The organism is Azospirillum doebereinerae (assembly GCF_003989665.1).
Classification (GTDB): Bacteria; Pseudomonadota; Alphaproteobacteria; order Azospirillales; family Azospirillaceae; genus Azospirillum; species Azospirillum doebereinerae.
On the sequence record NZ_RZIJ01000010.1, the window covers coordinates 1 to 56,813 of the forward strand.

At 68.7% G+C, this 56,813-nt stretch carries 49 protein-coding genes (1 of these 49 running past the window's edge); 24 read left to right on the forward strand and 25 right to left on the reverse strand.

The window, feature by feature from the left end:
- Window positions 1-926: 926 nt before the first annotated feature.
- From EJ913_RS13905 to EJ913_RS13930, 6 genes are all read left to right on the forward strand, one after another.
- A complete protein-coding gene (locus EJ913_RS13905; protein ID WP_244939352.1) occupies window positions 927-4,901 on the forward strand; it encodes a Pls/PosA family non-ribosomal peptide synthetase in 3,975 nt (1,324 codons plus the stop codon).
- A 230-nt stretch (window positions 4,902-5,131) separates the two neighbouring features.
- Complete coding sequence (locus EJ913_RS13910) at window positions 5,132-6,766, forward strand: fumarate hydratase (protein WP_126998826.1); 1,635 nt, start codon at window positions 5,132-5,134, stop codon at window positions 6,764-6,766.
- Window positions 6,767-6,920: 154 nt separating this feature from the next.
- Window positions 6,921-7,601, forward strand: a complete 681-nt coding sequence (locus EJ913_RS13915) for an RluA family pseudouridine synthase (RefSeq protein ID WP_126998828.1) — start codon at window positions 6,921-6,923, stop codon at window positions 7,599-7,601.
- A 57-nt stretch (window positions 7,602-7,658) separates the two neighbouring features.
- On the forward strand, window positions 7,659-9,122 hold the full coding sequence (locus EJ913_RS13920; protein ID WP_126998830.1) for an ATP-binding protein: 1,464 nt from the start codon (window positions 7,659-7,661) through the stop codon (window positions 9,120-9,122).
- A 27-nt stretch (window positions 9,123-9,149) separates the two neighbouring features.
- Window positions 9,150-10,085 (forward strand): aromatic amino acid exporter YddG, encoded by a 936-nt coding sequence (gene yddG / locus EJ913_RS13925; RefSeq protein ID WP_126998832.1) that lies wholly within the window; start codon window positions 9,150-9,152, stop codon window positions 10,083-10,085.
- 93 nt (window positions 10,086-10,178) lie between these two features.
- Entirely contained in the window at window positions 10,179-11,909 is a 1,731-nt protein-coding gene (locus EJ913_RS13930; RefSeq protein WP_126998834.1) for an ABC transporter ATP-binding protein/permease, read from the forward strand.
- On the opposite strand, the gene gcvA is transcribed toward EJ913_RS13930, so the two are convergent.
- Window positions 11,896-12,801: a transcriptional regulator GcvA gene (gcvA, locus tag EJ913_RS13935; protein ID WP_126998836.1), complete on the reverse strand. Its 906-nt coding sequence runs from the start codon at window positions 12,799-12,801 to the stop codon at window positions 11,896-11,898. The two genes, EJ913_RS13930 and gcvA, sit on opposite strands and share 14 nt — an antisense overlap.
- Window positions 12,802-12,912: 111 nt before the next feature.
- Here gcvA and EJ913_RS13940 point away from each other — a divergent pair, with 111 nt between their 5' ends.
- Window positions 12,913-14,571: a thiamine pyrophosphate-binding protein gene (locus EJ913_RS13940; protein ID WP_126998838.1), complete on the forward strand. Its 1,659-nt coding sequence runs from the start codon at window positions 12,913-12,915 to the stop codon at window positions 14,569-14,571.
- A gap of 23 nt (window positions 14,572-14,594) precedes the next feature.
- Entirely contained in the window at window positions 14,595-16,091 is a 1,497-nt protein-coding gene (amaB, locus tag EJ913_RS13945) for an L-piperidine-6-carboxylate dehydrogenase (RefSeq protein WP_126998840.1), read from the forward strand.
- A 243-nt stretch (window positions 16,092-16,334) separates the two neighbouring features.
- On the opposite strand, the gene EJ913_RS13950 is transcribed toward amaB, so the two are convergent.
- Window positions 16,335-16,565 carry a type II toxin-antitoxin system CcdA family antitoxin gene (locus EJ913_RS13950; RefSeq protein WP_244939353.1) on the reverse strand — a complete coding sequence of 77 codons (231 nt, stop codon included), beginning with the start codon at window positions 16,563-16,565 and terminating at the stop codon, window positions 16,335-16,337.
- 324 nt (window positions 16,566-16,889) lie between these two features.
- Between EJ913_RS13950 and EJ913_RS13955 the strand changes: the two genes are divergently transcribed.
- From EJ913_RS13955 to ilvC, 3 genes are all read left to right on the forward strand, one after another.
- Window positions 16,890-18,653, forward strand: a complete 1,764-nt coding sequence (locus tag EJ913_RS13955; RefSeq protein WP_126998844.1) for an acetolactate synthase 3 large subunit — start codon at window positions 16,890-16,892, stop codon at window positions 18,651-18,653.
- Between the two features lie 40 nt (window positions 18,654-18,693).
- Window positions 18,694-19,203, forward strand: a complete 510-nt coding sequence (ilvN, locus tag EJ913_RS13960) for an acetolactate synthase small subunit (protein WP_126998846.1) — start codon at window positions 18,694-18,696, stop codon at window positions 19,201-19,203.
- A gap of 181 nt (window positions 19,204-19,384) precedes the next feature.
- Window positions 19,385-20,404: a ketol-acid reductoisomerase gene (gene ilvC / locus EJ913_RS13965; protein WP_126998848.1), complete on the forward strand. Its 1,020-nt coding sequence runs from the start codon at window positions 19,385-19,387 to the stop codon at window positions 20,402-20,404.
- Between the two features lie 75 nt (window positions 20,405-20,479).
- Here ilvC and EJ913_RS13970 read toward each other — a convergent pair whose 3' ends face one another.
- Entirely contained in the window at window positions 20,480-21,193 is a 714-nt protein-coding gene (locus EJ913_RS13970; RefSeq protein WP_126998850.1) for an ArsR/SmtB family transcription factor, read from the reverse strand.
- Window positions 21,194-21,325: 132 nt separating this feature from the next.
- On the opposite strand from EJ913_RS13970, the gene EJ913_RS13975 reads away from it, so the two are divergent.
- A complete protein-coding gene (locus tag EJ913_RS13975; protein WP_238520991.1) occupies window positions 21,326-22,231 on the forward strand; it encodes a DMT family transporter in 906 nt (301 codons plus the stop codon).
- Window positions 22,232-22,242: 11 nt separating this feature from the next.
- On the opposite strand, the gene mrdA is transcribed toward EJ913_RS13975, so the two are convergent.
- From mrdA to EJ913_RS13995, 4 genes are all read right to left on the reverse strand, one after another.
- Complete coding sequence (mrdA, locus tag EJ913_RS13980) at window positions 22,243-24,132, reverse strand: penicillin-binding protein 2 (protein ID WP_126998854.1); 1,890 nt, start codon at window positions 24,130-24,132, stop codon at window positions 22,243-22,245.
- Between the two features lie 35 nt (window positions 24,133-24,167).
- On the reverse strand, window positions 24,168-24,680 hold the full coding sequence (mreD, locus tag EJ913_RS13985; RefSeq protein ID WP_126998856.1) for a rod shape-determining protein MreD: 513 nt from the start codon (window positions 24,678-24,680) through the stop codon (window positions 24,168-24,170).
- Window positions 24,681-24,720: 40 nt separating this feature from the next.
- Entirely contained in the window at window positions 24,721-25,590 is an 870-nt protein-coding gene (mreC, locus tag EJ913_RS13990; RefSeq protein ID WP_126998858.1) for a rod shape-determining protein MreC, read from the reverse strand.
- Between the two features lie 94 nt (window positions 25,591-25,684).
- On the reverse strand, window positions 25,685-26,725 hold the full coding sequence (locus EJ913_RS13995; protein WP_014240000.1) for a rod shape-determining protein: 1,041 nt from the start codon (window positions 26,723-26,725) through the stop codon (window positions 25,685-25,687).
- Here EJ913_RS13995 and EJ913_RS32120 point away from each other — a divergent pair.
- Window positions 26,724-26,924: a hypothetical protein gene (locus tag EJ913_RS32120; RefSeq protein WP_126998860.1), complete on the forward strand. Its 201-nt coding sequence runs from the start codon at window positions 26,724-26,726 to the stop codon at window positions 26,922-26,924. The two genes, EJ913_RS13995 and EJ913_RS32120, sit on opposite strands and share 2 nt — an antisense overlap.
- Before the next feature lie 168 nt (window positions 26,925-27,092).
- Here EJ913_RS32120 and EJ913_RS14005 read toward each other — a convergent pair whose 3' ends face one another.
- Entirely contained in the window at window positions 27,093-27,638 is a 546-nt protein-coding gene (locus EJ913_RS14005; protein WP_126998862.1) for a TIGR00645 family protein, read from the reverse strand.
- A gap of 222 nt (window positions 27,639-27,860) precedes the next feature.
- On the opposite strand from EJ913_RS14005, the gene phoU reads away from it, so the two are divergent.
- Window positions 27,861-28,571, forward strand: coding sequence for a phosphate signaling complex protein PhoU (gene phoU / locus EJ913_RS14010; RefSeq protein ID WP_126998864.1), 711 nt, complete (start codon window positions 27,861-27,863; stop codon window positions 28,569-28,571).
- Between the two features lie 126 nt (window positions 28,572-28,697).
- The gene (gene hisE / locus EJ913_RS14015; RefSeq protein WP_126998866.1) at window positions 28,698-29,072 is read left to right on the forward strand and encodes a phosphoribosyl-ATP diphosphatase; all 375 of its coding nucleotides are present in this window, start codon (window positions 28,698-28,700) and stop codon (window positions 29,070-29,072) included.
- Between the two features lie 27 nt (window positions 29,073-29,099).
- On the opposite strand, the gene EJ913_RS14020 is transcribed toward hisE, so the two are convergent.
- Entirely contained in the window at window positions 29,100-29,807 is a 708-nt protein-coding gene (locus EJ913_RS14020; RefSeq protein WP_185909777.1) for an alpha/beta hydrolase, read from the reverse strand.
- Between the two features lie 148 nt (window positions 29,808-29,955).
- Window positions 29,956-30,507, reverse strand: coding sequence for a hypothetical protein (locus tag EJ913_RS14025; protein WP_126998868.1), 552 nt, complete (start codon window positions 30,505-30,507; stop codon window positions 29,956-29,958).
- 230 nt (window positions 30,508-30,737) lie between these two features.
- Between EJ913_RS14025 and EJ913_RS14030 the strand changes: the two genes are divergently transcribed.
- Complete coding sequence (locus EJ913_RS14030) at window positions 30,738-31,178, forward strand: YccF domain-containing protein (protein WP_126998869.1); 441 nt, start codon at window positions 30,738-30,740, stop codon at window positions 31,176-31,178.
- Window positions 31,179-31,298: 120 nt separating this feature from the next.
- Complete coding sequence (locus tag EJ913_RS14035) at window positions 31,299-32,021, forward strand: hypothetical protein (RefSeq protein ID WP_126998871.1); 723 nt, start codon at window positions 31,299-31,301, stop codon at window positions 32,019-32,021.
- Window positions 32,022-32,154: 133 nt separating this feature from the next.
- Here the strand turns inward: EJ913_RS14035 and EJ913_RS14040 are convergent, their stop codons facing one another.
- Both EJ913_RS14040 and EJ913_RS14045 read right to left on the reverse strand, forming a co-directional pair.
- A complete protein-coding gene (locus EJ913_RS14040) occupies window positions 32,155-33,363 on the reverse strand; it encodes a calcium-binding protein (RefSeq protein WP_126998873.1) in 1,209 nt (402 codons plus the stop codon).
- A 572-nt stretch (window positions 33,364-33,935) separates the two neighbouring features.
- Window positions 33,936-36,779, reverse strand: a complete 2,844-nt coding sequence (locus tag EJ913_RS14045; RefSeq protein WP_126998875.1) for a [protein-PII] uridylyltransferase — start codon at window positions 36,777-36,779, stop codon at window positions 33,936-33,938.
- Between the two features lie 193 nt (window positions 36,780-36,972).
- Between EJ913_RS14045 and EJ913_RS14050 the strand changes: the two genes are divergently transcribed.
- Together EJ913_RS14050 and EJ913_RS14055 are read left to right on the forward strand one after the other, a co-directional pair.
- Window positions 36,973-37,293 carry a hypothetical protein gene (locus tag EJ913_RS14050; RefSeq protein WP_126998877.1) on the forward strand — a complete coding sequence of 107 codons (321 nt, stop codon included), beginning with the start codon at window positions 36,973-36,975 and terminating at the stop codon, window positions 37,291-37,293.
- A gap of 145 nt (window positions 37,294-37,438) precedes the next feature.
- Window positions 37,439-37,762 (forward strand): hypothetical protein, encoded by a 324-nt coding sequence (locus EJ913_RS14055; RefSeq protein WP_126998879.1) that lies wholly within the window; start codon window positions 37,439-37,441, stop codon window positions 37,760-37,762.
- Between the two features lie 17 nt (window positions 37,763-37,779).
- Here the strand turns inward: EJ913_RS14055 and EJ913_RS14060 are convergent, their stop codons facing one another.
- Entirely contained in the window at window positions 37,780-38,289 is a 510-nt protein-coding gene (locus EJ913_RS14060; protein WP_126998881.1) for a hypothetical protein, read from the reverse strand.
- Between the two features lie 307 nt (window positions 38,290-38,596).
- Here EJ913_RS14060 and mutS point away from each other — a divergent pair, with 307 nt between their 5' ends.
- Window positions 38,597-41,242: a DNA mismatch repair protein MutS gene (gene mutS / locus EJ913_RS14065; RefSeq protein ID WP_126999175.1), complete on the forward strand. Its 2,646-nt coding sequence runs from the start codon at window positions 38,597-38,599 to the stop codon at window positions 41,240-41,242.
- Between the two features lie 36 nt (window positions 41,243-41,278).
- Here the strand turns inward: mutS and EJ913_RS14070 are convergent, their stop codons facing one another.
- The 3 genes from EJ913_RS14070 to EJ913_RS14080 all read right to left on the reverse strand — a co-directional run bounded on the left by EJ913_RS14070 (window position 41,279) and on the right by EJ913_RS14080 (window position 44,864).
- Window positions 41,279-42,265 (reverse strand): fatty acid desaturase, encoded by a 987-nt coding sequence (locus tag EJ913_RS14070; RefSeq protein ID WP_126998883.1) that lies wholly within the window; start codon window positions 42,263-42,265, stop codon window positions 41,279-41,281.
- Between the two features lie 259 nt (window positions 42,266-42,524).
- The gene (locus tag EJ913_RS14075; protein WP_126998885.1) at window positions 42,525-43,787 is read right to left on the reverse strand and encodes an Hsp70 family protein; all 1,263 of its coding nucleotides are present in this window, start codon (window positions 43,785-43,787) and stop codon (window positions 42,525-42,527) included.
- Window positions 43,788-43,871: 84 nt separating this feature from the next.
- Complete coding sequence (locus EJ913_RS14080) at window positions 43,872-44,864, reverse strand: SDR family oxidoreductase (RefSeq protein ID WP_238520995.1); 993 nt, start codon at window positions 44,862-44,864, stop codon at window positions 43,872-43,874.
- A 224-nt stretch (window positions 44,865-45,088) separates the two neighbouring features.
- On the opposite strand from EJ913_RS14080, the gene EJ913_RS32485 reads away from it, so the two are divergent.
- Both EJ913_RS32485 and EJ913_RS14090 read left to right on the forward strand, forming a co-directional pair.
- Window positions 45,089-45,310, forward strand: coding sequence for a sulfurtransferase TusA family protein (locus tag EJ913_RS32485; protein ID WP_238520996.1), 222 nt, complete (start codon window positions 45,089-45,091; stop codon window positions 45,308-45,310).
- 28 nt (window positions 45,311-45,338) lie between these two features.
- Window positions 45,339-46,565 (forward strand): DUF2478 domain-containing protein, encoded by a 1,227-nt coding sequence (locus EJ913_RS14090; RefSeq protein WP_126998887.1) that lies wholly within the window; start codon window positions 45,339-45,341, stop codon window positions 46,563-46,565.
- A gap of 10 nt (window positions 46,566-46,575) precedes the next feature.
- Here EJ913_RS14090 and EJ913_RS14095 read toward each other — a convergent pair whose 3' ends face one another.
- Window positions 46,576-47,202: a glutathione S-transferase family protein gene (locus EJ913_RS14095; RefSeq protein ID WP_126998889.1), complete on the reverse strand. Its 627-nt coding sequence runs from the start codon at window positions 47,200-47,202 to the stop codon at window positions 46,576-46,578.
- Window positions 47,203-47,484: 282 nt separating this feature from the next.
- Between EJ913_RS14095 and EJ913_RS14100 the strand changes: the two genes are divergently transcribed.
- Window positions 47,485-48,393, forward strand: a complete 909-nt coding sequence (locus EJ913_RS14100; RefSeq protein ID WP_126998891.1) for an ATP-binding response regulator — start codon at window positions 47,485-47,487, stop codon at window positions 48,391-48,393.
- A 130-nt stretch (window positions 48,394-48,523) separates the two neighbouring features.
- Here the strand turns inward: EJ913_RS14100 and EJ913_RS14105 are convergent, their stop codons facing one another.
- The 4 genes from EJ913_RS14105 to cobD form a co-directional block, all read right to left on the reverse strand.
- Window positions 48,524-49,831 carry a methyl-accepting chemotaxis protein gene (locus EJ913_RS14105; protein ID WP_126998893.1) on the reverse strand — a complete coding sequence of 436 codons (1,308 nt, stop codon included), beginning with the start codon at window positions 49,829-49,831 and terminating at the stop codon, window positions 48,524-48,526.
- On the reverse strand, window positions 49,806-50,330 hold the full coding sequence (locus EJ913_RS14110) for a PAS domain-containing protein (protein WP_126998895.1): 525 nt from the start codon (window positions 50,328-50,330) through the stop codon (window positions 49,806-49,808). Before EJ913_RS14110 ends, EJ913_RS14105 begins: the two co-directional genes overlap by 26 nt.
- Window positions 50,331-50,575: 245 nt before the next feature.
- Window positions 50,576-52,189 (reverse strand): sensor domain-containing diguanylate cyclase, encoded by a 1,614-nt coding sequence (locus EJ913_RS14115; protein WP_238520999.1) that lies wholly within the window; start codon window positions 52,187-52,189, stop codon window positions 50,576-50,578.
- A gap of 139 nt (window positions 52,190-52,328) precedes the next feature.
- Window positions 52,329-53,369 (reverse strand): threonine-phosphate decarboxylase CobD, encoded by a 1,041-nt coding sequence (gene cobD, locus EJ913_RS14120; RefSeq protein ID WP_126998897.1) that lies wholly within the window; start codon window positions 53,367-53,369, stop codon window positions 52,329-52,331.
- A gap of 63 nt (window positions 53,370-53,432) precedes the next feature.
- On the opposite strand from cobD, the gene cbiB reads away from it, so the two are divergent.
- Window positions 53,433-54,395, forward strand: coding sequence for an adenosylcobinamide-phosphate synthase CbiB (cbiB, locus tag EJ913_RS14125; protein ID WP_211098954.1), 963 nt, complete (start codon window positions 53,433-53,435; stop codon window positions 54,393-54,395).
- Between the two features lie 11 nt (window positions 54,396-54,406).
- On the opposite strand, the gene EJ913_RS14130 is transcribed toward cbiB, so the two are convergent.
- The 4 genes in view from EJ913_RS14130 to cobO are tightly spaced (at most 35 nt apart) and all read right to left on the reverse strand, a layout consistent with a single transcriptional unit that may run on beyond the window.
- Complete coding sequence (locus EJ913_RS14130) at window positions 54,407-54,802, reverse strand: type II toxin-antitoxin system VapC family toxin (protein ID WP_126998901.1); 396 nt, start codon at window positions 54,800-54,802, stop codon at window positions 54,407-54,409.
- Window positions 54,796-55,050, reverse strand: a complete 255-nt coding sequence (locus EJ913_RS14135) for a type II toxin-antitoxin system VapB family antitoxin (RefSeq protein ID WP_126998903.1) — start codon at window positions 55,048-55,050, stop codon at window positions 54,796-54,798. Before EJ913_RS14135 ends, EJ913_RS14130 begins: the two co-directional genes overlap by 7 nt.
- Before the next feature lie 35 nt (window positions 55,051-55,085).
- Window positions 55,086-56,573, reverse strand: coding sequence for a cobyric acid synthase (locus EJ913_RS14140; protein WP_126998905.1), 1,488 nt, complete (start codon window positions 56,571-56,573; stop codon window positions 55,086-55,088).
- Between the two features lie 3 nt (window positions 56,574-56,576).
- On the reverse strand, window positions 56,577-56,813 hold the 3' portion of the coding sequence (cobO, locus tag EJ913_RS14145; RefSeq protein ID WP_185909778.1) for a cob(I)yrinic acid a,c-diamide adenosyltransferase. Its footprint extends 396 nt past the window's final position; the window shows 237 of its 633 coding nt (coding positions 397-633); its start codon lies beyond the right edge, outside the window; its stop codon occupies window positions 56,577-56,579.

Sequence of the window (56,813 nt, forward strand, 5' to 3'; positions counted from 1 at the left end):
GCGTAAAACCTGTTACAGTTTGCTTGCTTCAACTTTGGATGCGAACAGACGTCCGCGTTTTGTGCCGATCCCATTCATGAACCGGAACCAAACGCTCAAACGGTGAAAACCTCACCGCCGCCTGCGCATCCCTTCTCACAACACGGTATAAACTTGTCAAACATCCCGCCACGATCAAACCGGCTGGCGTCCCGCTTCCTCCGTTAAGAGGTTCGGGCCGCAATGGCCGTCTTGTCTGGCTCCCCTTCGCTTCGTTGCCGGCCGTCCGTCTGGACCGCGTCGGCGTCGTTCGCGTCGGGAGGCGCTTTATAGGCGGGGAGCCACGACCTCGCAAGCGCTTTTTTCGTCCTCACCGCATTTTTTCGAGCGATCTTGTTCTCTCCGCCGCGTGACATCCATATAGGGGCGCTGCTCGCCCCCCTGCCCGACCAAATCCTGCCGCCAAGAAGGGCAAGATGCTGCGCCCGCAGGCATGGATGGACCAGCAAAAGCTTGACCGTGACAGCGCGGCGGATCATCAAGGAGTCCTTGGTCTCAGCCCCTTTGTGATCATTGACCGCAGTAACAATCTTGCATTGACCCGGTATTCATCGTGCTTTTGACGCCACCGCAGCAGCCCGATCGTTTCCGCAATGCCACGCAAGGGCGGTCCCGAGTACCACATCAACTCTTCGTTAACCAAAGAATCCTAGAACAGAGGGACGGCATCAAGCCGCTTTCAGCCGACCGCCGGGGCACCTTCTGATCGGGCCCACATGGCGCCACCGCGCTGATCCCAAAAGGAAGGCTGACACAGCGTGACACTGCTGAGCGAACGGGCATCCGCCCTGGATGAGGCCAAAACTTCCGCTCCTCTCCCCGCTTCCGGCCGCCCTCCCCTTCCGGGAGCGGCGCCGACCCTGGCCGGCCCGGTCGAGCCATCCTTCTTGTGCGACGAGCTTCTGCCGGACATTCCCGCTGCCACAGCGGCGCGCACGCCCGACCGCACCGCCATCCTGTTCGACGGCCGCCGCGTCACTTACGCCGAGCTGAACGCGCGCGCCAACCGCGTCGCGCGGGGGCTTCGCGCGCAGGGCATCGGGCGCGGCTGCTTCGTCGGCTTGTGGATGGCGCGGTCGCTCGACCTGCATGTGGCGCTGCTGGGCATCCTGAAGGCCGGCGCCGCCTATCTGCCCTTTGACGCCGACGCGCCGGCCGAGCGCGTCGCGGTCAGCCTCGCCGATTGCGCCGCCCCGGCGATCCTGGTCGATCTGGTGACCGGCTCGAAGGCCGCTGGGCTGGAGGGCGTGCAGACCCTGCGCATGGGCGACGTGCTGGCCGACGACGACAGCGCCCTCGACCTGCGCGCCGACGGCGTCACGCCGGACGATCCGGCCTACGCGATCTACACCTCCGGCTCGACGGGCAAGCCCAAGGGCATCGTCATCAGCCACCGCAACATTTGCCATTACCTGCGCGCGGCCAACAGCGTCTACGGCCTGACCGCCGACGACGTGGCGTTCCAGGGCGCGTCGGTGGCCTTCGACCTGTCGCTGGAGGAGATTTTCGTCCCTTATCTGGCCGGCGCGACCCTGTGGGTGGCGAGCCGCCAGGTTCTCGACGAGGCCGACCGTCTGGCCGACGTGCTGAACGAGGCCGGGGTCACGGTGCTCGACACCGTCCCCACCCTGCTGGCGATGCTGCCCAAGGACGTGCCGTCGTTGCGCGTGGTGATCCTCGGCGGCGAGGCCTGCCCGCCCGCCGTTGCGGCGCGCTGGTGCCGGCCCGGCCGCCGCCTGTTCAACAGCTACGGCCCGACCGAGGCGACCGTCGTCGCCACCATCGCCGAGGTGCGGCCGGACGCGCCCGTCACCATCGGCCGGCCGATCCCGAACTACACCTGTTATGTGGTCGACGATGCGCTGAGCCTCGTCCCCGCCGGAACACAGGGCGAACTGCTGATCGGCGGTCCGGGCGTCGCCCAGGGCTATCTGGGGCGGCCGGACCTGACGGCCGAGAAGTTCGTCGCCAACCCGTTCCGTGGCGGCGCCGCCGATCCCCTGCTGTACCGCTCGGGCGACGCGGTCAGCGTCGACGGCGACGGCAATCTGCTGTTCCACGGGCGCATCGACGATCAGGTGAAGATCCGCGGTTTCCGCCTGGAACTCGGCGAGATCGAAGCCAAGCTGACCGACATGCCGGACGTGGCGCAGGCGACCGTCGTGCTGCGCAACGACCATGGGCTGGACCGGCTGGTCGCCTTCCTGGTGGCGCGGCCCGGCGCTACGCTCGACGTCGCGGAGCTGCGGGCGGGGTTGCGCGCCCAGTTGCCGAGCTACATGGTCCCGGCGCATTACGAGCGGGTGGAGAGCCTGCCTCGCCTGACCTCCGGCAAGGCCGACCGCAAGACGCTCCAGAAGGCCGTCCTGACCGAGGAGACCGTCGTCTCAGAACAGGACGAGCCGCGCAGCGCGACGGAGGCCGCCCTGCTGGCCGCCGCCCGCCGCGTTTTCCCCGGCCAAGCGATCCCGTTCGAAGGCGATTTCTTCCTCGACCTCGGCGGGCATTCGCTGATCGCGGCGCGCTTCGTTTCGGCGGTGCGCGAGACCGCCGGGCTGGCCGGGCTGACGCTCCAGGACGTCTACGGCGCCCGCACCCTACGGGCGATGGCCGAGCGGCTGGAAGCCCGCAACCCGCGCGGACCGGGCGGCAGGACGGCGCCCCCCGCCGATCTGTCCTTCACCCCGCCGCCGCTGATGCGCCGTTTCCTGTGCGGACTGGCGCAGGCGGCCGTGCTGCCCTTCATCCTGGCGCTGATGACCGCGCAGTGGCTGGGCGTGTTCGTCAGCTACATGCTGCTGTCCGGCGAGGACGCGACGCTGCTGACGGAAGTCACCACGCTGCTGGGCGTCTACGTCGTCATCAACATCGTCACGCTGATCATCGCGGTCGCGGCGAAATGGCTGATCATCGGACGGACCAAGCCCGGCCGCTACCCGCTGTGGGGAACCTACTACTTCCGCTGGTGGCTGGTGCAGCGCTTCGTCAGCCTGATCCACCTGAAGTGGTTCCAGGGGTCGCCGGTGATGCGGGTGTTCCTGCGCGCGCTGGGCGCCAAGGTCGGCGACGCGGCGATCATCGGCGAGTTCGAGTCCGGCGCCATCGACCTCGTGTCCATCGGCCGGGGCGCCGCCATCGGCGGCAAGGTGAAGTTCGCCAACGCCGAGGTGGTCGGCAACGAGCTGATCATCGGCACCGTGGAGATCGGCGAGGACGGCTACATCGGCACCTCCTGCGTCATCGGGCACGACGCCGTGGTCGGGGCCGGCACCGAGCTGGCCGACCTGACCGCGCTGTCGGCGGGCACCCGCACCGGCACCTACGAGAAGTGGGACGGATCGCCGGCGCGCTGCGTCGGCACAGTGGACCGCGCCTCCCTGCCCGACGAGGCCGAGGCCGGACCGCTGCGCAAGGCGGTCCAGGCGTTGGTCTACGCCGTCGCGGTGCTGGCCCTGCCGCCCATCGCACTGATCCCGATCTTCCCCGCCTTCTATCTGTTCGACCGGCTCGACGCCATCATGGGCGGGGTGATCAAGGTCAACTACCTGTACTATGTGCCGGCCATCGCGTGGCCGACGGCGATGGCGATGGTCGGCGTCACCGTGTTCCTGATCGCCGGGGTGCGCTGGGCGCTGCTGCCGCGCGTGAAGGCCGGGACCTACTCGATCCACAGCTGGTTCTACGTGCGCAAATGGATCGTCGCGCTGTCGACCGAGGTGATGCTGGAAACGCTCAGCTCGCTCTACGCCACCGTCTACATGCGGGCGTGGTACCGGCTGATGGGCGCCAAGATCGGCCGTGACGCGGAGATCTCGACAAACCTCGCCGGGCGCTACGATCTGGTCGAGATCGGCGAGAAATGCTTCATCGCCGACGAGGTGGTGCTGGGCGACGAGGACATCCGGCGCGGCTGGATGGAGCTGAAGCCGGTGAAGACCGAGGCCCGCGTGTTCGTCGGCAACGACGCCGTGGTGCCGCCGGGCGCCATGATTCCGACCGGCTCGCTGATCGGCATCAAGTCCAAGCCGCCGGCCAACCACGAGATGCAGGCGGGCGAGACTTGGTTCGGCAGCCCGCCGATGAAGCTGCCGGTGCGCCAGAAGTTCGACAACGTCGGCGCCAACTGGACCTTCGAGCCGTCGCGCGGGCGCCGGCTGGGCCGGGCCGTGTTCGAGGCCTTCAGCCTGTCCATGCCGACGATGCTGTTCATCACCTTCGGCACGCTGGCGGTGGAGATGTTCTCCCCGGCGCTGCTGGAGAACCGCTACGGCGATTTCCTCTGGCAGTTCCTGGCGGTCAGCGTCGCCATCCCGGCCGCGATGGTGCTGATGGTGGTGCTGGTGAAATGGGCACTGATGGGGCGCTACGCCCCCACCACCAAGCCGATGTGGTCCTGGTGGGCCATGCGGACCGAGGCGGTCGCGGTGCTGTACTGGGGTCTGGCCGGCAAGGTGCTGCTCGACCATCTGCGCGGCACGCCGATGCTGCCCTGGGTGCTGCGGCTGTTCGGGACCAAGTTCGGCAAGGGCGTCTTCATGGACAGCACCGACATCACCGAGTTCGACTGCGTGTCGGTCGGCGATTACGCCTCGGTCAACGCGCTGTCGGCCTTGCAGACCCACCTCTACGAGGACCGGGTCATGAAGGTCGGCCGCGTCGCGGTCGGCACGGGGGTGACGGTCGGCGCCGGTGCCACGGTGCTCTACGACACCCACATCGGCGACTACGCCCGGCTGGGGCCGCTGACGCTGGTGATGAAGGGCGAGGATATCCCCGCCCACACCGAATGGGAGGGCGCCCCCGCCCAGCCGGCCGGCCGGCACGAGCCGGCGGAGGCGAAGGGCTTCAAGGCGGCGGCCTGACGCCGCTCCGCTCCTGGACGGACTTGGAAAGGGCCGCGCATTGTCGCGGCCCTTTTTGCGTTCCGGGATGCTCCCCCCTGGACGATGGTCCCGCCCTGCCCGTCCGCCGGTTGTTTCGGCGCCCCAGCGGTGTATAAGGGGGTCCGAGCGCGGCCCCGGCCCTTCGCGCATCCGGATCGTCGGTTGCGCGGGAGGCGCGGGCGACCCAGCGGATAATGAAGGAACGCCCCATGCCCGACGACCTCTCCTCAGCACGCGGAGCCACCGGCCTGTTTCCGCTCGCCAAGGACGACACGACCTACCGCAAGCTGACCTCCGACCATGTCTCCGTCGTCGAGTTCGACGGCGAGCCGATCCTGAAGGTCGAGCCGGAAGCCCTGCGTCTGTTGGCCGAGGCCGCCTTCGCCGACATCAACCATCTGCTGCGTCCGGGCCACCTCGCCCAGTTGGCGAAAATCCTGGAGGACGGGGAAGCCTCGGCGAACGACAAGTTCGTGGCGCTCGACCTGCTGAAGAACGCCAACATCGCCGCCGCAGGCACGCTGCCGATGTGCCAGGACACCGGCACCGCCATCATCATGGGCAAGAAGGGCCGCCGCGTCTGGACCAAGGGCGGCGACGAGACCGCGCTGTCCGAAGGCGCCCGCGACGCCTACCTGAAGCGCAACCTGCGCTACAGCCAGCTGGCGCCGATCTCCATGTACGAGGAGAAGAACACCCGCAACAACCTGCCCGCCCAGATCGACATCTATTCGGAGGGCGAGGACTATTACAAATTCCTGTTCATGGCCAAGGGCGGCGGCTCGGCCAACAAGACCTTCCTGCATCAGGCGACGCCCTCGGTTCTGGCGCCCGACCGGCTGCTGAAGTTCCTCGAGGACAAGATCCGCTACCTCGGCACGTCCGCCTGCCCGCCCTACCACCTCGCCATCGTCATCGGCGGGCTGTCGGCGGAGCAGAACCTGAAGACGGTGAAGCTGGCCTCGGCCCGCTACCTCGACAACCTGCCGACCGAGGGCGGCGAGGACGCGCACGCCTTCCGCGATCTGGCGATGGAGGCCGAAGTCCACAAGCTGACCCAGAACATGGGCATCGGCGCCCAGTTCGGCGGCAAGTACTTCTGCCACGACGTCCGCGTCATCCGCCTGCCGCGCCACGGCGCCTCGATGCCGATCGGCGTCGGCGTGTCCTGCTCGGCGGACCGTCAGGCGGTGGGCAAGATCACCAAGGACGGCATCTTCCTGGAGCAGCTTGAGACCGAGCCGGCCCAGTACCTGCCGGAGATCGGCGACGAGCATCTGTCGGACGACGTGGTCAGGATCGACCTGAACCAGCCGATGAGCGAGATCCGCAAGACGCTGAGCCAGTACCCGATCCGCACTCGCCTGTCGCTGACCGGCCCGCTGATCGTCGCCCGCGACCTCGCCCACGCCAAGCTGCGCGCGCGGCTCGACGCCGGGGAACCGCTGCCTGACTACTTCAAGAATCACCCGATCTACTACGCCGGCCCGGCCAAGACGCCGGAAGGCTACGCCTCGGGCTCGTTCGGCCCGACGACGGCCGGGCGCATGGACAGCTTCGTCGACCAGTTCCAGGCGGCGGGCGGCTCGATGGTCATGCTGGCCAAGGGCAACCGCAGCCCGGAGGTGACGGCGGCCTGCAAGCAGCATGGCGGCTTCTACCTGGGCTCCATCGGCGGCGCGGCGGCCCGGCTGGCGCAGGACTGCATCAAGAAGGTCGAGGTCGTCGAGTATCCCGAACTCGGCATGGAAGCCATCTGGCGCATCGAGGTCGAGGATTTCCCGGCCTTCATCATCGTCGACGACAAGGGCAACGACTTCTTCAAGGAGTTGAAGCTCGCCTGACGGCGGCTTGGACTTTCCGCCCCCTTGCCCCCACCCTAACCCTCCCCCGCTGGGCGGGGGAGGGAACTGCCGCTGAACATCGACAAAGCTCCTGTCCCCCTCCCCTGCCCAGCGGGGGAGGGCCGGGGTGGGGGCAAGCAGGAACCGACCCTTCGTGACACCCGCCCAAATCCAGGAGCGCGTCCTCTACCGGGACGGGCTGATGCTGATCATCGACAAGCCGGCGGGGTTGCCGGTCCACGCCGGCCCGGCCGGCGGCCCCAATCTGGAGCGCCATTTCGACGCCCTGCGCTTCGGCTTCCCCAAGCCGCCGTCGCTGGCCCACCGGTTGGACCGCGACACCTCAGGCTGCCTGATCCTGGGACGCCACGCCAAGGCGCTGCGCAAGATCGGCATCCTGTTCCAGGACGGCAAGGTCGACAAAACCTATTGGGCGGTCGTCGTCGGCTCGCCGCCGGCGGAATCCGGGCGGATCGAGCTGACGCTGTCCAAGGTCTCCAACAAGACCGGCGGCTGGCGCATCGTCGGCGGCAATCCCGACGGGCAGACCGCCGTCACCGACTACGTGGTGAAGGGCCGCGCCGACGGTCTGACCTGGCTGGAGCTGACGCCCCGCACCGGCCGCACCCACCAGATCCGTGTCCACTGCGCGTCCATCGGCTGCCCGCTGCTGGGCGACCCGCAATACGGCGGGCCGGAGGGGGCGCTGCACCTGCACTCCCGCGCCATCTCCCTGCCGCTCTACCCCAAGCGCGAGGCCGTGGGCGCCGTCGCCCCCATTCCGGCGCACATGCGGGCGGCGCTGGGGGCTTGCGGCTTTACGGAGGCTTCATAGCTTCGGGTTTAGGCTCGGGTCTTCGCTGCGTTGCGGCATGAGGGGCGAGGATTGCGCATGATCCCCATCGGCACGACCACCGCCCGCTGGATGACGCTGCGCTACGGCATTGCGCTGGCGCTGATCGCCTTGGGCACGCTGGCCGGTTTCGTGATGACCGAGCGGGTGATGGGCCAGCACGAGCGCATGCTGGAGGTCGTCAACGTCTCCGGCCGCCAGCGCATGCTGTCCCAGCGCACCGCCCTGCTGGTCGAGCAGCTCAAGCATGATTCCGACCCGGCCTCCCGCGCCGATCTGGCCCGGCGTCTGGCCGAGGCCACCGATATGTTCGAGGCCGCCCATCGGCGCCTGAACGGCCGTGCCGGCCCGGAGGACGGCCCGGTCCTGGGACCGCCACCCCGCAACCTGTTCTCCGGCGGCCCCGACCCGCTTGACGCGCTGGTGGCGCGCCATGTCGCCGCGCTGCGCGCCGTCATCGCCGCCGCGCCCGCCGGCTTGCCATCCGGCATGGCCGAGGCCGATTACGTAACCAGCCAAGCGCTGGGACCGCTGCTCGACCGGCTGGAAACAATGGTGGCGCTCTACCAGCAGGAGGGCGAGGCCGGCTTCCATTCCCTGCACCGGATGGGGCTGGCGGCGCTGATCCTGACGCTGCTGACGCTGGTGGCCGAGGCGCTGGTGATCTTCCGCCCGATGACCCGCCACGTGCGCGACCAGTTCACCGAGATCGCCCGCATGACCGAGGCCATCGAGCGGGCCAACGCCACGCTGGAGCAGCAGGTCCGCGAGCGCACCGCCGAACTCCACGCCGCCAAGACCGCCGCCGAGCAGGCGCACCGCGCCAAGTCGCGCTTCCTCGCCCACGCCAGCCACGACCTGCACCAGCCCTTGCAGGCCATCGGCATGTTCACCGGCATGCTGGAGCGCCAGAGCCAGACCGCCAAGGCGGCGGCGCTGCTGACCGACCTGAAGGCGGCGCAACGGTCGATGCGCGACCTGCTCAACGCGATCCTGGAGATCTCCAAGCTGGAATCCGGCGTGGTGTCGCCCAAGCCGGCGGATCTGGCGCTCTCACCGCTGCTCGACCAGTTGGAGGCCGAGTTCGCCGGTCTGGCCGAGGCCAAGGGGCTGCGCCTGCGCGCCGTGCCGACCGGGGTGACGGTGCGCAGCGACCCGGCCCTGCTGGAGCGGATCGTCCGCAACCTGATCGCTAACGCCATCCGCTACACCGAGGAGGGCGGCGTGCTGGTCGGCTGCCGGCGACGCGGCGGGCGGCTGTGGATCGAGGTCTACGACACCGGGCGCGGCATCGCCGAGACCGACCGCCGCCGCATCTTCGAGGAGTTCGTGCAGCTCGACCGCCCCGACCGCGACCGCAGCGAGGGCATCGGGTTGGGGCTGGCCATCGTCGAGCGTCTGGCCCGGCTGCTCGGCCACCCGGTGGCGGTGCGCTCGGTCGAGGGCAAGGGGACCGTCTTCTCCGTCTGCGTGCCGGAGGCGGAGGCGGCAACGGTTGCGTAGACCGGACGGCTCCGCTATCCCACCGGCATGACCAGCACCACCGACACGCTCGCCCCCGCCCCGTCCGCCTCCGCGCCTTCCGCCTCCGAGGTGCGGCGCGCCACCGGGATCGCCGCCATCGCCATCCCGCTCTGGGCGGCCTCGTCCCTGTTGACCTCGCTGCTCGGCGGCATCCCGCCCTTCCAGCTCGTCGCCTCGACCTTCACGCTGGCCTTCCTGACCGGAACGCTGGCCGGGCTGGCACGAGGACGCGACGTGATCGGCCCGCTGCGGCAACCCTGGCCGGTCTGGCTGGTCGGGGTGGTCGGGCTGTTCGGCTATCACTTCTTCTACTTCCTCGCCTTCGGCATCGCGGACGGCGCGACGGTCGAGGTCAACCTGCTGAACTACCTGTGGCCGCTGTTCATCGTGCTGTTCTCCACGCTGCTGCCGGGGGAGCGGCTGAAGCCGGGCCATGTGCTGGGTGCGCTGTGCGGGCTGGCCGGGACGGCGCTGATCATCACCGGACGCGGCGAGGGCGTATCGCTGACGGCGAACCATCTGCCGGCCTACGCGGCGGTGGTGACGGCGGCGGTCATCTGGGGCGCCTATTCGGTGCTGTCGCGCCGCTTCGGCAGCGTCCCGACCGAGGCGGTGGGCGGCTTCTGCCTCGTCACCGCGCTGCTGGCGCTGCTCTGCCACCTCGCCTTCGAGACGACGGTGATGCCCTACGGCATCGCGTGGCCGGCGCTAATGGCGCTGGGGATCGGGCCGTTCGGGCTGTCCTTCTTCCTGTGGGATCACGGCATGAAGCGCGGCGACATCCGCGCGCTGGGCGTGATGTCCTACGCGGTGCCGCCGGCCTCGACGCTGCTGCTGATCCTGTTCGGGCAGGCGACCGGCGGCTGGACGGTGTGGACCGCCTGCGCCCTGATCGCCGGCGGCGCGCTGCTGGCGAGCTGGGACCTCATCCGCGGCAAATGACGCCGAATTCACGGGGCGCCTTCGGCAAAGGGTGGTAATCGGCAGGGACCGTTCCGCCCAGCCACCTTCCACTCTGCCGCCGAGTGCCCGCCCATGGCCAGCCGCCTCTCCGCCGCCAGCGCCTTCCTGAAGAACGTGTGGAGCATCGCCCGCCCCTACTGGTCGTCCGAGGAGCGCTGGGCCGCGCGCGGCCTGCTGGGGTCCATCGTCGGGCTGAACCTCGCCGCCGTCTTCATGGAGGTGTGGTTCACCCAGATCAACGCGACGATCTACAACGCGCTGGAGGACAAGGACGAGACCGGTTTCCTCCACGCCCTGCTGCTGTTCGGCGGGGTGGCGCTGGTGTTCATCGCGGTGGAGGTCTACCGGCTCTACCTGAACCAGATGTTGCAGATCCGCTGGCGCCGCTGGCTGACCGAGCGGTATCTCGGCGACTGGCTGGAGAACCAGACCTATTACCGGCTGGCCTTCGCCGCCACCGGCACCGACAACCCCGACCAGCGCATCGCCGAGGATCTGCGGGGCTTCGTGCAGCTGACGCTCAGCCTGTCGCTGGGCTTTCTGACCAACATCGTCTCGCTGGTGTCCTTCCTGGTCATCCTGTGGGGCCTGTCGGGCTCGGTCACCCTGTTCGGCTTCGAGATCCCCGGCTACATGGTGTGGGTGGCGCTGGTCTACGCCATCGCCGGCACCTGGATCACCCACAGGATCGGCAAGCCGTTGGCCGCGCTCAGCTTCGACCAGCAGAAATACGAGGCCGACTTCCGCTTCGCGCTCGTCCGCCTGCGCGAGAACGCCGAGAGCGTCGCCCTGCAAGGCGGCGAGGCGCAGGAGGCGCGCGGCTTCGCCGACCGCTTCGGCCGCGTCGTGTCGAACTGGTGGGCGCTGATGCGCACGCAGAAGCGCCTGCTGTGGTTCACTGCCGGCTATGGGCAGGTCGCCGTCATCTTCCCGCTGTTGGTCGCGGCGCCGCGCTATTTCGGCGGCGCCATCCCGTTGGGCGGGCTGATGCAGACCTCGCAGGCCTTCGGGCAGGTCCAGGGAGCGTTGTCCTGGTTCATCGACGCCTACGTCAACCTCGCCGACTGGCACGCCACCACCATGCGCCTCGTCGGCTTCCGCGACGCGGTCGAGACGGTGCGCGCCGCCGGCCGCGACCACGCCGGGGTGGAACGCGCCACCGGAACCGATGCGGCGCTGCACCTCGACGGGTTGGCGCTGGCCACCCCCGGCGGCGCGCCGTTGCTGCGCGCCGACCTGACCGTCGCCCCCGGCGAACGCGTGCTGATCACCGGCCCGTCGGGATCGGGCAAGAGCACGCTGCTGCGCGCCGTTGCCGGCATCTGGCCCTTCGGCCAGGGGCGGGTGCGGCTGCCGGCCCAAGCCTCCTCCATGGTGCTGCCGCAGAAGCCCTACATGCCCATCGGCACGCTCCGCGCCGCCGTCGCCTACCCCGCCCCGCCCGACGCCTTCGACGCCGAGACGGTGCGCGCGGTGCTCGACGCGGTCGGCATGGCCCCCTTCGCCGACCGGCTGGAGGAGCAGGACCATTGGGGGCAGCGCCTGTCCGGCGGCGAGCAGCAGCGCGTCGCCATCGCCCGCGCCCTGCTGCACAAGCCGGCTTGGCTCTATCTGGACGAGGCGACCTCGGCCTGCGACCCGGCGACGGAGGAACGGCTCTACGGCCTGCTGCGTGAGCGGCTTCCCGCCACCACGCTGGTCAGCGTCGGACACCGCGCCAGCCTGAACGCCCACCACGACCGTCGCCTGACCTTGCGCCCGGCGGACGGCGACGGGATCGGCGAACTGGTCACGGCGGGCTGACCGCCTCCCGCGCCGCGTCCAGCAGCCAGAGGCGGAAGGCGGCGAGCGGCGGGTGGTTGGCCTTGTTGCGGGGATGCACGAGGTAGTAGGCCCGCGCGCTGCGGTGCGGCCGGTCGATCGCGGGAACCAACACGCCTTCCGCCAGTTCGCCGCGCACCAGCAGGGTGGGCAGCAGCGCCACGCCCAGCCCCGCCTCGGCCGCCTGGGCGGTGGTGGCGAACTGCTCGAAGAACATGCCGGCCCCGGTGCGCGGCGCCAGCCCCTGGGCCTCGAACCACTCCCCCCAGGCATCGGGCCGGGTGCTGGTGTGCAGCAGCGGCAGGGCGATCAGGTCGGCCGGCCCGGCGACCGGGTGCGCCGCCAGGAAGGACGGCGCGCAGACCGGCAGCACCTCCTCGTCCAGCAGATGGTCGCAGACGGCGTCGGGCCAGTCGCCCAACCCGTAATGGATGGCCGCGTCGAGATCGTGGGTGCGGAAATCGAAGGGCGCCAGCTTGGTGGTGAAGTGCAGGACCACGTGCGGGTGCGCCTCCTGGAAGGCCGGAAGCCGTGGCACCAGCCAGCGCGTGCCGAAGGTCGGCAGGATGGCGAGGTTCAGCACGCCCCCCTTGGGCGCCGCGATGGTTCGCACCGTCGCCGCCGAGATCTGGCGCAACGCGTCGCGGATCGGCTCGGCGTAGAGCGCCCCCGTGGGGGTCAGGGTGACGCGTTGCCCCTTGCGGGTGAACAGCGGCGTGCCGATCTGGTCCTCAAGGGCCTTGATCTGGCGGCTGACGGCGCCCTGGGTCAGCGACAGCTCGTTCGCCGCCGTCGTGAAACTGCCGGTGCGCGCCGCCGCCTCGAAGGCGGTCAGCGCGCTCATCGAGGGAAGAAGACGGCGCTGCAAATCCATCCCAGGTCATTACCACAGCTCATGACCTGCGGAAAGAAAGTCGGTTGCGGGACGCCGCGCGGCGAGGCACCGTCAACCGTCACGAAGTGGGACAGGCGGAGCGAGGATTCGATGAAGACCGGTGGCCAGTTGATCGTCGAGGCGCTGGAGGCGCAGGGCGTGCGTCGGGTGTTCGGCGTGCCGGGCGAGAGCTACCTCGCGGTGCTGGACGCGCTGCACGACAGCCCCATCGAGATGGTCGTCTGCCGTCACGAGGGCGGCGCCGCCATGATGGCCGAGGCGCAGGCCAAGCTGACCGGCCGCCCCGGCGTCTGCCTCGTCACCCGCGGTCCCGGCGCCACCAACGCCGCGTCCGGCATCCACGTCGCCCAGCAGGACGAGACTCCTCTGATCGTGCTGGTCGGCCAGATCGAGCGCGGCATGCGCGGCCGCGACGCCTTCCAGGAGGTCGATTACGGCAAGCTGTTCGGCGGCATGGCGAAATGGGTCGCCGAGATCGACAGCGCCGACCGCGTGCCGGAGATGATCTCGCGCGCCTTCCACACCGCCATGGCGGGCCGCCCCGGCCCCGTGGTGCTGGCCCTGCCCGAGGACACGCTGACCGAGGTCGCCGACGCCGTCGCCGCGCCGCGCGCCGAAGCGGTGGAAAGCGCCCCGACCCCGTCGCAGATCGCCGAGTTCGGCCGGCTGCTGGCCAAGGCGGAGCGCCCGCTGCTGGTCGTCGGCGGCTCGCGCTGGACCGAGGAGTCGGTGGCGGCGCTCCAGGGCTTCGCCGAGCGCTTCTCGCTGCCGGTCGCGGTCACCTTCCGCCGCCAGATGCTGTTCGACCACGCCCACCCGCTCTACGCCGGGGACGTCGGGCTGGGCATCAACCCGAAGCTCTCGGCCCTGGTGGCGGACAGCGACCTGCTGATCCTGCTGGGCGACCGCTTCTCCGAGGTGCCGTCGCAGAGCTACACGCTTCTCGGCATCCCCGATCCGGGCAAGGCCGTGGTCCACGTCCACCCCGGCGCCGAGGAGATCGGCCGCGTCCACCGCCCGGCGCTGGGCGTCGTCGCGACGCCGGGCGCCTTCCTCGAGGCGGTGTCGGGCCTCGCCGTTCCGCCCTCCCCCGGCTGGGCCGCCCGCGCCGAGGCGGCGCACGCCGCCTACGAGGCCTGGAGCACCCCGCCCAAGAGCATCCCCGGCGACGTGCAGATGGGCGACGTGATGGCGTGGCTGAACGAGCGGCTGGCCGACGACGCGGTCTTCACCAACGGCGCCGGCAACTACGCGACCTGGATCCACCGTTTCCGCCGCTTCCGCCGCTTCGGCACCCAGGCCGCGCCGGTCTGCGGCTCGATGGGCTACGGTCTGCCCGCCGCCGTCGCCGCCAAGCTGGAACACCCCGAGCGCGACGTGCTGTGCTTCGCCGGCGACGGCTGCTTCCAGATGACCGGGCTGGAGTTCGGCACCGCCGTGCAGGAGGGCGCCGCCGTGCTGGTGCTGGTCATCGACAACGGCATGTACGGCACCATCCGCATGCACCAGGAGCGCGAGTATCCCGGCCGCGTGTCCGGCACGCAGCTGCGCAACCCCGATTTCGCCGCCTTCGCCCGCAGCTACGGCGGGCATGGCGAGACGGTGGAGCGCACCGAGGAGTTCGCCCCGGCCTTCGAGCGCGCCCGCGCGTCCGGCCTGCCCGCCATCATCCACGTGAAGCTCGATCCCGAGGCCCTGACGCCGACCCGGACCCTGTCCGAGATCCGCGCCGCCGGCGCCTCGCGCTAAGTTTGTCAGAAGGAACCATCCCGGTGCAGCACAGCGACATTCTTTCCCGTTTCGGCCTTACCTCCTCGACCGGCGCCGGTCTCACCGCGCGGTCGCCGGTGGACGGGTCCACGCTCGCCACCGTCGCCGAGACCGACGCGGCCCTGGTGCCGGACATCGTCGCCAACGCCGCCCGCGCCTTCGAGGCGTGGCGCAGCGTCCCGGCCCCGCGCCGGGGCGAGCTGGTCCGCCTGCTCGGCGAGGAGCTGCGCGCCGCCAAGGAGGATCTCGGCCGTCTGGTGTCGCTGGAAGCCGGCAAGATCTATCAGGAGGGCCTCGGCGAGGTCCAGGAGATGATCGACATCTGCGACTTCGCGGTCGGCCTCTCCCGCCAGCTCTACGGCCTGACCATCGCGTCGGAGCGGCCGGGCCACGCGATGCGCGAGACTTGGCACCCGATGGGTCCGTGCCTCGTCATCTCGGCCTTCAACTTCCCGGTCGCGGTGTGGTCGTGGAACGCGGCGCTGGCGCTGGTCTGCGGCGATCCGGTGATCTGGAAGCCGTCGGAAAAGACCCCGCTGACCGCCGCCGCCTGTCAGGTGATCTTCGAGCGCGCCGCCGCCCGCTTCGGCGACGCGCCGGCCAACCTGTCCCAGGTCGTCCAGGGCAGCCGCGCCGTCGGCGAGGCGCTGGTGGCGCATCCGGGCCTGCCGCTGGTCTCGGCCACCGGTTCGACCCGCATGGGCCGCGAGGTCGCCAAGTCGGTCGCCGACCGCTTCGGCCGCACCATCCTGGAGCTGGGCGGCAACAACGCGATGATCGTCGCGCCGTCGGCCGACCTCGACATGGCGCTGCGGGCGATCCTGTTCTCCGCCGTCGGCACCTGCGGGCAGCGCTGCACCACGCTGCGCCGGCTGATCGTCCACAAGGATGTGGCCGGCAAGCTGCTGCCGCGCCTGAAGTCGGCCTACGCCTCGGTCGCCATCGGCAACCCGCTCGACGACGGCATCCTGATGGGGCCGCTGGTCGACGCCGACGCCTTCAAGGCGATGCAGTCGGCGCTTGAGAAAGCCAAGGCCGAGGGCGGCTCCGTCACCGGCGGCGCGCGCACGCTGACCGACCGCTTCGCCGACGCCTTCTACGTCACCCCGGCCATCGTCGAGATGCCCGGCCAGACCGAGGTGGTCCGGCACGAGACCTTCGCGCCGATCCTCTACGTGATGACCTACGAGACGCTGGACGAGGCCATCGCGCTGCAGAACGCCGTCCCGCAGGGCCTGTCCTCCTGCATCTTCTCGACCGACCTGCGCGAGACGGAGCGGTTCCTGTCGGCGTCGGGTTCGGACTGCGGCATCGCCAACGTCAACATCGGGCCGAGCGGGGCCGAGATCGGCGGCGCCTTCGGCGGCGAGAAGGACACCGGCGGCGGCCGCGAATCCGGCTCCGACGCCTGGAAGGCCTACATGCGCCGGCAGACCGCGACGGTGAACTACTCCTCCGCGCTGCCGCTGGCCCAGGGCATCAAGTTCGACGTGGGCTGATTCTCGCCCACGGGCGCCAACTTAGCCCTCTCCCCCCGGGGAGAGGGTTGGGTGAGGGGGAAGCGCCACGACCGGTTGACGGAAAAGTCATGGACGTGATTCTTTTCCGGCCTATCGGCCGTAACCCCCTCACCGGCCCTTCGGGCCACCCTCTCCCCGAGGGCGGAGAGGGTTACAGGCTCCGCAGATTTCATACGCTGTTGGAAACGTTGAAAAACGCGTTTCCAAGGACTCAACGCGCCATCAATAGAGCCGTTGTTTCGCCAACGGAAGGCTATGCGCCTCGACGTAGGCGTTGGAGGACGCAAGCGCCTCCCGATTCGCCTCCAACCATTGCCTGTCGCACAATTCGGCAATCCCGCGCGATACGTTGATGCCCAGCGCCTTGGCCTGCTCCAGCAGATCGCTGTTGAGGCTGACGTTGGTTGCCCGCTTCGGAGCGGAGGCGTCGAACGAAAGGCGCGTGTCGGGCATCGGTCTCTCCATAACCATGCGCAGTCATGATGCGCATGCCTCTTGGCACGATCAAGGATGGCTTTCGCACAGTGCGGTTCCGCCCTGTTTTTCAACCGGAAAACATTTGCGCAACAATCGGAAAAATGAATGCCAAAAAACTTTTCGATCATTCGCAAAATGGGTTGACCTGTGACGCCCCCTTTGGCTAGTTTGCGGCTCCCGCCCCAACCAAGCGTGGCTAAGCCGTTGTTTTGACGGCCAAGCCCGTCAGGCCGGCGGTAGTCCCGGGGAAACGGGCGCCCGAAGGAGAGAGGCGCCCCATCTACGAAAAGGTCGTGAGCGATGTCCGAACAGAAGCTGACCGGCGCCCAGATCATCATCAAGGCCCTGAAGGATCAGGGCGTTGACACCATCTTCGGCTATCCCGGCGGCGCCGTACTTCCCATCTACGACGCGCTGTTCCAGCAGAACGACCTACGCCACATCCTCGTACGCCACGAACAGGCCGCGGTTCACGCGGCGGAGGGCTACGCGCGCTCGACCGGCAAGGTCGGCTGCGTGCTGGTGACCTCCGGCCCCGGCGCCACCAACGCGGTGACCGGCCTGCTCGACGCGCTGTGCGACAGCATCCCCATCGTCTGCCTGTCGGGTCAGGTGCCCACCCATCTGATCGGCAACGACGCCTTCCAGGAGGCCGACACCACCGGCATCACGCGCCCCTGCACCAAGCACAATTACCTGGTGAAGGACGTCAACAATCTGGCCCGCACCCTGCACGAGGCGTTCTACGTCGCCCGCAGCGGCCGTCCAGGTCCGGTGCTGATCGACGTGCCGAAGGACGTGCAGTTCGCCGACGGAATTTACGTCCCGCCGACCGAGGTCAAGCACAAGACCTACCGCCCCCAGGTGAAGCCCGAGATCGCCCGCGTCGAGGAGGCGATCGAGCTGATCGCCAACGCCAAGCGTCCGGTCTTCTACACCGGCGGCGGCGTGATCAACGCCGGCCCCTTCGCGGCCAAGCTGCTGACCCAGTTCGTCAAGGCGACCGGCTTCCCGATCACCTCGACCCTGATGGGTCTGGGCGCCTTCCCGGCGTCGGACGGCCAGTGGCTGGGCATGCTCGGCATGCACGGCACGTACGAGGCGAATCTCGCCATGTACAACTGCGACGTCATGATCAACATCGGCGCCCGCTTCGACGACCGCGTGACCGGCAAGCTGTCGGAATTCGCGCCTTTCTCGAAGAAGATCCACGTCGACATCGACCCCAGCTCGATCAACAAGACCGTCGAGGTGGACATCCCGATCGTCGGCGACTGCGGCGCCGTCCTTGAGGACATGCTGCGCATCTGGAAAGCGCGCGCCAAGCGCCCCGACCAAGCGGCCTTGAAGGAGTGGTGGGGGCAGATCGACGGCTGGCGCGCCCGCAACTGCCTGAACTACAACCGCACCGAATCGGTCATCAAGCCGCAATACGCGCTGGAACGCCTGCGGGACGCCCTGCGCGGCAAGGACCATTACGTCACGACCGAGGTCGGCCAGCACCAGATGTGGGCCGCCCAGTTCCTGCCCTTCGACCAGCCCAACCGCTGGATGACCTCGGGCGGGCTCGGCACCATGGGCTACGGCCTGCCGGCGGCCATCGGTGCGCAGATCGCCCATCCCGACGCCATCGTGGTGGACGTGTCGGGCGAGGCCAGCTTCCTGATGAACATGCAGGAGATCGGCACCGCCGTGCAGTACCGCGCCCCGGTGAAGATCTTCATCCTGAACAACCAGTACATGGGCATGGTCCGCCAGTGGCAGGAGCTGCTGCACGGCTCGCGCTTCTCGCAGAGCTATTCGGAGGCGTTGCCTGACTTCGTCAAGCTGGCCGAGGCCTGGGGCTGCGTCGGCCTGCGCGCCACCACGGTGGCCGAGGTGGACGAGGTGATCGAGAAGATGCTGGCGGTCACCGACCGTCCCTGCATCGTCGACATCGCGGTCGATCCCAAGGAGAACTGCTTCCCGATGATCCCCGGCGGCAAGGCCCACAACGAGATCCTGTTCGGTCCGGACGACAGCCCGTCGAGCGCCACGCCGGAAGACGGCATGGTTCTGGTCTGATCGGCTTTTGACGGAACGCTCGGCGCGAGGAATGGGAATCATGGACGAAAGCAAGATCGAGAAGCACACCATCGCGGTGCTGGTGGACAACGAGCCGGGCGTGCTGGCGCGCGTCATCGGGCTGTTCTCCGGCCGCGGCTACAACATCGAAAGCCTGACGGTGGCGGAGGTCAACAACGCCGACCACCTGTCGCGCATCACGCTGGTGACCTCGGGCACCCGGATGGTCATCGAGCAGATCAAGGCCCAGCTCGACCGGCTGGTCCCGATCCACCGGGTCCACGACCTGACGGACGAGGGGCCGTCGGTGGAGCGCGAACTGGCGCTGGTCAAGGTGGCCGGAACCGGCGAGAAGCGCATCGAGGCGCTGCGTCTGGCCGACATCTTCAAGGCCACCGTGCTCGACGCGACGCTGACCTCCTTCGTCTTCGAGCTGACCGGCAGCACGGCGCAGGTCGACGATTTCGTCGGGCTGATGTCCCAGCTCGGTCTGGTCGAGGCCAGCCGCACCGGCGTGGTCGCCATGTCGAAGGGTCCCTCCGGCTTCTGATCAAACCGGAACCGGGTTCTTATCCAACGGTCAGGGCGGCGAAAATCGCAAGGAAGCTCCGCGTTTCGCCGCCGGATCATGCGATTGTTTCGCTTGACGGACGGCTTTGCTCAATGGAGTAATCCGCCGGCAAGGGAACGCACTCATCACCTTAGTGTTGTGAATTCAAGGAACCATCACCATGCGCGTCTATTACGATCGTGATGCCGACGTCAACCTGATCAAGGGCAAGAAGGTCGTCATCGTCGGCTACGGCAGCCAGGGCCACGCTCACGCCCACAACCTGCGTGACAGCGGCGTCAAGGACGTGCGGATCGCCCTGCGTCCCGGCTCGGCCACCACGAAGAAGGCCGAGGCCGCCGGCTTCCAGGTGATGGCGCCGGGCGAGGCCGCCGCTTGGGCCGACGTCGTGATGGTTCTGACCCCCGACGAGCTGCAGGCCGACCTGTACAAGGACGATCTGGCCAAGAACATGAAGGAAGGCGCCGCGCTCGCCTTCGCCCACGGCCTGAACATCCACTTCAGCCTGATCGAGCCGCGCGCCGACCTCGACGTGTTCATGATCGCGCCGAAGGGCCCCGGCCACACCGTGCGCAGCGAATACCAGCGTGGCGGCGGCGTGCCGTCGCTGGTCGCCGTGCACCAGAACGCCTCCGGCAACGCGCTGGACATCGCGCTGTCCTACGCCTCGGCCAACGGCGGCGGCCGCGCCGGCATCATCGAGACCAGCTTCAAGGAAGAGTGCGAGACCGACCTGTTCGGCGAGCAGGTCGTCCTCTGCGGCGGCCTGACCGAGCTGATCAAGGCCGGCTACGAGACGCTGGTCGAGGGCGGCTACGCGCCTGAGATGGCCTATTTCGAGTGCCTGCACGAAGTGAAGCTGATCGTCGACCTCATCTATGAGGGCGGCATGGCGAACATGCGCTACTCGATCTCCAACACGGCCGAATACGGCGACTACCGCACCGGCCCGCGCATCATCACCGCCGAGACCAAGGCCGAGATGAAGCGCGTGCTGACCGACATCCAGGAAGGCCGCTTCGTGCGCGACTGGATGCAGGAGTGCAAGGTGGGCCAGCCCTCCTTCAAGGCGATCCGCCGCCGCAACGCCGAGCACGAGATCGAGAAGGTCGGCGAGAAGCTGCGCGCCATGATGCCGTGGATCGCCGAGCGCCGTCTGGTCGACAAGTCGAAGAACTGATCGGCGTTTTCGCCAAACTGGTCTGATTTGTGGAAAGCGCGTCCTTCGGGGCGCGCTTTTCGTTTGTGGAGCTTTCTACGCGACACCGTCCTGCTCCGGCGGAATCCCGAACGTGGCGGCGAACCCCTCTCGCCCCTCGGCCGTGACCGACACGGCGCGGCTGTCGGGAACGCGCGCGATCCATCCCAGCGCCAGCGACCGGTCGAGCAGCCCGGCCCCAAGCCGGCCGGCGAGGTGCGGGCGGCGCTCGCTCCAGTCCAGGCAGGTCCGGCAGAGCGGGCGTCGGCCCGTAAGTTCCGTCCCAAGCCCGATCCCGAAATCGTCCAGGAACCGCCGCCCCGCTGCCGTCACCACGCCGGTCCCATCGGCAAGCACGACGTGCCCCTGCGCATGCAGCGCATCGGCGAGCGCGATTCCCAACCGTCCGGCCAGATGGTCGTAGCAGGTGCGGGCGGCCCGCAGCGCCTCGTCCTTCGGCCCGACCGGACGGTGACGTTTCGGCCCCGAGGCCGCGAGCGCCATCAGCGCCTCCATCGCCTGGGCGATCTCGGGCGAGGCCAAGCGGTAGTAACGATGCCGCCCCTGCTTTTCCAGGGCGAGCAGCCCAGCCCCCGCCAGCTTGGCGAGGTGCCCGCTGGTCGTCGGCGCGCCGACGCCGGCGTGCCACGCCAGTTCGCCGGCCGTGAGCGCCTGCCCGCCCATCAGCGCTGAGAGAATGTTCGCGCGGGCGGGATCCCCGATCAGGGCCGCGATCTCCGCGATGCTGTTTCCGGAAGCGATGTTCGACATAAGGCCGATGATAATCCGCTCCGGCCGGGCCGTCTGCCTCGCATGGTTCGACCGGGACCGAAACGTCCGTCACGGATTCCGGAACGGAAGGCTGGCATGGTCGCCATCCCCCCAAACGACCGAGGCCAGACCATGACCGAGCGAACGACGACGATGCGCACCGAACTGGCGCTGCTCCTCGCGCTGGCGACCCTGTGGGGCGCGTCCTACAGCTTCATCAAGATCGGCGTGGAGACGATTCCGCCCGTCACCCTGATCGCCGCCCGCACCCTGATCGCCGGCACGCTCCTGCTGGCCGTCATCCGCTGGCGCGGGCTGGCGATGCCGAGGGATTTCGCGACCTGGAGGAATTTCCTGATCCAGGCTGCTCTGAACAGCGTGCTCCCCTTCACCCTGATCGCCTGGGCGGAACGCAGCGTGGACGCGGGCATGGCCGTGATCCTCAACGCGACGACGCCGATTTTCGCCTTCCTGCTGACCGCGCTGCTCACCCGGCACGAGGCCCTGACCGCGCGCAAGGCGGTGGGCGTCGCGGCCGGCATCGTCGGGACCGGGCTGGTCATCGGCGTCCAGGCGCTCGACGGCGCCGGGCAGGACGTGGTGGCGCAACTCGCCATCGTCGTGGCCACGCTCTGCTACGCGGGCGCGGCGATCTTCGGCCGGGTCTTCAAGGGGCTCGACCCGATGATGCCGGCGGCCGGGTCGCTGGTCTGCGGGGCGGCGATCCTCACCCCGCTCAGCCTGCTGGTCGACGCGCCGTGGACGCTGGCGCCCTCGGCGGAGTCGGTCGCGGCCCTGCTCGGCCTGTCGGTCTTCTCCACCGCGCTGGCCTTCGTCCTGTATTTCCGGCTCGTCTACACCATCGGCTCGGTCGGCACCACCGCCCAAGCCTATCTGCGCGTGCCCATCGGCGTCGCGATCGGCGTGGTCTTCCTTGGCGAAACCCTGAGTCCGACCGCTTGGGCCGGTTTCGCCTGCGTGATCGTCGGCGTCGCCGCGATGACCATTCCCGCCAAGCTCAAACCGCTCGCGGCCTGAACCGTCCCCCCTTACCCGCGCGGCTCGCCCGTCATCGGCGGCGGCACGCTTTCCGCCACGGAGGCCCGTCCCGGATCGCGCTTCTGGCATTCCAGCAGGATGTCGCGGGCGATCGGCGCCGCGACCGTGGAACCGCCGCCGCCATGCTCGACGAAGACGGAACAGGCGTAGCGCGGCGCCTGGACCGGCGCGAAGGCGACGAACAGCGCGTGGTCGCGCTCGCGCCACGGGATGTCCTCGTTCTTCTTCACCCCGGTGCTGCGCTCCGCCATGGTGATGCGGCGGACCTGGGCCGAGCCGGTCTTGCCGGCCAACTCGTAGCCGACCTGGGTGATGCGCGACTTGAAGGCGGTGCCGTTGGGCGCGTTTGACACCTCGTACATGCCGCGCAGCACGACGTCGAGGTTCTCCTTCTTGACCCCCAGGCTGGGCCAGGTCACCTGCTCGCCGCTGACCGACTTGATCTGCTTGGTCAGATGCGGCTTCACCGCATAGCCGCCGTTGGCGAGCCGGCAGGTCATCACCGCCAGTTGCAGCGGGGTGGCAAGGACATAGCCCTGGCCGATGGAGGCCACCAGCGTCTCGCCCATGTCCCAGCCCTTTCCGAGCGTCGCCTTCTTCCAGGCGATGGATGGCATCAGCCCGGCGCGCTCGTGCGGCAGATCCAGCCCGGTGCGCTCCCCCAGCCCGAAGCGCTTCGCCATCTCGGCGATGCGGTCCACGCCGATCCGCCGCGACACGTCGTAGAAGAACACGTCGCAGGAATGGCGCAGCGCCCCCACCATGTCGATGGTGCCGTGACCGCCCCGCTTCCAGCAGTGGAACCGGTGATCGCCCAGTTCCAGATGGCCGGGGCAGAACACGGTGTGGCGGTTGTTGACGATCCCCGATTCCAGCGCCGCCAGCGCCACCACCATCTTGAAGGTGGACCCCGGCGGGTACTGGCCCACCACCGCCTTGTTGTTCAGCGGCGTCGCCGGGTTGGACAGCAGATCCTCCCACAGCTCGGCGCTGATGCCCATGGTGAACTGGTTGGGGTCGAAGCTGGGGTGGGAGGACAGGGCGTAGATGCCGCCGGTGTGGATGTCCATCACCACCGCCGAGGCGCTCTGCTCCTCGGCCAGACGCTGCTGGACGTAATGCTGCAACCCCATGTCGATGGTGAGCTGGATCTCGCGGCCCGACTGCCCCTCGTCGCGCGACAGCTCGCGGATGACGCGACCGACGGCGTTGACCTCCAGTTGGCTGGTGCCGGCGGTGCCGCGCAGCACCTTCTCGTGATACTTTTCGATGCCGGCCTTGCCGATGCGGAAGCCCGGCAGCGACAACACGGGATCGCTGTTGCCGCTGAGTTCGGCCTCCGACACCGCGCCGACGTAGCCCATGATGTGGGCGGTGGCGTCGGCCTGCGGGTAGTTGCGGATCTCGCCGACCTCGATGGCGACGCCCGGCAAGTCGGGTGTGTTCATCTCGATGGTGGCGACCTGCTCCCAGGTAAGGTTTTCACGCACGGTAACGGGGACGAAGCGGCGCTTGCGGTGCAGCTCGCGCATCACCCGGCGGCGGTCGCCGTCGGTCAGCGGGACGATGCGGGAGATCTTGTCCAGCGTCTCCTGGATGTTGCGCGTGCGCTCCGACACCACGACGACGCGGTAGTTCTGCTGGTTGACCGCCAGCGGCGTGCCGAAGCGGTCGACGATGTTGCCGCGCGAGGGGGCGATCAACCGCAGGCTGATGCGGTTTTCCTCCGCCAGCATGGTGTAGCGCGCGGATTCGAGGACCTGCAGGTAGTAGAGCCGCCCGACCAGCGCCGACAGGCCGGCCAGCTTGATCCCGCCCAGAACCAGCGCGCGGCGGCTCAACAGTCGGGATCGGTCGGTGTCGCGGTCGATGGAACTCATGGAGCGGAACTCATGAAACCCTGTCGGAAAAACTGTTACGCGTTCAAGAAGGCCCGGTGCATCCGGATCAGCAGCCAGCCAACCGCCGGGAACATCGCCACCGTCAGCAGCCCCTGGAACAACGCCGGCTTGACCGGCAGCATCGTGGCGCTCAACGCCGAGAAGGCCAGCCACTCCAGGAAGACGGCACCGGCCATCACCATGGCGAAGCCGATCCACAGCAGGGCGAAGGTGCTGGCCAGGAAGACCCGGCGCTGGTTCAGCACCGCCCATTGCGCGACGACCAGCATCAGCGCGTTGACGCCCAGCGGTCCGCCGATCAGCAAATCCTGCAGCAGCCCGAGCAGAAAGGCCACCCCCGGCCGCATCAGATCAGGTCTGTGGATCGTCCAGTAATAGACCGAGATCAGCGTCAGCTGCGGCGCCACCGGCGTGTAGGCGGGGACCGGGATCGGAATCAGCCCGATCAGGACCAGCATCACCGTGACCGCAAAAGGCGCCAGATTCCGCCCGGCCTTGTCGAGCCGCTGCCAGAAGGTCGCGGTCATGCCCGACCGGCCCCTTCCGCGGCGCCAACGTTCGAAACCGTCACTTCCACTCGGCGGCCAGATCCAGTTCGGTGCCGGGCAGGCCGAAATCGACCAGCCGCAGATGCTCGACCCGCGACAGGTCGGCGTTGGGCAGCACGCGGACGCCGCGCTCGCTGGCCGAGGTCACGACACCGACCGGAAGACCCGGCGGGAACAGCCCGCCATGGCCCGACGTAACGACCCGCTCGCCCACCTGCACCGGCGATTCCGGCGGCAGGTAGAGCAGCTTGGCCTGGTCGGAATTGTCGCCGGCCAGCACCGCGCGCTGGCGGGAGCTTTCCAGCACGACGGGAACGCGGGCGTTGATGTCGGTCAGCAGCAGCACGCGCGACGACCATTCGCCGACCTCGATCACCCGGCCGACCAGTCCGGCCCCGGCCAGCGCCGCCTGCCCCTTGCGCACCCCGTCGCGGCGCCCGGCCGTGACGACCAGGGTGCGGACGAAGGAGCTGCCGGGCGTCGCGATGACGCGGGCGGTGATGAAGGAGACCGAGGGTTCGGGGGTGACGCGCAGCAGCGTGCGCAGGCTGGCGTTCTCGGTTTCGAGCCGCAGCGCCGCCTGCTTCCATTGCAGGAGACGGGCGTTCTCGGCCTTCAGCCTTTGGTTTTCGTCGAAGGCGTTCTCAACCTCGACGGCGGATTCGATCACGCGGGCGGCGGTGGCCGCCGGGCGGGAGATGGCGTCGAGGATGGGCGCGAAGGCGTCGGTGACGCGCGCCCGCGCGCTGTCGACCGAGACGGACTCGATTTTGCCCACCATCATCAAGGCGATGGAGGCGAAGACCAGCAACAGAAAGGAGAAACGCTGCGCAAGTGCCCGCAAAGGTGCGGCAAGGCGAACGACGGAGCCGGATGAGCGTGGCTTCACAGGAAATTCCCGTCCAGATACGCGGTCCGTCCTCGGTTCTCATGCCCGGCGCGGGCTTGGGAACCGAAGGCCTTCCAACCGAGAGATACACCAATCAGTAGGCGCTGACCAAGACGTTTCGCAGGGTCTTCATCTCTTCCAACGCGCGCCCTGTGCCCAGCGCGACACAGGAGAGCGGGTCGTCGGCGATCGACACCGGCAGGCCGGTGGCGTGGCGCAGGACGAAGTCCAGGTTGCCCAGCAGCGCGCCGCCGCCGGTCAGGACGATCCCCTTGTCGACGATGTCGGCGGCCAGCTCCGGCGCCGTGTGCTCCAGCGCGACCTTGACCGCCTCGACGATGGCCGAGACCGGCTCCGCCAGGGATTCGGCGATCTGGCGCTCGGAGATGATCAGCTCCTTGGGCACGCCGTTCATCAGGTCGCGACCCTTGATCTCCAGGATGCGGCCCTCGCCGTCTTCCGGCGGGCAGGCCGACCCGATCTCCTTCTTGATGCGCTCGGCCGAACCCTCGCCCACCAGCAGGTTGTGGGTGCGGCGGATGTAGCCGATGATCGCCTCGTCCATCTTGTCGCCGCCGACGCGGACCGAGCGCGAGTAGACGATGCCGCCCAGCGACAGGACCGCCACCTCGGTGGTGCCGCCGCCGATGTCCACGACCATGGAGCCGGTCGGCTCCGTCACCGGAAGCCCGGCGCCGATCGCGGCGGCCATCGGCTCCTCGATCAGGAAGACGCGGCGGGCGCCGGCGGCCTCGGCCGATTCCTGGATGGCGCGGCGTTCCACGGCGGTCGAGCCCGACGGCACGCAGATGATGACTTGCGGGCTGGCGAAGCTGCGGCGGTTGTGAACCTTGCGGATGAAATGCTTGATCATCTCTTCCGCGACTTCGAAGTCGGCGATCACGCCGTCGCGCAGCGGCCGGATGGCCTGGATGTTGCCGGGGGTGCGGCCCAGCATCATCTTGGCCTCGTCGCCCACGGCGAGAACCTGCTTCTTGCCCCGCACGTTGGCGATGGCCACGACGGACGGCTCGTTCAGGACGATGCCGCGACCCTTGACATACACCAAGGTGTTCGCCGTCCCCAGATCGATCGCCATGTCGGCGGACAGAACGCCAAGCAGTTTGGAAAGCATGGAGATGCCGGACTCTTCGAAAGCGGTTGAGACGACCGAACTGGCGGAAGGACATACCACGTCCGCCAGCGGTTCCATAGACGAATGCTTCCGCACGCTCAAGCGGAGAGTGCGCCCCGGCGGAAACGAGCGCCGGATCGCCGAAATCCCGTTCGATGAGCGGGCTTCGACACCGGCGACACTGGCGGATCAGGGTTAATTTTCCGTCAACGGGATCGGACGGCGATGCCGGAACGTCCGTGGTCTTCCGGACGCGATCCGGCGGCCGGCGGCCCCGTTTCCGCTGCCCTGTCTAGGCCGTTTCATGCTGCGCCGCAACGGCCTTGTGAGGAAAAGCCGCGCGCATGACCGAAAGGAGAGCCTCTGATCAATGGTCGGCCGGCAGCCCCCTCGGCGCCGTCTTGCCGCCCTTCGGGGCCGGGTGGTGGCCCTCCAGCCGGTCCATCAAAGCCAACAGCACGCCGGACCCGACGAAGGTCAGGTGGATGATCACCAGCCACATCAGCTCGTCGTGCGAGACGTTCTTGATGTTCATGAAGGATTTCAGCAGATGGATGCCCGAGATGGCGACGATGGAGGCGATCAGCTTCAGCTTGAGCCCGCCGAAATCGACCTTCCCCATCCAGTCCGGCCGGTCCTCGTGGTCGGCGACATCGATCTTCGAGACGAAATTCTCGTAGCCCGAAAAGATCACCATCACCAGCAGGTTGCCGGCCAGCGACAGGTCGATCAGCGTCAGGATCGCCAGCAGCAGATCCTTTTCCGGCATCTCCAGCACGTAGGGGACGATGTGGAGGATCTCCTGAAGGAACTTCACCATCAGCGCGGCCAGCGCGATCACCAGCCCCAGATAGAAGGGGGCGAGCAGCCAGCGGCTGGCGAAGAGAACCTGTTCAAAGCGGCGTTCGATCATGGCGGACATCGTCGGCTGTGGCGAAGGAAGGGCGGCGGGGCTGCCGCCTGACCCCGCCTTGTGACAGTGCCGCACCGCAAAATCAACCGCCGGATGCGCGGATTTTCCCGTGCGGCGAGCGCGGAAATATGCATCGTCGCGGTGTCACCGTCATGCTCCGGTAACGTTGCCGCGCTATGCTGCGGTCTTTGACTGCCTCTCGTGTCGAAAGGGTTTTGCGCGATGAAGACTTCCGCCCCGCACATCGTGTCCGCGTTCGAGGACGCGTTGAAGCGGCTGAAATCCGCCATCGTCCAGATGGCCGGGGCCGCGGAAACGCAGTTGGACCAGGCGCTGACCTGCCTGACGCAGCGCAACCCGGAGCTGGCCCGTGAGATTGTCCTGTCCGACGCTCGGCTCGATTCCTTCGAGCACGAGATCGAGGCCCACTGCATGCGCCTGCTGGTGCTGCGCCAGCCGGTCGCCGACGACCTGCGCGAGGTGATCGCCGCCCTGAAGATCGCCGGCAGCCTGGAGCGTATCGGCGACCATGCCGCCAACTCCGCCAAGCGCGCGGCGGCGGTCGGCATCTTCCCCGACTCCGCCCCGCTCGCCGGCCTGCCGAAGCTGGGCCGGCTGGTCCGCGAGCGGCTGACCAGCGTCATCGACGCCTATGTGGACACCGACAGCGAAGCGGCCCTGCGCATCTGGCGGACCGACGACGAGGTCGATGCGCTCTACACCAGCATCGCCGCCGAAATCGAACGCTCCGCCGCCGCCACGCCGGACCAGTTCGCCGCCCACATGCACCTGATGATGATCGCCAAGAATCTGGAGCGCATCGGCGACCACGCCACCAACATCGCCGAGGTGGTGTATTTCGTCAGCACCGGCCAGCCGCTGCTGGACGAACGCCCCAAGGCCGACCGCTCCTGCGATCCGGCGGAAGGGTAAGGCGGCCTATCCGCTTCGGGCTGGAAGGGATTATCGGCCGATGCCCGAGAGTTGGGTGGTAACTTGGTCATTATAGGTTCACGCTGCCGTCACAATCGACACCGTGCCGCCTCAACGACCGAGACCATGACCGCTCCCGACACCTCCCCTTCCCCAGCCGTCCCGACTACCGACGACCTGCTCCGCCTGTACGAGGCCATCCTCGAACGGCGGAGCATGGATCCGGCGGAATCGAAAACCGCGCGGCTGTTCGCCGCCGGGCCGAAAAAGATCGCCAAGAAGGTCGGCGAGGAAGCGGTCGAAGTGGCGTTGGACGCCATGAACGAGGATCGTCAGGGGGTCATCAACGAAAGCGCCGACCTGCTCTACAATCTGTCGGTCCTGTGGGCGACGTTGAACATCCACCCGACCGACGTCTTCGCCGAGATCCGCCGGCGCGAGGCGCTCTACGGCATCGCCGAGAAGCTGCCCAAGCCACCGGGAGGCGGTCCGAGCCGGTAATCGGAAGCGCCGCTCACATTCGTGCGCTTACATTTTTGTCCGTTCGACCGCCGCGATCAGCGCCGCCAGCGCGGTCCGCAGTTCGGCCGCGTGGGTGCGCGGGCGGACCGCGCCGGCGTCCGGAACAGCCAGGACGGTCAGGGTCCGGCAGCCGGTCAGCCCGCTTTCCAGCGTGCCCATCAGCGTGGCGGGCGCGCTGCCCTGCATCAGGGTGACCGGCACGCGCACCGCCGGCAGTTCCGTCTCCAGCGCGCCCAGCCCGGTCCCGTCCACGGGCAGACCGAACAGCGACGCGACGGCGCCGAGCCGCCGCCGGAGCGCCGAATCCGCCCCGACGTCGTCGACGATCATCACCCCGCCCACCGCGTCCGGATGGTCGAGCGCGGCCCCGAGCGCGGCGGCGGCGGTCAGCACGCCGGCCACCAACACCGGCTTGCGCCCGCCGCGCTCGACCAGCAGGGGATGCAACGGCGCATTGCCGGGCGACGGCACGGTCATCCATTCCTGGCCGGGCGGCACGCCGTGCAGCAGGCGCCACCACGCGCCCTTTCCGGGATGAAGGAAGATCACCCGCCGTCCCCAGGGATCCCCGGCCGTGCCATCCGCCCGCGACACCAGGGACAGCCGGGGAGAGGACACCGGAACGCGCCCGGACCGGATCAAACCGGGACGGTCGGTGGATCCGGAGCGGTCGGCGGCTGGGCGGGGGGCCGACGGGGTGGTATGAAAGAACAAGAGCGGGATCCCCCGGCTGGCGATTCCGCGATGGGAAGACCCCATCGCCGAACCCACCCTAGCGGAGGCTGAAGACCTTCGTCCCGTTCGATAAATTGGCCATAAACCTTAACGGCCCCGTGACAGGAATACGCCCCGCCGATCAGGATCAGTGCAGCGTGACCTCGCCGTCGCTCTCCTCGTCCGGATTCCCGCCGGACGCACGGCGCAGTTCGCCGACCAGCGAGCGCCATTCCGGGGCGCCGCCCAACTGTTGAAGCAACTGCGTGGTGAAGGCGAAGACCGCGTGCTCCAGCGGGCCGTTGTCCTCGGCGTGGGCGTTGACGGTGAGGCAGGATTCCGCCGCGCTCTCGAAGATGGCGGCGGCGGCGCCGGCGCCGGGGCCGGGGGCGGGAAGCGGAATCGCCTCCGGTTCCTGCCCGGTGGTGCGCAGCTTGGCCAAGTTGTCGACCAGCAGGCGGGTGCGGATGGCGGTGTCGACGGCGGCGGCCATGGTGTAGCCGGCCTCCTCCTCCACCGTGGCGCGCAGGACGCGCAAGCCCGCGATCAGCCCGCGGGCGACGTCGCCGGACGCCCCGCGCTTGGCCGCCGCCGCGACGGCGGTGCCGAGGATGGCGGCAACCACCGGGGAAAGCGATTCGCCCTCGGCCGGTTGGTTCGGCGCCTCGGCGCCGGGGTCGTCGTTCAATGCTTCGCTCATGCGGCCTCCGATCCGTGAGGTCCGGGACCGGGCGCTCCGCCGTCGGAACGTCCGCCTGGACGTATCGTCACGTTGCCTCTTCCTTCGATTTGTGGACAAAAACAGTGCTCTTCAAGGCACCGAAAGAAGCGTGCTCCCTGTTCTTTCGAGTTCGTTGTTCTTTCGGGCCACCGCATCTAGGCGGAGCCATCCACCATCCCCACATGACCGGCGAAAGGAGAACCCCTGTCATGCCTTTGGTCAGCTTTGTCCTCAACGTCCTGTGGGTCGTCACCGGCGGCATCTGGATGGCGCTCGGCTGGCTGCTTGCCGCCGTCGTGATGGCGATCTCCATCATCGGGCTTCCCTGGGCGCGCTCCGCCCTGACCATCGCCCGCTACACGCTGCTTCCCTTCGGGCAAACCGCCGTGCGCCGGGACGAGTTCCGCGGCCGCGAAGACATGGGCACCGGCGGAATCGGTTTCATCGGCAACGTGGTCTGGTTCGTGCTGGCCGGCTGGTGGCTGGCGCTGGGCCATCTGTTCGCCGCCGTGGCGCTGGCCGTCACCATCATCGGCCTGCCCTTCGCCTGGGCGCATCTGAAGCTGGCGCTCGTCGCCCTGTGGCCGGTCGGCACCGAGATCGTCTCCAACGACGAGGCCGCGCGCGGCCAAGGCTACAGCCGGGTCTGACACCGGGCGGCATCGCCCGGAGCTCGGATAGGAAAAATTTTAGCTAAATATTTTTCCGCGCAGGCACAGCGCTCTCTCCTTCGTAATACCTCTTGTGAGGCATTCCGTCAGGAGAGAGCCATGTCCGTATCGATGGTAAGTTCATCGGTTTCCAGCCAGACCCTTCAGCGCCCGCAAGGGCCTGGAAAGGAAATCCGGCAGGGAATCGACACTCTGAAAAAGGCGGTCGAGTCCGGCGACTTGACCTCGGTCCAGTCGGCCTATGATTCCCTGTCCAAGCTGCAAGCCGACAAGCAGGGCAGCAGCGGCACGTCCGGCACCTCGTCCGCCGGCAGCGACGCCAAGGACCCGTTGTCCAAGCTGCTGACCAGCGTCGGCGAGGCGCTGAAGACCGGCGATGTCAGCGCGGTCCAGCAGGCGGTCGCTCAGAACGTCCCGCCCGGTGGCGGTGCCGGCGGTCGCGGCGGTGGACCGGGCGGTGCCGGCGGCCCCCCTCCAGGTGGTGGTGGCGGTCCGCCTCCGGGAGGTGGCGGCGAGGTCGGCAGCGCGGTGGGCAGCCTTGCCCAGTCGCTTCAGTCGGGCGATGTGTCGGGTGCCCAGGATTCGCTGACTTCGCTGACCAAACTGCTGACCGCGTCGAGCGACGACGAAGACGAGGATGATTCGTCGTCCACAAGCTCCACCACTTCGGCCAGTTCGTCGTCGAATTCCTTCCTCGACAAGCTGAAGAGCAGCCTCGGCGACATCGGCAGCGCCCTGCAATCGGGCGACGTGTCGAGCGCGCAAAAGCTGTTCGCCAGCGTGGCGACGCGCGGTTCCCAGGGTGTGAACGTTCTGGCGTGATCCGCCCCCCGACCGAGTTCCGCGCCCGATGGGGAGAAGAGCCCCCGTCGGACGCGGAAATCACCTTGCTTATGAGACGTCGGTTGGCGTCTTACCTTACGAACCATGCCCCCGCGTTGGCACCCGGCATCGTTCAGCTGAAAATAAAGTCCGTGGAGGACAACCCCCCGGTTACGCCGCTCAACGTGATCGCCGCGTAGGAAAAGCGGGAATTGTTGGACGGGCTGACATACACCACCGCTTGGCTGGCACCGTAATCGACCCGCACTTCGGTTCCGGCGTTGTTCGTGAAGGTTCCGGTGTCGAGGAATCGCCCTCCAAGCGCTCCGGCGATGGCCGACAGGTTGATCTTGTCCGTTCCGACCTGGAAGTCCGTGATCACGTCGCCCGCCATCTCGGTCGTGTTGGCGAAGACGAAGGTGTCGGCTCCCAGATCGCCGGCCATGAGATCCGCCCCGACCCCACCGATGATGGTGTCGTTCCCGAGCCCACCGGAGAGCGTGTCGTTCCCGGAACCGCCCGAGATGGAGTCGTTCCCGGCGCCGCCGGTCAGGGCATCGGCACCGACACCGCCCCACAATGTATCATTGCCAGCCCCGCCGATCAGGGCGTCATTGCCGGCCGCGCCGAGCAGATTAAATCCTCTGGTTGCCGACGACGCATCGATCGCGCGCCCGATGTAGGTCGCGTAGCGGCCACCCGACATGCCCCACAGCGCGAAGTGCTCCTCGCCGGTGCTGAACTGTCCGGCTTGGACAGCCCGCGCCACGTCCGGATAGCGCTGGAGATAGTCGGTGTCGTTGAAGGCGTCGCCGCTGGCCTTGCGCCCCTCGGCACGGCCAAACGCGTTGTAGTGTGCCAGCCCCGAAGGAAGGGTACCCGCGAAGACGGCGGCGGCAACGTCGGGGTTCTTCGCCAGATAACCACTCTCGCTGAACGCCGAAGCGGAGGGGGAGCGGCCCTCGAAATTCCCATACAGCAGGTAATGCTGCTGAAGCCCCGGCGAAGTGGTGGTCGTCGCCGCCACGTCCGGATTCTCGGCCTTGTAGTAGTTCGCGTCGAAGCTGCTGTAGGGCGATGCCAACCGGCCTTCCGCCTGCCCCGATGCGACGTAATGCGCAAAGCCGTTGGCGTAGGTCCCGGCACGCACCGCCGCCGCAACGTCCGGGTTCGCCGCCAGATAGCTCACCTCGTTGTAGCTGAGCGTGTCGCTGCCCCATCGGCCTTCCGAAGCACCGCTCGCCTGATAATGGGCGAAACCGCTGGAATAGACGCCAGCGCGGACGGCCGCGGCCACGTCCGGATACATGGCCAGATAAAATGCCTCGCTAAACGCAGCCATTCTTCTCCCCTTTGCATATTCCTATATGCATCCTCCAGTCGGGATGCAACCCAGGAACTTTTCGCTACCATGTAAGGTTTGTCTCTAAGCCAAAAGCCATGGTCCGCTTGCGGGTTTCGAGACGGCAAGGGGAACGCTTACAGGGCAAAAGCGGGAAAGAAGATCAGGCATTCATAATGATGCTTGAAGTTGCAAAAATTAGAAATATGAAAACTATTTCTCGGTATTTTTTGGATTTTAATGACGCGCAAAAAGTCCCTCTCCTGCATAGGCAGGGGAAGGCGTTTCAGTCCATTGAAAAAACTATGACGTTTGGCTAGTCGGGAAAAAATACCATTCAGAGAGTTTGGCGACGTTCCCAGAACACCGCCCCCTCCCGCTCATTGCGCCAGCCAGATGCGGCCCCGACGCTTTCCGAACGGAATCAATGGATAAGCCCGCACTTCCCTTTTTCGGGCCAAGAGCCTCACAGGATGGGAGGCGTCCTCCGAGTCTCGAGAACGCCCACACATGCCGGGTCGGGATCAGGGAAGAGAGTTCCTCTTCGCCTCATGCCCCCAAGAAGATAGACATCACTCCGCAGCCTTGCTGCGCGTCCGCTTGACCGGCGCCGGGACCGGCACGTCGCCGGCGGGATCGGCCAGCGCGTGCAACAGGCGTTCCCTGACCTTCGCCAGCTTCGCCTCGTGGCTGACCTTCAGGCCGAAGACGTCCTTCACATAGAACACGTCGATCGCCTTCTCGCCGAAGGTCGAGATCTTCGCCGACGAGATCTGGAGCGTCAGGTTCGACAGCGCGCGCGTCAGGTCGTAGAGCAGCCCCGGCCGGTCGCGCCCGTTGACCTCGATCACCGTGTGGGTGGTGGACGCGTTGTTGTCGATCAACACGCGCGGCGGCACATGGAAGACCCGTGTGCGGCTGGAATGCGGGGTCTTGCGCGTCGCCAGCTCCTGCAACGGCTTCAGTTGGCCGGACAGCACCTTTTCGATCATCACCGACAGCTTGGCGAGCTTGTCGCTGCTCTCGAAGGCCCCGCCGCCCGACGCGTCCTGCACCGAGAAGACGTCCAGCGCCATGCCGTTGGTCATGGTGAAGATGCGCGCGTCCACGATATCCGCCCCCGACGCGGCGAAGGCGCCGGCCAGACGGGAGAACAGCCCGTGATGGTCGCTGGCGTAGATCGTCACTTCGGTGACCGCGCGGCCCCGGTCGATGCGGGTCTCCACGGTCAACTCGCGCCCGTCGCGCTCGGCCCCGCGCACGACGCGGGCGTGGTGGGCCAGCGTCCCGGCGTCGAAGGCCAGCCAATAGGCCGGGTAACCCAGCGTCTTGTGATGCTCGAAGGCCGCGTCGTCAAAATCGGTCAGCTCGGCCCGCAGCGCGGCCTGGGCGGACTGGATGCGCCGCCCGCGCCCCTCCACCGTCATGCCGCCGGACATCAGCTCCTCGGACCGGTTGTACAGCTCGCGCAGCAGCGTGGCCTTCCAGTTGTTCCAGCGCTGCGGCCCGACCGCGCGGATGTCGGCCACCGTCAGCACCAGCAGCAGCCGCAGCCGCTCGGGCGACTGGACCAGCGCCACGAAGTCGCGGACGGTCTTCTCGTCCTCCAGGTCGCGCTTGAAGGCGGTGTAGGACATGGCGAGGTGCCAGCGCACCAGCCACGCCACCGTCTCCGTCTCCTCCGCCGTCAGCCCCAGCCGGGGGCAGAGCTTCTCCGCCACCCGCGCGCCCAGCACCGAATGGTCGCCGCCGCGCCCTTTGGCGATGTCGTGCAGCAGCACCGCGACGTAGAGCGCGCGCTTGGACACGACCTTGTGGATCACCTCCGAGGACAGCGGCAGGTCGTCGGTCAGCTCCCCGGCGGCGATCTTGTGCAGGATGCCCAGCGCGAACAGGGTGTGCTCGTCCACCGTGTAGACGTGGTACATGTCGTACTGCATCTGCGCCACCACCCGGCCGAAGTCGGGAATGAAGCGGGCCATCACCCCGGCCTCGTTCATGCGGCGCAGGGTGATTTCCGGATCCTTCGGCCCGGTCAGGATGTCGAGGAACAGCCGGTTGGCTTCCGGATCGGTGCGCAGCTTCGGCCCGATCCCGGTCAGCGAGCGGGTGATGGAGCGTAGCGCGTTCGGGTGGATGTCGATGTCGTTGATCTGGGCGGTGTGGAACAGCCGGATCATGTCGATCGGCTTTTCCTTGAACTGGCGCTCGTCGCGCGCGTTCAGCCGCTCGCCGTCGACGATGAAGCCGTCCACGTCCTTGCGCCGGGCGACCGAGGCCAGCCGCAGCAGGTTGAACTTGGGCGGACGCTTCGATTCCGCTTCCAGCGCCGCGCAGAAGATGCGCGTGAGGTCGCCGACGTCCTTGGCGACCAGGAAGTAATGCTTCATGAAGCGTTCGACGCCCTTGGTCCCGGCGTGCTCGGTGTAGCCCATGCGCGCGCCGATCGAGGTCTGCACGTCGAAGGTCAGCCGGTCTTCCAGACGGCCCGCGAGGTAATGCAGGTGGCAGCGCGCCGTCCACAGGAAGTTCTGCGCCTTGGCGAAGCGCTGCGCCTCCTCCGGCATCAGCACCTTCTTGCCGACCAGCTCGTCCACCCCCTCGACCCGGTACAGGTACTTGGCGATCCAGAACAAGGTCTGGAGATCGCGCAAGCCCCCCTTGCCGTCCTTCAGGTTTGGTTCCAGCACGTAGCGGCTGTCGCCCATCTTCAGGTGGCGGTTGTCGCGCTCGGCCAGCTTGGCCTCGACGAATTCGGGGCCGGTGCCGGCGACGACCTCCTTGTCGTAGCGCTTGCGCAGCTCGGCGAACAGCTTGCCCGGTCCCCAGAGATAGCGGGATTCCAGGATCCCGGTGCGGATGGTGACGTCGGCCTTGGACTGGCGGATGCATTCGTCCACGCTGCGCACCGCGTGGCCCACCTTCAGCCCCAGATCCCACAGGATGTAGAGCATGTACTCCACCACCTGCTCGACGCGGGGGGTCCGCTTGTAGGGCAGCAGGAACAGCAGGTCGATGTCGGAGAAGGGCGCCAGCTCGCCGCGGCCGTAGCCGCCGGTCGCCGCCACGTCGAACACCTCGCCGGAGGTCGGGTTGGCGGTGGGGAAGATGTGCAGTACGGTGAAGTCGGCCAGCGCACCGATCAGCCGGTCGGCGAGGTAGCAATTCTCGCGCACGCACTCCTCGCCCGACCCGCCGGCCTCGAAGCGCTTGCGCACCTCCTCGCGTCCGTCGGCCAGCGCCTTGCGCAGGCAGGCGAGCAGCGCGGGGCGCATCTTGTCGCCGGTGCCGAGTTCGGCCACCAGCGCTTCCAGCTCTCCCGCCAGCTTGCGGCGCGAGATGATCGCGCGCTTGTTGGGGATCGTGGACGGCTGGGCGGGGGACGGCGGCGGGGCCGCGCTGCGTGCGGAGAGCATCGGTGAAGAACGACCTCTAAGGACTTCCGCTGTCCGGCTGGACAGACCGTTTGAACTATAACGGTAAACCGCCGCCTTGGCACGCGCCGTCGCCCTCCGGATCGTCCCGGAGGGCTGTGATCGCCGTCACTGCGCGCGGCCCGCCCGAACGGCGATGCTTCCGCTCGACGATCTTGCGACGGGGGACGGGGGCATGGAGGGGACGGCGGAGATGGCGCGGCGGGAATTGGCGGCGTTCGGCGACCTGCTGTTCCAGGCCGAGCGGGACGTGGGGCGGTTCTCCCCCGCCGCCCTGATGGTGCGCCTGCTGCGCGTCGCGGCCCTGTTCCCCCAGGCGGTGGACGACACGCTGATGTGGCAGGTCACCGATCTGGTGGCCGGGCGCGAGGTCGGGGATCGCTTCAAGCTGGTGGTCATCCGCATGGGCTGGGCCTCCCTGGTCCAGGCGGAGTTCAAGGCACGCGGCCTGCGCGTCGTCGGCCAGGACACCGAGCTTCGCGCGAAGGCCGCGTGATGGAACAACTTTGCCGGGTAGTTTATGCCGCCCGGCAAGAACGATCCGGCATCACATTCCATCCAACGCCTTGATGCAAAACACCGCAACGCTAGCATGAAACTTGCTCTGCCGTTTTCCGCCTCATCGGCCAAGGAAAACAGCGATGCAAATCTCCGGCTATCTCGCCAGCGTCTACGGGCAGTTCCGTTCCAGCGGGATCTCCTCCGTGCAAGGCCGCCTCGACACGTCCCTGGAGGACACGAGCAAGGTCAGCGCCGCAGACGCCTTCATCAAGGAGGCGCAGAAGACCCCGGCCCAGCGCATCCGCGAGGAACTGCTCGCCCGCCACAAGCTGACCGAGGACGGCCTCGCCACCATGGAGCCGGAACAGCGCAAAGCGATCGAGAAGGAGATCGCCGACGAGCTGAAGCGCCGGCTGACCGGCAAGGACGACCGGCGCGGGGCGGCGGTCGATCTGACCGCCTGACCCATGGGTCGCTCCCCTTACGCCTCGCGCGTTGACAGATGGACGTTGCCGCCGCCCTCGCGCTCCAGAATGGCCGTGGCGCGGTTCTCCGATTCGGCGTCGCCGACGGTCACCCACAGGATGACGCCGCCGGCCTCCAGCGCGCGGGAGAACTCGTCGGGCTTGGGATGGCTGGTCAGCTCGTCCAGGTAATCCTTGATCGCGACCCCGCCCAATCCCGCCGCCACCAGCGCCGCGAGCGCCGCCTCGATGGGGCCGCCGACGATGGCGATCAGCCCGGCGGTGGTCAGGGGAAAGGCGTATTTCAGCTCGCCCACCAGCCCGGTCAACGCCTCGTCCTTGGGCTTGGCCGCCTTGGGGTCGGCCGCCTCCAGCGAGGTGTGGCTGGCCAGCACCGACAAATCGGACCGGTCGAATCCGCCCTCCAGCAGCGCCGCGACCGCGCGGTCGAAGGCGGCCCTGGTCGTGAAGAGGGCAACGACCTCCCGCACCTCGGGGGTGACGTTCTGTTCGGTCGCCTGCGTCATGGTGGACTCTCCCGGTTGCCGGTGTTCGTTGGTGGCTGGCTCGTTGGTGGAAACCACCGGAAGCGCCGATGGTTCGTTTCTCCATTGAACGGCTCCCGTCGCGCGCCCGTCAATGGCGAGGGCGCCGCAGCACGGATCGTCGGTGCGCGTCCCATTGTCCCATCCGACGTATTCGGGCATGCGCCTCCCGTGCTAGGCTGCGCCCCTCCCCGCCCGACCGCTCCACTCAACGGTACGAATTCCCGTGTCCGACATCGCCGCTCCCGCCGCCGCCAATGCCATCGTCATTCCGCCCGACGCCACCCCGATGATGGCGCAGTATCTGGAGATCAAGCGGGCGCATCCCGACTGCCTGCTGTTCTACCGGATGGGCGATTTCTACGAGATGTTCTTCCAGGACGCGGTCAACGCGGCGGCGGCCCTGGACATCGCCCTGACCAAGCGCGGCCAGCATCTGGGCGAGGACATCCCGATGTGCGGCGTTCCGGTCCACAGCCACGAGAACTACCTGCAGCGCCTGATCCGGCTGGGCTTCCGCGTCGCCATCTGCGAGCAGATGGAGGATCCGGCGGAGGCCAAGAAGCGCGGCGCCAAATCGGTGGTCAAGCGCGGCGTCATCCGCATCGTCACCCCCGGCACGCTGACCGAGGACAGCCTGCTCGACTCGCGCTCCTCCAACTGGCTGGCGGCCATCGCCGAGACGGCGGGCGGCATCGGGCTGGCCTGGCTGGAGATGTCGACCGGCGAACTGGTGGTGCAGCCGGTGGAGCGCGCCGGGCTGGGCGCCGCGCTCGGCCGGCTCGACCCGCAGGAGGTGCTGATCTCCGAGAAGCTCGGCCAGCAGCCCGACCTGTTCGAGCTGTGGGGGGAATGGAAATCTCGCCTGACGATCCAGCCGAACCCGCGATTCGACAGCGAGAACGGCAAGCAGCGCCTGCTGGCGCTCTACGGGGTCGGCACGCTCGACGCCTTCGGCACCTTTACTCGCGCGGAGGTCGCGGCGGCCGGGGCGCTGGTCGGCTACGTCGAGCTGACGCAGAAAGGCCGCGTCCCCCGCCTGTCGCCGCCGCGCCGGGTCGGGCCGGGGGCGGTGATGGAGATCGACGCCTCGACGCGCCGCAATTTGGAACTGACCCGCACCATGACCGGCGAGCGGCGCGGCAGCCTGCTCGCCACCATCGACCGCACGGTGACGGGTGCCGGCGCGCGGCTGCTCACCGCCCATCTATCGGCACCGCTGACCGACCCGGCCGCCATCGCCAAACGGCTCGACATGGTCGAATTCGCGCTGACCGAGGAGGCCCTGCGCGGCGAACTACGCGACACGCTGCGGCGCTGCCCCGACCTGGAGCGCGCGCTGTCGCGGCTGACTCTGGGGCGCGGCGGACCGCGCGACCTCGCCTCGATCCGCGACGGGCTGATCCAGTCCGGCACGGTGCGCCACCTGCTGGGCGGCTTGGGCACGCTGCCGGACGGGCTGGGCGTGGTGGACCGGCGGCTGGGCGAGCACAGCGAGCTGGTCGGCCAGTTGAGCCAAGCGCTGGCGCCGGAGCTGCCGCTGCTGGCCCGCGACGGCGGATTCATCGCGCCGGGCTATTCCTACGCGCTCGACGAGCTGGTGACGCTGCGTGACGAGAGCCGGCGGCTGATCGCCGGGTTGCAGGCCAAATACGCCGGGATCGCCGGGGTGCCGGCGCTGAAGATCAAGCACAACAACGTGCTGGGCTATCACATCGAGGTCACCGCGACCCACGCCGACAAGCTGATGTCGGGCGAGGCGCGCGAGGTCTTCATGCACCGCCAGACCATGGCGAACGCCGTGCGCTTCGGCACGGTGGAGCTGTCGGATCTGGAGCGCCGAATCTCGGAGGCCGCCGACAAGGCGCTGGCGGTGGAGCTGGACCTGTTCGCCGATCTGGTCGAGGAGGTGACCAGCCGCGCCGACGCCATCGCCCAGGCGGCCCACGCGCTGGCGGCGCTCGACGTGGCGACCTCGCTGGCCGAGTTGGCGGCGGAGCGGCGCTACTCCCGGCCGCTGGTGGACGGCTCGCTGGCCTTCGACATCCGGGGCGGCCGGCATCCGGTGGTGGAGGCGGTGCTGGACGCCGCCAACGCCGGGGCCTTCGTCGCCAACGACTGCGATCTGGCGACCGAGAACCGGCTGTGGCTGCTGACCGGCCCGAACATGGCGGGCAAATCGACCTTCCTGCGGCAGAACGCGCTGATCGCGGTGCTGGCGCAGATGGGAAGCTACGTCCCGGCGAGCCACGCCCACATCGGCTCGGTGGACCGGCTCTACAGCCGCGTCGGCGCCGCCGACGATCTGGCCCGCGGCCGCTCCACCTTCATGGTGGAGATGGTGGAGACCGCCGCCATCCTGAACCAGTCGGGACCGCGCGCGCTGGTGATCCTCGACGAGATCGGGCGCGGCACGGCGACCTTCGACGGGCTGTCGATCGCCTGGGCCTGCGTGGAGAGCCTGCACGACGTGAACCGCTGCCGCGCGCTGTTCGCCACCCATTACCACGAACTGACCATGCTGGCGGCCAAGCTGCCGGCGCTGTCCTGCCACACCATGCGGATCAAGGAATGGCAGGGCGACGTGGTCTTCCTGCACGAGGTGACCTCGGGCTCGGCCGACCGCAGCTACGGCATCCACGTCGCCAAGCTGGCGGGCCTTCCCCCGGCCGTGGTCGGGCGTGCGGAAGCCGTGCTGAAGCTGCTGGAATCGGGCGACCAGAACGCGGCGATCCACCGGTTGGCCGAGGATCTGCCGCTGTTCAGCGCGGCGTTGAAACGGCCGCCGTCGGCTCCGGCCCATGTGGAAACCGCCCCGGTCCCGGCCGGTCCGTCGCCGGTGGAGGAGGCGCTGCTGGCCATCGACCCCGACACCCTGACCCCGCGCGCCGCGCTGGAGGAACTGTACCGGCTGCGCGGTCTTGTGAGGCGGTAGAAATGCCCTCTCCCGCCCCGGGAGAGGGAACAACACTCAAGCCGTGCGGAGATCGCGGAAGCGGATCATGCGGCGGCTTTCCTCGTCGAACAACGCCAGACGCACCGTCTTCAGGCTCTCCCAGACGCCGATGCGGGCGACCTTCTGGAGTTCCTGGATCGCCATGTGGCAGTCGCGCAGACGGTAGTTCGGCACGCGCGAGGCCAAGTGGTGGACGTGGTGGTAGCCGATGTAGCCGGTCATCCAGTGCAGCCAGCGCGGCAGGTCGTAGAAGGAGCAACCCTCGACCGCCGCCTCGTGGAAGTCCCATTCGTCCTGGCTGCGCCAGTAGACGTCCTCGAACTGGTGCTGGACGTAGAACAGCCAGATGCCGATGGTCGCGGCCAGGATCACCACCGGCGCCCAGATCATCAGGACCGGCAGCGCGCCGAAAGCCAGCATGAAGGCGGCCAGACCGCCCGCGATCATGACGTTGGTCGACAGCACGCTGAGCCACGCCTTCACGTCGCGCGTCTGCTCGCCCAGCGGAAAGCGGAACTTCCACATGAACAGCACGGTCGGGCCGATGCCGAACAGCACCACCGGGTGGCGGTAGATCCGGTAGCCCAGGCGCTTCAACGGGCTGAGCGCCAGATACTCGCGGACCGTCAGGGTGTCGATGTCGCCGGTGCCGCGCTTGTCGAGGTTGCCCGAGGTCGCGTGGTGGATGGCGTGGTCGCGCCGCCAGACTTCGTAAGGGGTGACGGTGAACACGCTCAGCGCGCGGCCAACCCAGTTGTTCGCCCAATCCGCCTTGAAGAAGGAGCCGTGCCCGCAATCATGCTGAAGCACAAAGAGCCGCGTCAGGAACAGCGCCGCCGGCACCGCCAGCAGCAAGGTCAGCCAGTAGCCGACCTCCAGCGCGTAGCCCATCGCCGCGACCAGGGCCACCAGCGGCAGCAGCGTGGTGGCGAGCTGGCTGAGGCTGCGGCTGGTCACCGGGGTCTTGTATTCCGCCAGACGCTCCGCCCAGAAGCGGGCCATGGCCTTGCGGTCCTTGGCGCTGCTGGATGAGGTTTTTTTTGACGGGGAATCGCAGGTGGCTGCGATGGTGGTTTCGCTGGACGAAACCGGGGCGCGACGAGCTTGCGCCTGAGCGACGACGGTCATTGAGAGTGGGGTTCCGCGGTCAAAGTTGGCCAGTGGGGAGTCCAGCCTTAAAGTAGCGTATGACCGGGGGAAATACTGTCGCAAAGTTGGGGCGCGGCATTTTTCCCCGAAATACCGCGCTGCACAAAAAAGATCAGCCGTACCGTCTTTGCGCTTCGACGGTCAAACCCAGTCCGACCGACCCGAAGATGTTGCCTTCGACCACACGCGCGCCGGGTGCTTCGGCAAGAATCGCCGCGCGGACTTGCGGAAGCAGGGTCGAACCGCCGGTCAGGAACACCGCGTCGATGCGGTCCGGGGTGACGCCGGCTTCGGACAGGCAATCGCGGATGCGCGTGCCGATCCGCGCCGCCAGCGCGCCCGTCGCCTGGTTCAGACCGGCCACGTCGATCGGCAGCGACAATTCCCCGTCCCCCCAGTCCAGGGCCAGCCGGGTCTCGTCGTGGTCCGACAGCGCGATCTTGGCCCGCTCCACCGCCATCGCCAGAGCGTGGCCCTGGCGGTGCTCGACGATGCCGATCAGCCGCTCGATCTTTTCGGGCGCGGCTGAATCGCGGTGCAGCCGCTCCAGGTCGGACAGCGCCTTGTTGGTGTAGAGGAAGTTGATCTTCGACCAGGTCGCCAGATCGAAATAGACGCTCTTGGGCGCCAGCAGTCCGACCCGCTTCATGGCGCTGCCGTGGCCCAGCTCCGGCATGGCGGTGGCAAGGCTGAGGTCGCGGTCGAAATCGGTGCCGCCGACCCGGATGCCGTCGTTGGCCAGGATGTCGCCCGACCGGTCCGGCCTGCCGCGCCGCTCCGGCCCGATGCGGACGACGGAGAAGTCGGAGGTGCCGCCGCCGATGTCGGCGATCAGCGCCAATTCCTCGCCGGACACCTGCTGTTCGTAGTCCAGCGCGGCGGCGATGGGCTCGAACTGGAAGGACACGTTGCGGAAGCCGGCGGCCTTGGCGATGGCGCCCAGCGTCTCCTCCGCCGCCGCGTCGCCAGCCGGATCGCCGTCGACGAAATGCACAGGGCGCCCGACCACCACGTCGGAAAGCGGCGCGCCCAGCGCCGCCTCGGCCCGGCCCTTCACCGTGTCGAGGAAGGTGCCGATCACCGCGCGGAAGCTGATGCGGCCCTTGCGCAGCGCGGTGTCGGCGTCGATCAGGTCGGTGCCGAGCATCGACTTGATGGAGCGCATCAGCCGCCCCTCGACCCCGGACACGTAGGAATCGACCGCTGCCTGCCCGATGGTCACGGCGTCGGCCTCGAAATCGAAGAAGACCGCCGTGGGCAGCGTCGTGCGCACGCCGTCGAGCGCCAGCAGGCGGAAGCCGCCCCCATCGACGCCACCATCATGCACGCCCAGCGTGGTGTTGGACGTCCCGAAATCGAGTCCGCAAGCCGTCATCGTCCGTCCTCCATCCCTGTTCCCAGGCTCCTGCTTCCAGGCGTCCGAAAAGGGGCGAGCGTATAACCGCTCCGGCGGGCGGGATCAAGACGCGCGTGCGGACACCCGCGCGGCGAGCGGCCGGCTGGCCAACAGGATCGGCAGCAGGAACAGCGTCAGGTTGGCCCAGGACAGGCGGCGCTCCGGCCGCCGCGCGGTCCAGCCGCCGCTGGCGCCCTGGTGCTCGGCCATGGCGCGCAGCACGCCGCCGGAGGTCGCGCGGGCCGGGCGGTTGGCGAACATGTTGCGGTCGATCCCGTGGGCCATCGACCGCTCGGCCAGCGCCGGCGCCACCGCGTTGGACAGGGCGGCGAGGCGGCCCTCCGCCCCGACGAACAGCTCGCGCTGGGGGGCTTGGGCCAGCGCGGCGATGGCGGTCGCGACCTCCTCGGGCCTATGGATCGGCTCCATCGGCTGCACGGCGCGGCCGGTGTAGTTGGCGGCGTGCTGCCACAGCGGGGTGTCCACGGCGGCCGGCATCACCATGCAGATGTGGATGCCCGGCTCGTCCACCAACTCCTGGCGCAGCGATTCCGAAAAGCCGCGCACGGCGAACTTGCTGCCGACATAGGCGGTGGCGTAGCGCTGGCCGACGTTGGCCGCCATCGAGGCGGTGTTCACGACGACCCCCTCCCCCCGGTCGAGGAAATGCGGCAGCACCGCTCGGCAGCCATGGACGACGCCGAAGAAGTTGGTGCGCACGACCCTCTCGAACACGTCGTCGGGCGTGTCCTCGAAGGCGCCCAGCGCCATCACCCCGGCGTTGTTCACCCAGACGTCGATCCGGCCGAAGGCGTCGAGCGCGCGGTCGGCCAGCCGGCGCATCGCCTCCTGGCTGGTAACGTCGGTCGGCACCACCATGGCGCGCCCGCCGGCCTCGACGCAGGCCTCGGCCACCTCGTGCAGCGCGGCCAGCCGGCGCGCCGCCAGCACGACCGCCGCGCCGCGCCCGGCGAACTCCAGCGCCGTGGCCCGCCCGATGCCGCTGGAGGCCCCGGTGATCACCACCACGGTGCCGTCGAACCGCTTCGCCATCATGGCCGTCCGCTCCCCATTGTCCTCGAATCGTCAGGAGGCACAACAGAAGCACGGCGCGAATGTCGCGGCCGACCGGGACCGTCCGCCCCAACCGGCTGGAGATGGCGCCGCGAACCCGCTACAGTCATACGCGCAATAAGGCTTTTGCCCCGGCGGTCCTCACCGGGGCCGGGCTTCATCCCAACCGACAGGGAGCGGGCGTGGTGCCGGCGACAGAGCTTGACGTGAGAGGGCTGCATTGCCCGCTGCCCATCCTGCGCACGCGGGCGCTTCTGGACCGCATGGCGGTGGGGGACGAGGTGGTCGTCACCGCGACCGACCCGGCCTCGGTCATCGACTTCAAGCATTTCTGCAATACGACCGAGAACGAGCTGCTCGCCCACGAGACCCGGCCCGACGACACCCACACCACCCTGTTCATCTACCGCATCCGCCGCGGCGGCTGAGGCATTTCCCGGCCGCAAGGATTTCCCGATGACGCTTCCCCCCGCCGCCCCGCCGCCGCTGCGCCCCGGCGCCGTCATCCATGGCCCCGGTTCCGTCGGGGTGGACGCGCTGCTCGACGCGTTCGCGGCGGAGCTGATCCGGCGCGGGTTCCGGGTCGGCGGGCTGGTGCAGCGCAACCACGGCGCCATCGACGACGCCTGCGCGGAGGTGATGGAACTGGTGGACGTCGCCACCGGGCAGTCCTTCGACATCACCCAGCGGCTGGGCCGCGCCTCCCAATCCTGCCGCGTCGACCCGACCGGTGTCGCGGAGGCCAGCGAGGCGATCCGCCGCGCGGTGGCGGAGCGGGTCGACCTGCTGGTGGTCAACAAATACGCCGGGCTGGAGGCGCAGGGCGATGGGCTGGTGGACGAACTGCTCTCCGGCATCGCCGAGGGCATTCCGGTGCTGACCAGCGTCGGCAGCCGCTATCTGAACGAATGGCAGGCGGCGACCGGCGGGTTCAGCGACTGGCTGGCGCCGACGATGGACGCGCTGTGGCGTTGGTGGGGGCCGCAGCGGCTCTACGAGGATCTGCTGCTGGGCGTCGCCGACGCCCCTGTCCGCCGGGTGGTGATCGGCGCCAAATGGGTGCTGGTCGAGACCGGGGACGGGCTGGGCGTCGCCGCGCGCCAGAGGGAAGGAACCGGCGAGGAGTCCGCCGCCCGCTGGGCCGGTCGGAGCCTGCGCGAACTGGCCTCGCTTGCCGCCCGCGCCTGGGATCCGATGGACATCGCGGTCGGCGTCGCCGCGCTGAACGCGCATTACAACCGCCCCTCCCTGTCCGGCGTCGGCGGGAACGGGCTGGACCTGTTCGCCGCGGTCGAGGGCCGGGTGGTGGTGATCGGCGCCTTCCCGCGGATCGCCCACCGCCTGCCGCGCGCCCAGGTGATCGATATGAACCCCAGCGACGGCGAACACCCGGAGGCCGCCTGCGACTGGCTGCTGCCGGGGGCCGAGGCGGTGGCGGTGACCGCGTCGGCCTTCGCCAACCGCACCCTGCCCCGCCTGCTGCGCGTGGCGCCCGGCGCGCGGATCGCCATGATCGGTCCCGGAACGCCGTTGACGCCGCGCCTCTTCGCCTACGGCCTGGAATCGCTGGCCGGCTTCGTCGCCGAGGACCGCGACGGGGTCGCCCGCACCATCGCGGCCGGCGGCTCATCGCGCGACTTCCACCCCTTCGGCCGGATGGTCACGCTCCACCGACCAAGCTGACCAGGCGCCGTCAGGCGCTGACCGAAAAGGGCTGGACGACGGCCTGGAACGGCTCCAGCGCCTCGCAGGCGGTCGAATGCGCCGCCAGCGCCGGCCAACGGGCCGCGTCGAAGACGCCGGGATGCGCCTCGCCGATGAAGCGCAACGCGCAGCCGACCGCGATGTCGGCGTGCCCGATGGCGTTGCCGTACCACCACGCGCCGGTCCGTGCCGCCCGGTCCGCCTCCAGCGCGTCGAGCACGCCGGCGATCTGCGCGGCGCAGCGCTCCACCCACATCCGCGACGAGTCCGCGTGCAGGACCCGCTCGTAGACGAGGCTGACCGCCTTGTCGGCCAGACCGGTCGCCAGCGCGCAGGTCTTCAAGGCGCGCCGCCGCTCCGGCCCGCCGCGCGGGATCAGCGCGCGCTCCGGCCCAGCCTGCTCGTCCAGATGATCGAGAATGATGAAGCTTTCGATCAGCACCTCGCCGTCGTCGAGGACCAGGGTGGGGACGCGCTTCAGCGGGTTGAAGCGGTCGACCTCCGCCGCGTCGGCGAAGACCGACCAGGGACGGTGCTCGTAGGCCATTCCATAGAGCCGCAGGGCGATGGCGACGCGCCGCACGAAGGGGGAATCATATTGTCCGATCAGGATCACGGTGGCGCTCCAACGACAAGGGTCGACCGGGCAATCCTATCAGCCGCTTCTGGCGACGGCACCGCCCAAGGATGGAGGGGCGGGCATGAAAGCGGAGCGGGCGCGACCGTTTTGAAAAGTTCCGGAGCAACACGCTTACCTCTAGGGTCTCGGATGAAATGCAATTTGAGCGGGAATTATGACTTGACTATAATGCGCCGATACTTACGATGCGAACCATTGGAAATGCCTGCCCTTTCGCCCGCCCTCTCGAACGTCAAAACGCCGGAGAACACGCCGATCATGGCTGAACCCGTCACCGCACTGGTCGTTGACGACGAGGAAATGACCCGCGCCATTGTGGCCGGCTATCTGGCCCGCATCGGCTACCGGACGCTGGAGGCGGCGACGCTGGCCGAGGCGTGGCGGATCCTGAACGATCCCGCCGTGACGATCCATGTGGCGCTGCTCGACCGCCGGCTGCACGACGGCGACGGGCTGAAGCTGTTCGAGCGGATGAAGACGGTTCCGGAACTGGCCGAAATCCCGGTCATCATCCAGACCGTGTCCGACAGCAGCGCCGACATCGCGGCGGCGATCCGCGCCGGGGTCTTCTATTATCTGATCAAGCCCTACGACGGTGCGCTGCTGCGCTCGGTCGTCCGGGCGGCGGAGGAAAGCTCCGGCCGGATGAGGAGCCTGCAAGGCGACCTGCGCTCACGCGCCGACGCCATGGGGCTGATGCGCGAGGCGCGCTTCCGTTTCCGCACCCCGCACGAGGCGCAGAACCTCGCCATCGCCCTGTCGTCGATCGCCGAAACCGCGCACAGCCTGACCTTCGGCCTGTCGGAGATCATGATGAACGCGGTGGAACACGGCATCCTCGGCATCGGCTTCGAGGCCAAGAGCGTGCTGAAGGCCACCGGGACGCTGGGCAAGGAGATCGAGACGCGGCTGGCCTCGCCGGAGCACCGCGACAAGCACGCCACCCTGCATGTCGAGCGCAACGACGACCGCATCGTCTTCACCGTCACCGACACAGGGAACGGGTTCGATTCCAGCCGCTACCTGACGGTGGACGCGTTCCAGTCGACGGCCACTCACGGGAGGGGGATCGCGCTCGCCCGCATGGTCGGCTTCGACCATCTGACCTATGTCGGCAATGGCAACCGGGTGATCGGGGTCGTCGACCTCAACCGTCCCGCCCGCTGATCCAGGGCGGCAAGGTCGTCGACCAACGGGCGTGGCGCGGTTGCCCGGCAAAATGAACCAGCGGATCAGGAGTACGAAAACCAGTGCGGCGGTAAATGGGGTGCTAGCGGCAAAGTGCCGGCGACACGGCTCAACGGCCGGCGCCGCAGACGCGGCGGACGAAGGAATCGATGTCGCCGTGCAGGGTCTCCGCGCGCCGCGCCAGATCGCCGGCCGAAGACAGAACCTGGCTGGCGGCGGCGCTCGCCTCCTGGGCGCCGCCCGACACCTGGGTCACCGCCTCGGCCACCGTGCGCACGCCGTCCGAGGCGTCGTGGATCGACTGGCTGATGCCGCCGATGGCCGCGCTCTGCTGCTCGGCGGCCCCGGCGATACCGATGGCGATCTCGTCGATGCCGTGGATGATCACGCCGATCTGGCGGATCGCCTCGGCCGCGTCGCGGCTGACCGCCTGGACCTGCGCCACCTGGGCGTGGATGTCCTCGGTCGCCTTGGCCGTTTGGTTGGCGAGGTTCTTCACCTCGTTGGCGACGACGGCGAAGCCCTTGCCGGCCTCCCCCGCGCGGGCGGCCTCGATGGTGGCGTTCAAGGCCAGCAGGTTGGTCTGGCTGGCGATGGCGTTGATGAGGTTCACCACCTCGCCGATCTGCTGCGAGGCGGCGATCAGCGAGCCGATGGTGCGGTCGGCGTCGGCCACCTTGCCAACCGACTCCCGCGCCAGCGATGCGGTGCGGGTGACGCCACGCGCCACCTCGCCGATGGCGCCCGACACCTCGCCGGCCGCCAGCGCGACGCCGTCCACGTTGGCCGACACCTGCCCGGCCGCCGAGGCGGCGGAGAAGGACTGCTCGCTCGCCACCGAAGCGACGTGCGTCATCGAAGTGGAGGCCGATTCCAGTTGAGCGGCGCTGGCCGACAGGCTCTGCGCCACGTCCTTGATGTTGTCGCCGATGCGGGTGGCGCTGTCGACGAACTCGCGGCTCTTGCCGTCCATCGCCTCCAGCCCGCCGTTGATCGAGCGGGCGTAGGCCGCGAATTCCCCCACCATGCCGGTCATCACGATGCGGCGGAAATAGCGCCCCTCCGACGCGAAGCTCATCGCCGCGTTGGCCTCCTTGCCGAAGGATTCCACGCGGTCGAGCAGGCGGTTCAGCGAGCGCAGCAGCTCGGCGACCTCGCTGCGACCGTGGATGCGCAGGATGCGCGGTTGCAGGTCGCCGCGTTCCGCCGCCGCCAGCACCGCCGCCGCCTTGCGCAGGGAGCGGTTGGTGAGGACGAGGAAGCGCACTGCGACCGCGCAGGCCGCCAGCGCCGTCAGGGCCGACGCCACCAGATCCCAACGTCCGTCCAGCGCGCCCTGCAACGCCAGGAGCGCCGTCAAACCGCCGGCCAGACCGACCGCGACCAGCGCCTTAGAGACCGAGGACAAATTCGTCATAGCTCACGCCCTTTCCGCGCAGGATCTCGTCCAGCCGTTCGGCGGCCGCCGTCATGCCGTCGGCGGGCGAGCGGTGCCGCGCCTCTTCCTCCCGCAGGAGGGCGTAGAGTCCGGTCGCGGCTGTCACCGCCCCGCGCTCGGGCCGGCGGCGGCTGGAATGGTAGCCGGCGATGGCGCCGTCCGGGCCGAACACCGGTGTGACATGCGCGAACACCCAGTAGTGGTCGCCGTTCTGCGCCCGGTTCACGACATAGGCGAAAATCTCGTGCCCTGCCGTGATGCGCTGCCATAGCAGGCGGTAGACGCAGCGCGGCATGTCGGGATGGCGGACGATGTTGTGCGGACGACCGAGAAGTTCCGCTTCGGAAAAACCGCTGATCCGCAGGAACACGTCGTTGGCGTAGGTGATGATCCCCTTGAGATTCGTCTTGGAGACGATGATCTCGTCGGACCCGAACTTGCGTTCGTGTCCGGTCAGTGTTGCGCCTCTGGAGGTCATCCCGGCCTGGCTCCTGCTAGACCGCCCAGTGGTAATACCGGGCTCCAGGCTGGGATATCGTAGTAATTATCCGGTGGCCGCATGAATCGTGCGCAGGCCGGTGCGGCAAAACGGCACGCTGCGGCGGCGCTTCAGTCTTCCTTTACCTCTGGGTGATTCATTCCACCGTTTCGTTCGGGAAACGGCGACCGGAGAACGGCCGCACACTTTATGCGGCAGCGCAGCATACGCGCGGTTGCGCCGCGTCACATGCCGCGTTCGTAGACGACGACCCGGTTCCGCCCTTCGTGCTTGGCGCGGTAGAGCGCCAGATCGGCGCGGTGGATGGCCTTCTCCAGCGTGTCGGTCGCCCCCTCCAGCCCGGCGATGCCGATGCTGGAGGTCAGGTGGAAACGCCCCTCCGGCGCCGGGATCGGCATGCGGGCGAGGTTGCGGCGCACCCGTTCGGCGACGACGCGAGTCTCGTCGGCGGTGGCGCCGGGCAGCACGACCACGAACTCCTCGCCGCCCAGACGGCCCAGCACATCGTATTCCCGCAGGATCGCCTGGCAGCCGCCGGCCACCATGCGCAGGGCGTCGTCGCCGGTGGCATGGCCGTAGGTGTCGTTGATCTTCTTGAAATGGTCGACGTCGAGCACGAAGACCGCCAGCGGCTCGTGGAAACGGTGCGCGCGGGCCAGTTGCTGGCGCGCCATCTCCATGAAGGAGCGCCGGTTGTAGATGCCGGTCAGGGGGTCCCGCGACGCCATGTCGCGCAACGCCTCCTCCATGTTGCGGCGCTCGGTGTAGTCGTAAATCCAGGCAAGGTTCACCTCGACGCCCTGGATGACGGCTTGGTTGACCGTGAACAGCGTCCAGAAGGGCGAACCGTCGGCCTTCTTGAACTGAACCTCCATGTTCACGACGGCGCCGCTGCCGCGCAGCCGTTCCAGCACGCGTTCGCGCTGGTGGTTGTCCAAGTAATAGTCCCGCGCCCGGCTGCCGACCAGCCGGTCGCGCGGCAGCCCGATCAGCTCCGCGAAGCGGGTGTTCACGAAAACGATCCGCCCGTCGTCGCGGCGCGACACCGACACCCCGATGGGGCTCTGCTCCAGGATCGCCTCCAGCCGTCCCTCGTTGGGCTGGGAGTCGGTCAAATCGTGGATGACGCCGACGATGCCACCCGGATTGCCGCTGCTGTCGCGGAAGGACACCTTGCTCAGGCTGGTCATGCGCAACGTGCCGCCGGCGACGGGAACCACCTCCTCGTAGCGGGCGCGGCTTTCCTCGGCCAGCACCGCCCGGTCCTGGGCGGCGTGCGCCTTGGCGGTGCCGGGATCCATGACGGCGAAGGTCGTCTTCTGCAGGAGGTCGCGGCGGTCGAGGCCCGTGTAACGCTCGAACGCGTCGTTGACGCGGATGTACTGCCCCCGGACGTCCTTGACGAAGACGGGAACCGGCAACGTGTCGAACAGAGCTTCCTTCATCAGAAGGCGGTCTTGGAGCGCCGCCTCGCGCCGGCACCGCTCGTCCACGTCGGTGAACAGGGTGAGGCGCAGCGGCGCGCCGTCCACATCACCGAAAGGCGCCACCGTCTCGGCGACCCAGAGGCCGGAACCGTCGCGGCGGCGCAAGCGGCGCTCCGCGCCCTCCGGCACGGGATCGTCCGGCAGGGTAAGATCGGCCAGCGTCTTTCCGATCAGGTCCGGCGGCGGATAACCCAGCAACGCGTGCAGCGCCGGGTTGGCATGCCGAATCTCCCCCGCGGGCGTCGAAACGCACACGCCGGCCGGCAGGGCGTCGAACGCCTGCCATGCCGCCGGACGCGCGTCGTCCACGCCTTGTTGGGGAATCATCACCGGGTTACCCGAATCGAACATGGGCAGCAGTTTCCCATAAAATAATATTTCACTGCAATGACGCGATTTCGCGAGGGAAGCGCGACGACCGCCGCCGGATCACCTGTCCGGCTGCGTCAACCCGCAGTCTTTCAATTGTTCACTTCACTGATTGATTTTACTAAAAATCGAACCGATTGCAAGCAATCCGCAGCCGCTGCCGCGCTTCGTCACCAGGGGGCAAGCCCAAGCGCAGCCAATCGGGCCGGTGGTCGAACCGGCGGACCAGGATGCCGGCCTCGCCCAAGGCCCTATACAACGTGGGAGCCCGCTCGTGCGACACCAGACGGAACAGGTCCGTCCCCCCCACCAAGGTCAGCCCCACACCGGTCAGCAGCCGGTCCAGCGCCTCGGCCTCATCCGCCAGACGCGTCCGCGTCGCCGCAATCCAAGGGTCGTCGGACAGCGCCGCCGTGGCGACGGCCAACCCCGGCCCCGACACCGCCCACGGCCCGATGGCCCTCCGCAGCTCCGACGCCAGGGCGGGTTCGGCCAATGCGACGCCAAGCCGCAGCCCGGCCAGCCCGAAGAACTTGCCGAAGGAGCGCAGCACGATCAGGCCGGGCATACCGGCGAAGCCGGCAACGCTGGCGGCCGGGTCGCAATCGGCGAAAGCCTCGTCCACCACCAGCCAGCCACCCCGCGCCGCCTGCGTTTCCGCCAGGGCCAGCAGCCGTGCGGGAGGCAGAACCCGCCCGTCCGGGTTGTTCGGGTTGACCAGGACCAGCACGTCGGCATTCGCGTCCTCCGGCTCGCTCACCCCGGACACGGCGTGGCCGGCGGCGGCCCAGCTGGCGGCGTGCTCGGCATAGGTCGGGGTCCGCACCGCGACGCGGCCCGGCGCCCGCAGACGGGGGAGCAGCTGGATCAGCGCCTGTGAGCCGGACGCCGCCGCGACCGAAGCCGCCGAGGGCGCGCCGTAGCAGGCCGCCGCCGCGCGGAACAACGCCGCCTCCGCTCCGCGCGCCGGCAGGCGGGTCCAAGCATCGGCGGGAATCGGCGGCAGCGGGTAGGACCAGGGGTTGATGCCGGTGGACAGGTCGACCCAGGGTTCCGGCGCGCCGGGGAAGGCCGCGCGCGCCGCGTCCAGGTCGCCGCCATGGAGGATCGCCCCTCCGGCTTCCGCCCGCAAATCCTTGGTTGCCGCCGTGGTTTCGGCCATGATCCCGCCTCTTCTCCCGCCCGTCCGCCGCCCCTGCCCGCCCTCTGCCAGGAACCCGCCGTCGTGCCGCTTCATCCATTCCTGCTCGCCGCCGCGCTCGTGATCGAGGCGGTGGCCGGCTACCCGGACGCACTCTACGCCCGCATCCGCCATCCCGTCGTGTGGATCGGTGGGCTCATCGCGCAGCTCGACCATGCGCTCAACCGCGAGACGGACGGCTTCGGCCTGCGCAAGGCGCTGGGCGTGCTGGCGCTGCTGGTCCTGCTGCTGACGGTCGGCGGCGTGGCGGTGGCGGTGGCGTGGCTGTGCCGGCTGCTGCCCTTCGGCTGGCTGCTGGAGGCGGCGCTGGCCTCCACCCTGCTGGCGCAGCGCAGCCTGCACGAGCACGTCGCCGCCGTGCCCAAGGGCTTCGCCAAGGGCGGGCTGGAGGGCGGGCGGGAGGCGGTGTCGCGCGTCGTCGGCCGCAACCCGGCCAGCCTGGACGAACCGGCCGTCTGCCGCGCCGCCATCGAAAGCCTCGCCGAGAACTTCTCCGACGGCATCGTCGCGCCGGCGGTCTGGCTGCTGCTCGGCGGGCTGCCGGGCATCGCGCTGTACAAGGCGATCAACACCGCCGACAGCATGATCGGCCACCGGACCCCGCGCCACGAGGCGTTCGGCTGGGCGGCGGCGCGGCTCGACGATCTGGTCAACCTGCCGGGATCGCGGCTGACCGCGCTGCTGCTGACGGTCGCCGCGCGGTTCATGGATGGGGCCGACTCCCGCGAGGCGTGGCGGTCGGTGCGGCGCGACGCCCACCGCCACCGCTCGCCCAACGCCGGCTGGCCGGAGGCGGCGATGGCCGGCGCGCTGGACCTGCGGCTGGGCGGCCCGCGCGTCTACGGCGCCACCCGCGTCGAGGACGTGTGGCTGGGCAGCGGACGGACGGCGGCGACCCCGGCGGACATCGGCCGGGGACTGGCGCTCTACCGCCGGGCTTGCGTGGTGCTGGTGGCGGGCGCGCTGGTGCTGGCGGTGTTCGGCTGAAGGCACCACGCTCAGGCCAGCGCCGATTCCACGTCGGTCAGCGCGAAGTCCTTGCCGACGTAGAGCAGCGGCGAATCCAGAGAACGCGCCAGCGCGTAGGCGGCGCAATCCCCCAGCGTCAGCTGCGCCGGATGCCCGCAGCCCCGACCGAAGCGGCGGAAGGCGTTGAAGGCCAGCGTGGACTGCACCCGGTCGAAGGGGCGGATCACCATGCCGGCCCGCTCGATCAACTTTTCGAACTCGCGCAGCATGTCCTCGCCGAAGCGTGCCAGCAGAAGCGCGCGGTACTCCATCACCGTGACGGCCGAGATGTGGCAGGCCGGCGCGTCGTCCAGCAGCGCCTCGATCCGGTCGGCCTCGGGGCCGCCGCGCAGGAAGACGAGGATGGCGGAGCCGTCGATCACCATCGCGGGCCGTCCGTCCGGTCCCGCCCCAGGATCGCGTCGTCGGGACGCCCGTCGAGCGACGGCAGCTTGGAGGCCCGCTCGCGGATGGCGTGCAGCGCCTCGCGCCGGGCCGGGTCGTGCGGACGGTCCAGCCGGGCCAGACGTTCGCGCAGAGCCAGCGTCACCGCGACCGTCACGCTCTCACCGGTGATGTCCGACAGCCGGCGCGCCAACTGGTCGGCCTCCTCGCTGTCCACCCGCAACGCCATCGGCATCCCTCCCCCGCATTGACGAATAGGGAATGCTAGCGTGACGGGAATTGCTCCGCCACGGCAATAATCCCGTCGATGTCCATTTCGCGTTCCAGGCGGTCCGCGATGGCGTCGAGCGCCCGTTCGACCGCCGCCCCGTAGGACAACCCCGATCCGGCGCCGCCAAGCCCGGCGAGGAACGCGCCACGGAACCCGTCCGCGCCGAACAGCCCGTGCAGGTAGCAGCCCTGGACGCGCCCGTCCTCCGACTCCGCGCCATCGGTGGCGTCGTTCGCCAGCGCCAGCATCGGCCGGGCGCGGTCCGGCCCCTCGGTGCGGCCCATGTGCATCTCGTAGCCGGCGACGGCTGCCCCGGTGCGGCGTTCGGTCGCCCGTGCCTCCTCCAGCACCTTCGGGCCTTTCAGCACGGTCGCCACGTCCAGCAGGCCGAGCCCGGCGGCCTCGCCCGGCGGTCCCTCGATGCCGTCGGGGTCGGCGATGCTTCGTCCCAGCATCTGGTAGCCGCCGCAGATGCCCAGCACCCGCCCCCCGCGCCGCCAATGGGCCAGCAGATCGATGTCCCAGCCCTGAGCGCGCAGGAAGGCCAGATCGGCGATGGTCGCCTTGGTCCCCGGCAGAATCACCAGATCGGCGTCGCCGGGCAGCGGGCGCCCCGGCGGCACCATGGTCAACGACACGCCAGGCTCCTGCGCCAACGGGTCGAAATCGTCGAAGTTGGCGATGCGCGACAGCATCGGCACGGCGATCCGCACGCCTTCGCCCGATCCGGGGCGGGTGCGGTCGAGCGCCACTGCGTCCTCCGCCGGCAGGGTCGCGGCCTCCGCCAGCCAGGGCACGACGCCGAAGCCGTGCCAGCCGGTGTGCGCACCGATGATCCGCAGCCCCTCGTCGAACAGGCGGACGTCGCCCCGGAACTTGTTGATGAGGAAACCCTTGATGCGGTCGCGCTCCTCCTGGGGCAGCAGGGCGTGGGTGCCGACGAGGCTGGCGATCACCCCGCCCCGGTCGATGTCGCCGACCAGCACCACCGGCACTTGCGCCGCCGTGGCGAAGCCCATGTTGGCGATGTCGCCGGCCCGCAGGTTGACCTCCGCCGGGCTGCCGGCGCCCTCGACGACGACGATGTCGGCCTCGGCCATCAGACGGTCGAAGCTGTCCAGCACGGTGCCCAGCAGTTCGCGCTTGCGCGCCTGATAATCGGCGGCCTTGGCGGTCCCGACCACGACGCCGCGCACGACGATCTGCGAGCCGATGTCCGACTGCGGCTTCAGCAGCACCGGGTTCATGTGGACGGTCGGCGCCACCCCGCAGGCACGCGCCTGGAGCGCCTGCGCCCGCCCGATCTCGCCGCCGTCGGCGGTCACGGCGGCGTTGTTGGACATGTTCTGCGGCTTGAACGGCCGCACGGACAGCCCGCGCCGCGTCAACGCCCGGCACAGCCCGGCCACCAGCAGCGACTTGCCGACGTCCGACCCGGTGCCCTGGAGCATCACCGCGCGCGTCTTGCGGGGGTCGGCCATCGTTTAGAACTCGACTCCGGCCTGGGCCTTCACCCCGGCCTCGAAGGGGTGCTTGACCAGCGTCATCTCGGTGACGAGATCGGCGGCGGCGATCAACTCCGGCTTGGCGTTGCGGCCGGTGACGCAGACGTGCAGGTCGGGGCGCCGAGCCGCGAAGGTCGCCAGCACCTCGTCGAGCGGCAGGTAGTCCATGCGCAGCGCGATGTTCAGCTCGTCCAGCACGATCAGGCGGTAGCGCGG

What these genes read in the sequence shown, in the direction of transcription:
- EJ913_RS14110 (WP_126998895.1), bottom strand. Translation starts at nt 50,330, where the DNA reads ATGACCTCCAGAGGCGCAACACTGACCGGACACGAACGCAAGTTCGGG.
- ilvN (WP_126998846.1), top strand. Translation starts at nt 18,694, where the DNA reads ATGGACGAAAGCAAGATCGAGAAGCACACCATCGCGGTGCTGGTGGAC.
- gcvA (WP_126998836.1), bottom strand. Translation starts at nt 12,801, where the DNA reads ATGGATTTGCAGCGCCGTCTTCTTCCCTCGATGAGCGCGCTGACCGCC.
- cobD (WP_126998897.1), bottom strand. Translation starts at nt 53,369, where the DNA reads ATGGCCGAAACCACGGCGGCAACCAAGGATTTGCGGGCGGAAGCCGGA.
- EJ913_RS14045 (WP_126998875.1), bottom strand. Translation starts at nt 36,779, where the DNA reads ATGCTCTCCGCACGCAGCGCGGCCCCGCCGCCGTCCCCCGCCCAGCCG.
- EJ913_RS14105 (WP_126998893.1), bottom strand. Translation starts at nt 49,831, where the DNA reads ATGACGAATTTGTCCTCGGTCTCTAAGGCGCTGGTCGCGGTCGGTCTG.
- EJ913_RS14080 (WP_238520995.1), bottom strand. Translation starts at nt 44,864, where the DNA reads ATGATGGCGAAGCGGTTCGACGGCACCGTGGTGGTGATCACCGGGGCC.
- EJ913_RS14090 (WP_126998887.1), top strand. Translation starts at nt 45,339, where the DNA reads ATGACGCTTCCCCCCGCCGCCCCGCCGCCGCTGCGCCCCGGCGCCGTC.
- mrdA (WP_126998854.1), bottom strand. Translation starts at nt 24,132, where the DNA reads ATGAGTTCCATCGACCGCGACACCGACCGATCCCGACTGTTGAGCCGC.
- EJ913_RS14050 (WP_126998877.1), top strand. Translation starts at nt 36,973, where the DNA reads ATGGAGGGGACGGCGGAGATGGCGCGGCGGGAATTGGCGGCGTTCGGC.
- EJ913_RS14025 (WP_126998868.1), bottom strand. Translation starts at nt 30,507, where the DNA reads ATGAGCGAAGCATTGAACGACGACCCCGGCGCCGAGGCGCCGAACCAA.
- EJ913_RS14060 (WP_126998881.1), bottom strand. Translation starts at nt 38,289, where the DNA reads ATGACGCAGGCGACCGAACAGAACGTCACCCCCGAGGTGCGGGAGGTC.
- EJ913_RS13970 (WP_126998850.1), bottom strand. Translation starts at nt 21,193, where the DNA reads ATGTCGAACATCGCTTCCGGAAACAGCATCGCGGAGATCGCGGCCCTG.
- phoU (WP_126998864.1), top strand. Translation starts at nt 27,861, where the DNA reads ATGAAGACTTCCGCCCCGCACATCGTGTCCGCGTTCGAGGACGCGTTG.
- EJ913_RS14070 (WP_126998883.1), bottom strand. Translation starts at nt 42,265, where the DNA reads ATGGCCCGCTTCTGGGCGGAGCGTCTGGCGGAATACAAGACCCCGGTG.
- ilvC (WP_126998848.1), top strand. Translation starts at nt 19,385, where the DNA reads ATGCGCGTCTATTACGATCGTGATGCCGACGTCAACCTGATCAAGGGC.
- EJ913_RS13940 (WP_126998838.1), top strand. Translation starts at nt 12,913, where the DNA reads ATGAAGACCGGTGGCCAGTTGATCGTCGAGGCGCTGGAGGCGCAGGGC.
- EJ913_RS14055 (WP_126998879.1), top strand. Translation starts at nt 37,439, where the DNA reads ATGCAAATCTCCGGCTATCTCGCCAGCGTCTACGGGCAGTTCCGTTCC.
- EJ913_RS13975 (WP_238520991.1), top strand. Translation starts at nt 21,326, where the DNA reads ATGACCGAGCGAACGACGACGATGCGCACCGAACTGGCGCTGCTCCTC.
- EJ913_RS13920 (WP_126998830.1), top strand. Translation starts at nt 7,659, where the DNA reads ATGATCCCCATCGGCACGACCACCGCCCGCTGGATGACGCTGCGCTAC.
- mutS (WP_126999175.1), top strand. Translation starts at nt 38,597, where the DNA reads ATGATGGCGCAGTATCTGGAGATCAAGCGGGCGCATCCCGACTGCCTG.
- EJ913_RS14135 (WP_126998903.1), bottom strand. Translation starts at nt 55,050, where the DNA reads ATGGCGTTGCGGGTGGACAGCGAGGAGGCCGACCAGTTGGCGCGCCGG.
- EJ913_RS14100 (WP_126998891.1), top strand. Translation starts at nt 47,485, where the DNA reads ATGGCTGAACCCGTCACCGCACTGGTCGTTGACGACGAGGAAATGACC.
- EJ913_RS13910 (WP_126998826.1), top strand. Translation starts at nt 5,132, where the DNA reads ATGCCCGACGACCTCTCCTCAGCACGCGGAGCCACCGGCCTGTTTCCG.
- EJ913_RS14115 (WP_238520999.1), bottom strand. Translation starts at nt 52,189, where the DNA reads ATGTTCGATTCGGGTAACCCGGTGATGATTCCCCAACAAGGCGTGGAC.
- EJ913_RS32120 (WP_126998860.1), top strand. Translation starts at nt 26,724, where the DNA reads ATGGAGATGCCGGACTCTTCGAAAGCGGTTGAGACGACCGAACTGGCG.
- EJ913_RS14130 (WP_126998901.1), bottom strand. Translation starts at nt 54,802, where the DNA reads ATGGTGATCGACGGCTCCGCCATCCTCGTCTTCCTGCGCGGCGGCCCC.
- yddG (WP_126998832.1), top strand. Translation starts at nt 9,150, where the DNA reads ATGACCAGCACCACCGACACGCTCGCCCCCGCCCCGTCCGCCTCCGCG.
- EJ913_RS13950 (WP_244939353.1), bottom strand. Translation starts at nt 16,565, where the DNA reads ATGCCCGACACGCGCCTTTCGTTCGACGCCTCCGCTCCGAAGCGGGCA.
- EJ913_RS14035 (WP_126998871.1), top strand. Translation starts at nt 31,299, where the DNA reads ATGTCCGTATCGATGGTAAGTTCATCGGTTTCCAGCCAGACCCTTCAG.
- EJ913_RS13995 (WP_014240000.1), bottom strand. Translation starts at nt 26,725, where the DNA reads ATGCTTTCCAAACTGCTTGGCGTTCTGTCCGCCGACATGGCGATCGAT.
- EJ913_RS14005 (WP_126998862.1), bottom strand. Translation starts at nt 27,638, where the DNA reads ATGATCGAACGCCGCTTTGAACAGGTTCTCTTCGCCAGCCGCTGGCTG.
- EJ913_RS14030 (WP_126998869.1), top strand. Translation starts at nt 30,738, where the DNA reads ATGCCTTTGGTCAGCTTTGTCCTCAACGTCCTGTGGGTCGTCACCGGC.
- EJ913_RS14140 (WP_126998905.1), bottom strand. Translation starts at nt 56,573, where the DNA reads ATGGCCGACCCCCGCAAGACGCGCGCGGTGATGCTCCAGGGCACCGGG.
- EJ913_RS14075 (WP_126998885.1), bottom strand. Translation starts at nt 43,787, where the DNA reads ATGACGGCTTGCGGACTCGATTTCGGGACGTCCAACACCACGCTGGGC.
- mreD (WP_126998856.1), bottom strand. Translation starts at nt 24,680, where the DNA reads ATGACCGCGACCTTCTGGCAGCGGCTCGACAAGGCCGGGCGGAATCTG.
- EJ913_RS13955 (WP_126998844.1), top strand. Translation starts at nt 16,890, where the DNA reads ATGTCCGAACAGAAGCTGACCGGCGCCCAGATCATCATCAAGGCCCTG.
- hisE (WP_126998866.1), top strand. Translation starts at nt 28,698, where the DNA reads ATGACCGCTCCCGACACCTCCCCTTCCCCAGCCGTCCCGACTACCGAC.
- EJ913_RS13930 (WP_126998834.1), top strand. Translation starts at nt 10,179, where the DNA reads ATGGCCAGCCGCCTCTCCGCCGCCAGCGCCTTCCTGAAGAACGTGTGG.
- EJ913_RS14040 (WP_126998873.1), bottom strand. Translation starts at nt 33,363, where the DNA reads ATGGCTGCGTTTAGCGAGGCATTTTATCTGGCCATGTATCCGGACGTG.